General features: G+C 57.4%; 50 protein-coding genes, 1 tRNA gene and 2 pseudogenes (2 of these 53 only partly in view). 15 read left to right on the top strand and 38 right to left on the bottom strand.

The window, feature by feature from the left end; translation table 11 throughout:
• The 7 genes in view from bcsB to LIX91_RS10395 are tightly spaced (at most 18 nt apart) and all read left to right on the top strand, a layout consistent with a single transcriptional unit that may run on beyond the window.
• Positions 1 to 825: the 3' end of a cellulose biosynthesis cyclic di-GMP-binding regulatory protein BcsB gene (gene bcsB / locus LIX91_RS10425; protein WP_226488448.1), read on the top strand. Its footprint begins 1,431 nt before the window's first position; the window shows 825 of its 2,256 coding nt (coding positions 1,432-2,256); its start codon lies off the left edge, out of view; it ends in the stop codon at positions 823 to 825.
• A 3-nt stretch (positions 826 to 828) separates the two neighbouring features.
• Complete coding sequence (gene bcsZ / locus LIX91_RS10420) at positions 829 to 2,040, top strand: cellulose synthase complex periplasmic endoglucanase BcsZ (RefSeq protein WP_226488447.1); 1,212 nt, start codon at positions 829 to 831, stop codon at positions 2,038 to 2,040.
• Positions 2,016 to 5,879, top strand: a complete 3,864-nt coding sequence (locus LIX91_RS10415) for a cellulose biosynthesis protein BcsC (protein ID WP_226488446.1) — start codon at positions 2,016 to 2,018, stop codon at positions 5,877 to 5,879. Before bcsZ ends, LIX91_RS10415 begins: the two co-directional genes overlap by 25 nt.
• Before the next feature lie 16 nt (positions 5,880 to 5,895).
• Positions 5,896 to 6,561, top strand: a complete 666-nt coding sequence (locus tag LIX91_RS10410; RefSeq protein ID WP_003414952.1) for an SGNH/GDSL hydrolase family protein — start codon at positions 5,896 to 5,898, stop codon at positions 6,559 to 6,561.
• Complete coding sequence (locus LIX91_RS10405; protein ID WP_100072362.1) at positions 6,558 to 7,232, top strand: alginate O-acetyltransferase AlgF; 675 nt, start codon at positions 6,558 to 6,560, stop codon at positions 7,230 to 7,232. The genes LIX91_RS10410 and LIX91_RS10405 overlap by 4 nt, the downstream gene beginning before the upstream one ends.
• Before the next feature lie 18 nt (positions 7,233 to 7,250).
• Complete coding sequence (locus LIX91_RS10400; RefSeq protein WP_226488445.1) at positions 7,251 to 8,666, top strand: MBOAT family O-acyltransferase; 1,416 nt, start codon at positions 7,251 to 7,253, stop codon at positions 8,664 to 8,666.
• A gap of 11 nt (positions 8,667 to 8,677) precedes the next feature.
• Entirely contained in the window at positions 8,678 to 9,829 is a 1,152-nt protein-coding gene (locus LIX91_RS10395; RefSeq protein ID WP_226488444.1) for an alginate O-acetyltransferase AlgX-related protein, read from the top strand.
• A gap of 97 nt (positions 9,830 to 9,926) precedes the next feature.
• Here the strand turns inward: LIX91_RS10395 and LIX91_RS10390 are convergent, their stop codons facing one another.
• The 4 genes from LIX91_RS10390 to LIX91_RS10375 form a co-directional block, all read right to left on the bottom strand.
• The gene (locus tag LIX91_RS10390; RefSeq protein ID WP_226488443.1) at positions 9,927 to 10,190 is read right to left on the bottom strand and encodes an immunity protein; all 264 of its coding nucleotides are present in this window, start codon (positions 10,188 to 10,190) and stop codon (positions 9,927 to 9,929) included.
• 1 nt (position 10,191) lies between these two features.
• A complete protein-coding gene (locus LIX91_RS10385; RefSeq protein WP_226488442.1) occupies positions 10,192 to 12,228 on the bottom strand; it encodes an S-type pyocin domain-containing protein in 2,037 nt (678 codons plus the stop codon).
• Positions 12,229 to 12,529: 301 nt separating this feature from the next.
• Positions 12,530 to 12,991, bottom strand: a complete 462-nt coding sequence (locus LIX91_RS10380) for an RES family NAD+ phosphorylase (protein ID WP_003345984.1) — start codon at positions 12,989 to 12,991, stop codon at positions 12,530 to 12,532.
• Complete coding sequence (locus LIX91_RS10375; RefSeq protein WP_003408523.1) at positions 12,988 to 13,437, bottom strand: DUF2384 domain-containing protein; 450 nt, start codon at positions 13,435 to 13,437, stop codon at positions 12,988 to 12,990. The genes LIX91_RS10380 and LIX91_RS10375 overlap by 4 nt, the downstream gene beginning before the upstream one ends.
• A gap of 265 nt (positions 13,438 to 13,702) precedes the next feature.
• Here LIX91_RS10375 and LIX91_RS10370 point away from each other — a divergent pair, with 265 nt between their 5' ends.
• The 3 genes from LIX91_RS10370 to aroA all read left to right on the top strand — a co-directional run bounded on the left by LIX91_RS10370 (position 13,703) and on the right by aroA (position 16,546).
• On the top strand, positions 13,703 to 14,707 hold the full coding sequence (locus LIX91_RS10370) for a response regulator (RefSeq protein WP_003408526.1): 1,005 nt from the start codon (positions 13,703 to 13,705) through the stop codon (positions 14,705 to 14,707).
• A gap of 3 nt (positions 14,708 to 14,710) precedes the next feature.
• Positions 14,711 to 15,193, top strand: coding sequence for a PAS domain-containing protein (locus LIX91_RS10365; protein WP_003345989.1), 483 nt, complete (start codon positions 14,711 to 14,713; stop codon positions 15,191 to 15,193).
• Positions 15,194 to 15,289: 96 nt separating this feature from the next.
• Positions 15,290 to 16,546, top strand: a complete 1,257-nt coding sequence (aroA, locus tag LIX91_RS10360) for a 3-phosphoshikimate 1-carboxyvinyltransferase (RefSeq protein ID WP_226488441.1) — start codon at positions 15,290 to 15,292, stop codon at positions 16,544 to 16,546.
• Positions 16,547 to 16,568: 22 nt separating this feature from the next.
• Here the strand turns inward: aroA and LIX91_RS10355 are convergent, their stop codons facing one another.
• The 12 genes from LIX91_RS10355 to LIX91_RS10300 all read right to left on the bottom strand — a co-directional run bounded on the left by LIX91_RS10355 (position 16,569) and on the right by LIX91_RS10300 (position 26,788).
• Positions 16,569 to 17,231, bottom strand: coding sequence for a ChrR family anti-sigma-E factor (locus LIX91_RS10355; protein WP_103689610.1), 663 nt, complete (start codon positions 17,229 to 17,231; stop codon positions 16,569 to 16,571).
• Entirely contained in the window at positions 17,231 to 17,743 is a 513-nt protein-coding gene (locus tag LIX91_RS10350) for a sigma-70 family RNA polymerase sigma factor (protein WP_003345995.1), read from the bottom strand. Before LIX91_RS10350 ends, LIX91_RS10355 begins: the two co-directional genes overlap by 1 nt.
• A 224-nt stretch (positions 17,744 to 17,967) precedes the next feature.
• Positions 17,968 to 18,372: a type II toxin-antitoxin system tRNA(fMet)-specific endonuclease VapC gene (vapC, locus tag LIX91_RS10345; RefSeq protein WP_226488440.1), complete on the bottom strand. Its 405-nt coding sequence runs from the start codon at positions 18,370 to 18,372 to the stop codon at positions 17,968 to 17,970.
• Positions 18,372 to 18,602: a type II toxin-antitoxin system VapB family antitoxin gene (gene vapB, locus LIX91_RS10340; protein ID WP_226488439.1), complete on the bottom strand. Its 231-nt coding sequence runs from the start codon at positions 18,600 to 18,602 to the stop codon at positions 18,372 to 18,374. Before vapB ends, vapC begins: the two co-directional genes overlap by 1 nt.
• Positions 18,603 to 18,718: 116 nt before the next feature.
• Complete coding sequence (locus LIX91_RS10335) at positions 18,719 to 19,600, bottom strand: aldose 1-epimerase (protein ID WP_103695913.1); 882 nt, start codon at positions 19,598 to 19,600, stop codon at positions 18,719 to 18,721.
• Positions 19,575 to 20,546 carry an EamA family transporter gene (locus LIX91_RS10330; protein ID WP_032702610.1) on the bottom strand — a complete coding sequence of 324 codons (972 nt, stop codon included), beginning with the start codon at positions 20,544 to 20,546 and terminating at the stop codon, positions 19,575 to 19,577. The genes LIX91_RS10335 and LIX91_RS10330 overlap by 26 nt, the downstream gene beginning before the upstream one ends.
• 84 nt (positions 20,547 to 20,630) lie before the next feature.
• The gene (locus tag LIX91_RS10325; protein WP_003414967.1) at positions 20,631 to 21,911 is read right to left on the bottom strand and encodes a TRAP transporter large permease; all 1,281 of its coding nucleotides are present in this window, start codon (positions 21,909 to 21,911) and stop codon (positions 20,631 to 20,633) included.
• Positions 21,912 to 22,439, bottom strand: coding sequence for a TRAP transporter small permease (locus LIX91_RS10320; protein ID WP_100072353.1), 528 nt, complete (start codon positions 22,437 to 22,439; stop codon positions 21,912 to 21,914).
• Between the two features lie 63 nt (positions 22,440 to 22,502).
• Entirely contained in the window at positions 22,503 to 23,528 is a 1,026-nt protein-coding gene (locus LIX91_RS10315; RefSeq protein ID WP_003414968.1) for a TRAP transporter substrate-binding protein, read from the bottom strand.
• 57 nt (positions 23,529 to 23,585) lie between these two features.
• On the bottom strand, positions 23,586 to 24,470 hold the full coding sequence (locus tag LIX91_RS10310; protein WP_103695912.1) for a glucurono-1,5-lactonase: 885 nt from the start codon (positions 24,468 to 24,470) through the stop codon (positions 23,586 to 23,588).
• Positions 24,471 to 24,512: 42 nt separating this feature from the next.
• Positions 24,513 to 25,340: an NAD-dependent epimerase/dehydratase family protein gene (locus LIX91_RS10305; protein WP_003408550.1), complete on the bottom strand. Its 828-nt coding sequence runs from the start codon at positions 25,338 to 25,340 to the stop codon at positions 24,513 to 24,515.
• 179 nt (positions 25,341 to 25,519) lie between these two features.
• Complete coding sequence (locus tag LIX91_RS10300; protein WP_074952868.1) at positions 25,520 to 26,788, bottom strand: OprD family porin; 1,269 nt, start codon at positions 26,786 to 26,788, stop codon at positions 25,520 to 25,522.
• Positions 26,789 to 27,286: 498 nt separating this feature from the next.
• Here LIX91_RS10300 and LIX91_RS10295 point away from each other — a divergent pair, with 498 nt between their 5' ends.
• The gene (locus tag LIX91_RS10295) at positions 27,287 to 28,051 is read left to right on the top strand and encodes an SDR family NAD(P)-dependent oxidoreductase (protein WP_226488438.1); all 765 of its coding nucleotides are present in this window, start codon (positions 27,287 to 27,289) and stop codon (positions 28,049 to 28,051) included.
• 63 nt (positions 28,052 to 28,114) lie between these two features.
• On the opposite strand, the gene LIX91_RS25795 is transcribed toward LIX91_RS10295, so the two are convergent.
• Both LIX91_RS25795 and LIX91_RS25790 read right to left on the bottom strand, forming a co-directional pair.
• Positions 28,115 to 28,819 (bottom strand): methyl-accepting chemotaxis protein, encoded by a 705-nt coding sequence (locus LIX91_RS25795; protein ID WP_371675756.1) that lies wholly within the window; start codon positions 28,817 to 28,819, stop codon positions 28,115 to 28,117.
• Positions 28,820 to 29,017: 198 nt separating this feature from the next.
• Positions 29,018 to 29,902, bottom strand: a pseudogene (locus LIX91_RS25790) (methyl-accepting chemotaxis protein); the annotation flags it as partial.
• Positions 29,903 to 30,416: 514 nt separating this feature from the next.
• On the opposite strand from LIX91_RS25790, the pseudogene LIX91_RS25785 reads away from it, so the two are divergent.
• Positions 30,417 to 31,391: pseudogene (locus LIX91_RS25785) on the top strand (cache domain-containing protein); the annotation flags it as partial.
• Between the two features lie 45 nt (positions 31,392 to 31,436).
• Complete coding sequence (locus LIX91_RS25780; RefSeq protein WP_373366190.1) at positions 31,437 to 32,297, top strand: methyl-accepting chemotaxis protein; 861 nt, start codon at positions 31,437 to 31,439, stop codon at positions 32,295 to 32,297.
• A 156-nt stretch (positions 32,298 to 32,453) separates the two neighbouring features.
• Here the strand turns inward: LIX91_RS25780 and LIX91_RS10280 are convergent, their stop codons facing one another.
• The 5 genes from LIX91_RS10280 to LIX91_RS10260 all read right to left on the bottom strand — a co-directional run bounded on the left by LIX91_RS10280 (position 32,454) and on the right by LIX91_RS10260 (position 35,069).
• A complete protein-coding gene (locus LIX91_RS10280; protein WP_003414976.1) occupies positions 32,454 to 32,717 on the bottom strand; it encodes a hypothetical protein in 264 nt (87 codons plus the stop codon).
• Between the two features lie 157 nt (positions 32,718 to 32,874).
• Positions 32,875 to 33,201 (bottom strand): hypothetical protein, encoded by a 327-nt coding sequence (locus tag LIX91_RS10275; protein WP_032697960.1) that lies wholly within the window; start codon positions 33,199 to 33,201, stop codon positions 32,875 to 32,877.
• Entirely contained in the window at positions 33,188 to 33,418 is a 231-nt protein-coding gene (locus LIX91_RS10270; protein WP_226488436.1) for a hypothetical protein, read from the bottom strand. The genes LIX91_RS10275 and LIX91_RS10270 overlap by 14 nt, the downstream gene beginning before the upstream one ends.
• 337 nt (positions 33,419 to 33,755) lie before the next feature.
• A tRNA-Met gene (locus LIX91_RS10265) sits at positions 33,756 to 33,832 on the bottom strand.
• A gap of 115 nt (positions 33,833 to 33,947) precedes the next feature.
• On the bottom strand, positions 33,948 to 35,069 hold the full coding sequence (locus LIX91_RS10260) for a J domain-containing protein (RefSeq protein WP_003414977.1): 1,122 nt from the start codon (positions 35,067 to 35,069) through the stop codon (positions 33,948 to 33,950).
• Positions 35,070 to 35,294: 225 nt separating this feature from the next.
• Here LIX91_RS10260 and LIX91_RS10255 point away from each other — a divergent pair, with 225 nt between their 5' ends.
• Both LIX91_RS10255 and LIX91_RS10250 read left to right on the top strand, forming a co-directional pair.
• Positions 35,295 to 37,466: a methyl-accepting chemotaxis protein gene (locus LIX91_RS10255; protein ID WP_410524751.1), complete on the top strand. Its 2,172-nt coding sequence runs from the start codon at positions 35,295 to 35,297 to the stop codon at positions 37,464 to 37,466.
• Positions 37,467 to 37,743: 277 nt separating this feature from the next.
• Entirely contained in the window at positions 37,744 to 38,643 is a 900-nt protein-coding gene (locus LIX91_RS10250) for a glycosyltransferase family 2 protein (RefSeq protein WP_230412540.1), read from the top strand.
• A gap of 74 nt (positions 38,644 to 38,717) precedes the next feature.
• On the opposite strand, the gene LIX91_RS10245 is transcribed toward LIX91_RS10250, so the two are convergent.
• The 15 genes from LIX91_RS10245 to rfbB form a co-directional block, all read right to left on the bottom strand.
• The gene (locus LIX91_RS10245; RefSeq protein WP_161428589.1) at positions 38,718 to 40,292 is read right to left on the bottom strand and encodes a hypothetical protein; all 1,575 of its coding nucleotides are present in this window, start codon (positions 40,290 to 40,292) and stop codon (positions 38,718 to 38,720) included.
• Between the two features lie 52 nt (positions 40,293 to 40,344).
• Positions 40,345 to 40,824 carry a hypothetical protein gene (locus tag LIX91_RS10240; protein ID WP_226488433.1) on the bottom strand — a complete coding sequence of 160 codons (480 nt, stop codon included), beginning with the start codon at positions 40,822 to 40,824 and terminating at the stop codon, positions 40,345 to 40,347.
• Between the two features lie 194 nt (positions 40,825 to 41,018).
• Complete coding sequence (locus tag LIX91_RS10235) at positions 41,019 to 41,420, bottom strand: GtrA family protein (protein ID WP_003365666.1); 402 nt, start codon at positions 41,418 to 41,420, stop codon at positions 41,019 to 41,021.
• A 7-nt stretch (positions 41,421 to 41,427) separates the two neighbouring features.
• Positions 41,428 to 42,378, bottom strand: a complete 951-nt coding sequence (locus LIX91_RS25620) for a WxcM-like domain-containing protein (protein WP_003365665.1) — start codon at positions 42,376 to 42,378, stop codon at positions 41,428 to 41,430.
• Positions 42,365 to 43,315 (bottom strand): glycosyltransferase family 2 protein, encoded by a 951-nt coding sequence (locus LIX91_RS10215; protein ID WP_024652606.1) that lies wholly within the window; start codon positions 43,313 to 43,315, stop codon positions 42,365 to 42,367. The genes LIX91_RS25620 and LIX91_RS10215 overlap by 14 nt, the downstream gene beginning before the upstream one ends.
• A complete protein-coding gene (locus LIX91_RS10210) occupies positions 43,312 to 44,415 on the bottom strand; it encodes a DegT/DnrJ/EryC1/StrS family aminotransferase (protein ID WP_181017069.1) in 1,104 nt (367 codons plus the stop codon). The genes LIX91_RS10215 and LIX91_RS10210 overlap by 4 nt, the downstream gene beginning before the upstream one ends.
• 14 nt (positions 44,416 to 44,429) lie before the next feature.
• Entirely contained in the window at positions 44,430 to 46,307 is a 1,878-nt protein-coding gene (locus LIX91_RS10205; protein ID WP_103695905.1) for a glycosyltransferase family 39 protein, read from the bottom strand.
• 63 nt (positions 46,308 to 46,370) lie between these two features.
• On the bottom strand, positions 46,371 to 51,002 hold the full coding sequence (locus LIX91_RS10200) for a glycosyltransferase (protein WP_103695904.1): 4,632 nt from the start codon (positions 51,000 to 51,002) through the stop codon (positions 46,371 to 46,373).
• A complete protein-coding gene (locus LIX91_RS10195) occupies positions 50,995 to 52,359 on the bottom strand; it encodes an ABC transporter ATP-binding protein (RefSeq protein WP_226488432.1) in 1,365 nt (454 codons plus the stop codon). Before LIX91_RS10195 ends, LIX91_RS10200 begins: the two co-directional genes overlap by 8 nt.
• Complete coding sequence (locus LIX91_RS10190) at positions 52,349 to 53,176, bottom strand: ABC transporter permease (RefSeq protein WP_003404908.1); 828 nt, start codon at positions 53,174 to 53,176, stop codon at positions 52,349 to 52,351. The genes LIX91_RS10195 and LIX91_RS10190 overlap by 11 nt, the downstream gene beginning before the upstream one ends.
• Positions 53,176 to 53,721: a dTDP-4-dehydrorhamnose 3,5-epimerase gene (rfbC, locus tag LIX91_RS10185; protein WP_226488431.1), complete on the bottom strand. Its 546-nt coding sequence runs from the start codon at positions 53,719 to 53,721 to the stop codon at positions 53,176 to 53,178. The genes LIX91_RS10190 and rfbC overlap by 1 nt, the downstream gene beginning before the upstream one ends.
• A 691-nt stretch (positions 53,722 to 54,412) precedes the next feature.
• Positions 54,413 to 55,324 (bottom strand): glycosyltransferase family 2 protein, encoded by a 912-nt coding sequence (locus tag LIX91_RS10180; RefSeq protein ID WP_226488430.1) that lies wholly within the window; start codon positions 55,322 to 55,324, stop codon positions 54,413 to 54,415.
• Between the two features lie 41 nt (positions 55,325 to 55,365).
• On the bottom strand, positions 55,366 to 56,256 hold the full coding sequence (gene rfbA / locus LIX91_RS10175; RefSeq protein WP_046270491.1) for a glucose-1-phosphate thymidylyltransferase RfbA: 891 nt from the start codon (positions 56,254 to 56,256) through the stop codon (positions 55,366 to 55,368).
• Positions 56,253 to 57,158 (bottom strand): dTDP-4-dehydrorhamnose reductase, encoded by a 906-nt coding sequence (gene rfbD / locus LIX91_RS10170; protein WP_003421682.1) that lies wholly within the window; start codon positions 57,156 to 57,158, stop codon positions 56,253 to 56,255. The genes rfbA and rfbD overlap by 4 nt, the downstream gene beginning before the upstream one ends.
• A protein-coding gene (gene rfbB / locus LIX91_RS10165; protein ID WP_024662834.1) for a dTDP-glucose 4,6-dehydratase crosses the window boundary here: on the bottom strand, positions 57,158 to 57,318 show its end. 913 nt of this gene lie beyond the right edge of the window; 161 of the gene's 1,074 nt are visible here — the last part of the coding sequence; its start codon lies off the right edge, out of view — the gene reads right to left on this strand; the stop codon is at positions 57,158 to 57,160. The genes rfbD and rfbB overlap by 1 nt, the downstream gene beginning before the upstream one ends.

Genomic DNA, 57,318 nt, shown 5'->3' with positions numbered 1-57,318 from the left:
AACATGCGCGGCAGCATCGATCCGGAATCGACGCTGGATTTCAGCGGTTACGACCACTTCATGGCTATGCCGAACCTGGGCGTGTTCAAGGATTCAGGGTTTCCGTTCACACGCCTGGCGGACTTGTCGCAGACCGCTGTGGTGCTGGCTGATCAGCCGAGTGCCGAAGACGTCAGCGCTTACCTGAGCGTGCTGGGCCGTTTCGGCGAGTCGACCGGTTACCCGGCGACCGGTGTGTCGGTGATCAAGGCGGCGCAGATCGCCAGTGCCGCCGACAAGGACATACTGGTCATGTCCTCGGGCAGTGAGCAGCCGTTGCTCAAACAGTGGGCCGACCGTTTGCCGATCTCCGGCAATGCTCAGCAACAGGGCTTCGAGCTTTCCGATCTGGCCTTCCGTCTGCGCGACTGGATGAGCCCGGACCCGGATGAAAACCAGCGTCGGGCGCGGGTCGCCATGGCGTTCTCCAGCGACGTGCGCAGCACCTTCCTGACCGGTTTCGAATCGCCGCTGCACAAGGGACGCAGCGTCGTGCTGATCTCCAGCGGTCAGCCCGGCGGCATGAGCGACGTTGCCCGTGCGCTGAGCGGCAGCGACAAGGTTCAGGGCAGCCTGGTGGTGGTGCGCGGCGATTCGGTCGAGGCGCTGGTTGCCGAGCAGAAGTACTACGTCGGTGACCTTGGGCCGATCAAATACGTGCAGTGGCTGATGTCGCGCAACGTGCTGTGGCTGCTGCTGGTGGTTGCCGTGGGTGTGGTGCTGGTGACCGGAGTTGCCTACCTGACCCTGCGCTCGCTCGCCAAGCGCCGTCTGGAGCAGGAATAAGCCATGCCGCTTCGTGCACTTAAACTGCGCCGCGCCTCCGGCTGGCTGGTCGGCCTGCTGGCGTCGGCGACCCTGACGCCGGTGCTGGCGAACAGCGCGTGCGACGCTGCGACCTGGCCGTTCTGGCAGGACTATGCCACGCGCTACGTACAGGCCGACGGCCGGATGCTGGAGTCGAGCCTGAAGGTCAACCACAGCACCTCCGAAGGTCAGTCCTACGGCATGCTGTTTGCGCTGGTGGCCAATGACCGCGCGCGCTTTGATGCGCTGTGGACGTGGACCGCCGCGAACATGGCGGGTGCTGACCTGAAGACGCGTCTGCCTGGCTGGTTGTGGGGGCAGGGCGAGGATGGCAACTGGACGCTTCAGGACGCCAACTCCGCGTCCGATGCCGACCTGTGGATCATCTACGCGTTGCTCGAAGCTGCACGCGTCTGGCAGCACCCGGCCTATCGCGACGATGCGCTGGCCTTGCTCAAGAACGTGGAGTCGCGGCTGGTGGTCAATCTGCCGGGGCTCGGCAAAATGCTCCTGCCCGGCCCCGAAGGTTTCGTGCAGCCGGACCATCTCTGGCGCTTGAATGCCAGCTACCTGCCCATTCCGCTGCTACGGCGTCTGGCGAAAGAAACCCCCGGCGGTCCCTGGAAGGAAATCGCCGACAACACCGCCAAGCTGATCGACGCATCGAGCCCCAAGGGCTTTATCGCCGATTGGGTCGGCTACCGCGGGACTTCCCCGAAAAGCGGTCTGTTCGTGGTCGATCCGGGCACAGGCGAACTGGGCAGCTATGACGCGATTCGCGTCTACCTCTGGGCGGGCATGACACCTGCGTCCGATCCGTTGGCAGCACGCCTGCTGGTCCGGCTCGACGGTATGTCGAGCAGCACCGCGTCCAGCGGCACGCCACCGGAAAAAGTCCAGGTGGTCAGCGGTACACGCGAGGGCCAGGGGCCTTTCGGTTATTCGGCGGCGCTGTTGCCGTACTTCCACGCCAAGGGTCAGACCTGGCTGGCTGAACAACAACAGCGCAGGGTCGAAGCCGGGGTCAGCCAGGCGCTGGCCCGTGACCCGAAAGACCGCACTGAACCAGCCTATTACAACCTCATGCTCAGCCTGTTTGCCTTGGGCTGGGTCGAAAAACGCTATCAGTTCCGTGAAGACGGAACGCTCAAATTATCCTGGGAGACGTCATGCCCGCGCGCCGCCACACGTTAGTCATCGGGTTGGTTGCCGCGATCGCAGCCAGCGTTTCTCAAGCCCAGGTCGCCACCGCCGAGGCGCAGTTGATCGAGCAGGGCCAGTACTGGCAGGCTCGCTCGAACCCGGTGCGGGCCGCCGAGGTCTGGCAGAAGGTGCTGCAGATCGAGCCCAATCAGATCGACGCGCTGTATGGCATGGGCCTGATCGGCGTCAAACAGAACAAGCCGCAGCAGGCGCAGACGTACCTGGCTCGTCTGCAGGCCCTGTCACCAGTGCCGTGGCAGGCGGTGCAGCTGGAGCAGGACATTGCCCTCGGGCAGCCGCAGAATCAGGCCTTGCTGGATGAGGCCCGGCGTCTGGCCGATGCCGGCGAGCGCGACAAGGCGACCGGGGTCTTTCGCCAACTGTTCAACGGCCGTTTGCCCGAAGGCAAGGTCGGGCGCGAGTACTACACCAACCTGGGTTTCAACAGCGCGGACTGGCCCGAAGCGCGCAAGGGCTTCGAACGCTTGATCCGGCAGAACCCGGACGACTCGATTCTGGCGCTGTTTTTCGCCAAGCATCTGGCCCGTCGCGAAGACACCCGGGCCGAGGGGATCGCTGCGCTGGCGCGGCTGAGTACGCGCCCGGACATCGCCGGGGATGCCGATCAGAGCTGGCGCATGGCGCTGGTCTGGACCGGTCCGCCCACCGCTGTGCAAGTGCCGCTGTTCGAGGCGTTCCTCAAGGCCCATCCCGATGATCAGGACATTCGTGATCAACTCAACAAGGGGCGTCAGCAGCCAGCCGGTGGCTGGCAGCAGGATCCGCTGGTGGCGCGTGGGCTGAAGGCGCTGGAGCGAAATGATCATGCCGCAGCCGAACAAGCATTTGCCGCGCGCCTGAAAACCAAGGCCGACGATGCCGATGCGCTGGGTGGGTTGGGCGTGGTCCGTCAGCAACAGAATCGACTGGCCGAAGCCGAGCAGTTGCTGACCCGCGCGACTCGCCAGCCCGGCGGTGCACGCTGGAAAGGCGCCCTCGAGAGTGTGCAGCTCTGGACATCGCTGCAACAGGCCCGCGACCTGCAGGCCAAGGGGCAGACCTCCAAGGCTCAAGAGTTGCTGGCTCAGGTGCAGCGGCAGAACCCGAACAGCATCGATGTGCGTTTGACTCAGGCCGATCTGCAGGCCCAGGCCGGTCAACTCGACGCGGCCCAGGCGGGCTATCGTCAGGTGCTGGCGACCCAGCGCGGCAATCCGCAAGCCGTGCGCGGGCTGATCAACGTGTTGGCGCAAAGCGGCCAGGCCGATGAAGCGCTGCGCCTGCTCGATACCCTGTCGCCTGCCGAACAGGCTGCGCTGGGTGACAGCGGTCGTTTCAAGGCGTTGCGGGCCACGCAGACGGCACGACTGGCCGAGCAACGTGGCGATCTGCGCGCCGCTCAGGCGGCCCTGAAGGATGCGGTAAAAAATGATCCGGACAGTGTCTGGACCCGTTTCGACCTGGCGCGTCTGTACCTCAAGACCGACGAGGCGCCCAAGGCTCGCGTACTGATCGACGATCTGCTCAAGTCTCGGCCCAACGACATCGACGCGCTCTACACCAGTGCGCTGCTGTCGGTGGAGATGGGCCAGTGGCAAGAAGCCCAGGCCACCTTTGCGCGCATTCCTGTCGACCAGCGCACTCCGGACATGAAGGCGCTTGCCGATGAAGTGAACATGACCGTGCAGATCAACCTGGCCATCGGTATCGCCCGGCGCGGTCAGCGTCAGGAGGCGCTGGCGCTGCTCGATCGCCTGCAACCGGTTGCCAGCGGCAGCCCGGAACGTCAGCTCACGCTGGCCAGCGCCTACATCGACGCCGGCGAGCCGGAGCGTGGCCGGGAAATGGCCCGCGCCGCCATCGCTCAGGCACCTGCGCAGTCACCTGATCTGCTGCTGCAATACGCCAGTCTGTTGCTCGCGGCGGGGGATGACGTGCAGGTCAATGCGATCCTGCGCACTGTGCAGGGGCAGCCCATGGGCCTGCAGACCCGTAAACGTTTCGACGACCTGCTGTATCGCTACCGCATTCGTCAGGCCGATCTGCTGCGTGAAGGCGGCGATCTGGCCGGCGCGTACGACACGTTGGCCCCGGCCCTGGCCCAGCGTCCGGACGACATTCAGGCGGTGTCGGCCTTCGCCCGGATGTACACCGCCAGCGGTGACAGCGCCAAGGCTTTCGAACTCTACAAGCCGTTGTTGCAGCGTAAGCCCAACGATCCGCAAGTACTCCTGGGGGCTGCCGATGCAGCCGTGAAAGCCCATGATTATGGCTTTGCCGAAAAGGCCCTGAGCCAGTTCCGCACCTTGCAGCGCAACGACCCGCAGAGCCTCACCGAGGCTGCGCGCATCTACCAGAGCATGGGCCAGACCGGTGCAGCCACCGAGTTGCTGCGCAAGGCTGTGGCTATCGAACAGAGCGAAAAACAGCGTCTGATGGCTACCCAGGGCGGGGCGGGTGTTACCTCGTCCAATCCGTTCGCGGCGAGCGGTTCACGCAGCCTGGCTGCAGCGTCGGCGATCCCGGCGCCGGCGCAGGTGTCGCTCAGCGGCGGCGCGGCGACGGACTTGCCGACCACGCGTGGCACCGCTTATCCCGGTCAGGGCGCTGCACAGCAACCGTTGTCTGCCGGACGTGCGCAAAGCGTGCGTGACAATCCGTTTCTGGCCGCCGCCGGCCGCGATCAGGCCAGCAGCGCACAGCAGGCGCTCAATCGTATTCTCGAACAGCGCAGCGGCTTCGTCCGCCAGGGCCTCGCGGTGCGCAGCAATAACAGCGAGTCCGGCCTGAGCAAGCTCACCGTGGTCGAGACGCCGCTGGAGATCAACATGCCGGTCGGCGATAACCGCGTGGCCGTGCGCGTCACGCCGGTGTCGCTGAATGCCGGCAGTGTGAAGTCCGATGCGGGCGCGCGCTTTGGCGGTGGAACGGCCGGCGCAGCAGGTTCGCAGAGCGACAAGGGCGTCGGTCTGGCGGTCGCCTTCGAACGCCCCGAAGAGGGCCTAAAAGCCGATATCGGCACCACGCCCGTGGGCTTCAAATACAGCACGGTCGCAGGCGGCGTAAGCGTCGACCGGCCGCTGGGCGACAACCCTGATCTGCGTTACGGCCTCAACGTGTCACGGCGTCCGGTGACAGACAGCGTGACCTCGTTTGCCGGTTCCACCGACGAGCGCAGCGGTCTTTCCTGGGGCGGCGTGACCGCCAACGGCGGCCGCGGGCAGATCAGCTATGACGATCAGACCATTGGCGGCTATGGCTACGGTTCCTGGCACAAGCTGGTCGGCACCAACGTCAAGTCCAACACCCGTGGCGAAGTGGGTGGCGGTGTCTACTGGTACTTGCGCAATGCCGAGGACAGCAAGCTGACCGCGGGCCTGAGCCTGATGGGCATGAGTTACGCCAACGACCAGAGTTACTTCACTTACGGTCATGGTGGCTATTTCAGCCCGCAGAACTTCTATGCCATCGGCGTGCCGGTGATGTGGGCGCAGCGCACCGAGCGCTTCAGCTATCAGGTCAAGAGTTCGGTCGGCGTCCAGCACTTCAAGCAGGACGGCGCCGCATTCTTCCCCGACGACAGCGCTCTGCAAGCGGCTTCCGGTCAGCGTTATTCAGGGCAGAGCAAGACCGGGGTCGGCTACAACCTCAGCGCGGCGGGCGAATACAAGCTCGATTCCAGTCTGTTCCTGGGCGCCAACCTGGGCCTGGACAACGCCCGTGACTATCGCCAGTTCAGCGGGGCGCTGTACCTGCGCTACATGTTCGAGGACGTGACTGGCCCCATGGAGCTGCCGGTCAGCCCTTACCGTTCACCTTATTCCAACTGATTTCTGGAGAAATTCGATGCCTTCCGTTCTTGCCGGTATGACCCTTCTGGTCCTGGGAGAAAGCCACATGAGTCTGGCCGACCACCTGATGGAGCCGCTGCATGACAACCTGACCCGTCAGGGTGCGATCGTGCATTCGATTGGCGCCTGCGGGGCCAGTGCCGGTGACTGGCTGATCAGCAAGAAAGTCGATTGCGGCGCCGAACAGAAAGGCGATGGCAAGACCGTCATCAAGGGCCGTGACGCGACCACCACGCCGATTGGCGAACTGATCGCTGCCGACAAGCCCGACCTGGTGGTTATCGTGATTGGTGACACCATGGCTTCGTATGACAAGCCTTCGTTTCCCAAGGCCTGGGCGTGGCAGAGCGTGACCGGCCTGACCAAGGCCATCGCCGCCACCGGCACCAAGTGTGCGTGGGTCGGCCCGGCGTGGGGCAAGGCCGGCGGCATGTACCAGAAGAACGATGCGCGGACCCAGTTGATGTCGCAGTTCCTGGCCACCAACGTAGCACCCTGCACCTATATCGACTCGCTGAGCTTTTCCAGGCCAGGCCAGTGGATCACCACCGACGGTCAGCACTTTACCGTGGCCGGTTACAAATCCTGGGGCACCGCGATTGGTGATGCACTGGGCAAACTGCCGGTCAGCAGCGTCAGCGCAGCAGGAGCCAGGCAATGATCGCCTTGCGCCTGATGGCCGCCAGTGCGGCTGCCGTATTGCTGGGCGTGCAAGCGCAGGCGGCCGACATCGCCCTGTATCCCACCGGCCCTGCGCAGGACTCGGCGTTCATTCGCTTCGTCAATGCCGCCAACGCGCCGCTGCAAGTGATCGCCCGTGAAGGCCAGGCGCCGTTGCAACTGGACAGCGCAAAACCGGTTTCACTGTTTTTCCCGGTGCAGGCCAGCAGCTCGATAAAAGGCACGCTGGTCAGCGGCGATAAAAAGCTGCCGATGGACGTCAGCGTCGAACCCGGCGAGTTCGCCACCGTCGTACTGACTGCGCAGGCCGACGGTGGCCTCAAGCCGGTGACCGTCCGCGAACAACCCGATGATTTCAACGGTTTGAAAGCCTCGCTGGCGTTCTTCAGCCTGGATGCCGGGTGCAGTGAGGCGAGCCTGCGTCCTGCCGGTCGTAGCGCCGACCTGTTCAAAGCGGTTCCCACCGGCACCCAGCAACGTCGTTCGATCAACCCGGTCAGCCTGTCCGTGCAACTGGTCTGCGCCAACGCCACTGTCGGCGCGCCGTTGGACCTGGGCGAGCTCAAGGCCGGCGAGCGCTACAGCGTGTTGCTGGTGCCTTCCGCCACAGGCCCGCGCCTGCTGTCGGCCACGGACACATTGTCCAACTGATCAGGCTCTGTCGTCGTCATGGTATTTGCCTCGCTCGAGTTTCTGATGGTGTTCCTGCCCGCTTTTTTGCTGGCCTACACGGCGAGCCCCGCGGCGTGGCGCAATGTCGTCCTGTTGATCGGCAGCTGGTTGTTCTACGGCTGGCTGAGCCCGCTGTTTCTGGCGCTGCACATGCTGCTGACCTTGGTGGCCTGGGTCGGCGGTCTGCTGGTCGACCGGGCGCGGCAAGGCTCGAAAGGGCGAGTGCGGCTGCTGGTGGCGTTGATCGTGTTCAACACCGCTGTGCTGTGTTGGTACAAGTACGCCAACATCGTCGCCGGCACCTGGAATGAGCTGATCACCTGGTATGGCGCGATGCCACTCGATTGGCAGCGTGTGGCGCTGCCGGCCGGGCTGTCGTTCATCGTCTTGCAGGCGATTTCCTACCTGGTGGACGTACACCGGCATACCGTGCCGGTCGAGCGCAGCTTCATCAATTATGCGACCTACATTTCGATGTTCGGCCACTCCATTGCCGGGCCGATCATTCGCTACGACTGGGTGCGCCGTGAACTGGTGCAGCGTTACTTCACCCGGCAGAACTTCGCCCTGGGCGCGCGGCGCTTCATGATCGGCATGAGCATGAAGGTGCTGGTGGCCGATACCCTGTCGCCGCTGGTCGATGTGGCCTTTCACTTGCCGGCCCCTTCGCTGATCGATGCGTGGCTTGGCTGCCTGGCGTATTCGCTGCAACTGTTCTTCGATTTCGCCGGTTACAGCGCCATGGCCATCGGCCTGGGACTGATGCTCGGCTTTCACTTTCCGGAAAACTTCAACCGGCCTTATCTGGCCCGCAGTATTCAGGATTTCTGGCGACGCTGGCACCTGTCGCTGTCCAGCTGGCTGCGCGACTACCTGTACATCGCGCTGGGCGGTAATCGGCAAGGCGTCTGGAACACCTACCGCAACCTGTTCCTGACCATGGCCATCGCCGGTCTGTGGCATGGCGGTGACAGCTGGAATTACCTGCTCTGGGGCGCTGCGCACGGCGTGGCGTTGTGCGTCGATCGCGCCTGGTCGCGCTCGAATCTGCCTGCTGTTCCAAGACCGCTGGCGCACCTGCTGACGTTGCTGTTTGTGTGCCTGGCGTGGACGCTGTTTCGCGCCCCGGACTTTGCCACCGCGATGAACATGTACGCCGGGCAGTTCGGCCTGCACGGCCTGGGCCTGGACGATGCGCTGGCCGTGACCTTGCGCCCGGCACACGGCATGGCCGCGTTATTGGGCGTGGCCTGTGTGCTCGCGCCGCTGCTGCAGGCTCGCTGTGAGCGGCGTTTTGGCAACCGGACGCTATTCGTCTATGGCGCCGCGCTGTGGCCGGTGGCCGGATTTCTGCTGTCGTTCGCGCTGATTGCCAGCCGCGAAACGGTTCCGTTTCTGTACTTCCAATTCTGAGGCCGGCGCCCATGACTACTCCGTCTGCTGTACCGCCTCCACCCAGTGAACTGGCCGTGCGCACCTGTGGTGTGGCGGGCATTACCCTGGCGCTGTTCCTCGGCGTCGGCTTGCTTGCCTCAGGCATGCTGCTGGTCAGCGGCAAGGTCGAGCTGCTGCCCAAGCCTCTGACCCTCGACGCAGCGCTGCACGGCGAGGTGACTCACCAACTGGCCAAACAGCTGTCCGGGACTTTTCTGGCCCGGCATGCGGCCGATATCGAGCGCGGCGCGAGCTGGTTGCTATTCCACGACACCGGCCCACGTGTGCGCCAAGGGTGTCCGGGCTGGTTGTTCCTGACCGATGAGTTCAGGCTCAACCGCGACGCGCAGGCCAATGCGCAGCGCAAGGCCCAGGCGGTGATCGCTGTGCAGCGCAGCCTCAAGAAACGCGGCATCGAGTTGTTGGTCGCCGTGGTGCCGGACAAGAGCCGCATTGCCGCAACCCGATTGTGCGGTCTCTATCGGCCTGACGTATTGCAGACCCGTGTCCAGCATTGGACCCACGACCTGCAAGCGGCCGGCGTCAATGCCCTGGACCTGACCGCGCCCCTGCAACCGCTGGGCGAAGCAGCTTACCTGCGCACCGATACGCACTGGAGCGAGAGTGGTGCCAACAGCGCCGCCAGAGCCATCGGTTTGCAGGTGCAAAAAGCCGGCATTCAGGCCACTCCGCAGCGTCAATTCCAGATTCAGACGTTACCCATTGCCGAACGCCCCGGCGATCTGGTGCGCCTCGCCGGGCTCGACTGGTTGCCGTCGTCATTACAACCTGCGCCGCAAAGCGTAGCCGCCACGCAGATCACCGAGCTTGCCAGTGAATCAGCGGCGGGCAGCGATAACCTTGACGACCTGTTCGGCGACAGCAACCTGCCCAACGTCGCGCTGATAGGCACGTCGTTCTCGCGCAATTCGGGTTTTGTCGGGTTTTTACAGCGCGAACTCGGCGCCCCGATTGGCAACTTCGCCAGGGACGGCGGCGAGTTCTCGGGCGCTGCCAACGTCTACTTCGACAACCCGGCCTTCCGCCAGACGCCGCCCAAACTGCTCATATGGGAAATCCCCGAGCGGGATCTGCAGACGCCTTATGTGGCGATCGAAAAGTTAGATATACCTGTAAAATAAACGTCGGGCATACCCTGTTAGAGCTGCTGTACGAATATCGAACTTTAGAGGGAAGAACACCCTGCCGAAGCCGGGCGCTCTTTAGGCAGGATGGTGTTTATTCAACAGTATATTTTTTCTCAGCGATGAAGGCGGGTTCCTTCCAGTGGGGGCCTTTAGCCGTGCGACCTTTTTCATCTAAAGCCAGAATGCCTTCACGAAAAAGTCTGGTATAAGTGCCCCAGAGCTCACCGGACTGGAGAGCCTCAAATTTATAAACGGTGTAGAGTCTGTCTATTCGTGGTTGGGACAAATTTAGAGCAAGGACTGCCAATACATCTGCCACGGTTTCGTTAATGATAATGTCTTTGATATTGGTCATTTTATTGGCCTCTCAATGCGTCTGCATGATCTTGTTTGTCTCCAGCCGATAGAGCCGCTTCGGTGTAAAGAAAATCACGACTTTCGTTAATTCTATAATCCTCAAGGGCTGCCGTATGAGCGTTATTCCATACGTTACCTTGCACGCCATCAGCCACCCCCAGTGCCCTGTAACGTTCTAATTCCCTGAGCTCGTGGGTGTAAAATCTTTTATCAGTATCCGTCACGGCTAACTCGCCGCGCAAAATTTTTTCCAGACGATTGATCATTATAGTATTTGCATCTGATGAGCCGAATCGGCTTGTGTGCAGCTTAACGAGATCAATGCCGTCCTGAGTGACTGAGGCGGTTGTCCAGTCGAGGTTCTGGGTGGGGCCGCCCGCTTTTTCAGGATCGTACATTCGACCGCTATGCTCTCCTTTGGTTGTTGCCCCTTCATAGGGGCTGTTGAACACCACATAGACCGGAGGCAGACCCGAATTTAGCGGGTAAACATAAATGGCATCCCGAATGTCCATCTGACTGGTGCAGGGTAAAGGTTCGGCCTTCACCTCGATAGGCTCCAGTGTAATTCCAGCGTACGCCGGAGTTTCGACTGGTTGCGCCACCGTCGTCGTTGAGCTGTTTCCAGGTGCTGCGATTGGAAACGTCAAGGTGATGGGCGGGGTGTCCGAAGTGGTAAAGGTGTAGGCGTTGGCCACTGGGTCCAGTATCAGAGCCCTCACAGGCACCTCGGGAGAAAATCCGCCTTCGGTTTGTGTTGCCACGACTGAATACTTCGACTGATCGCCGTAAATTCTATAGGGCATATCGACCGTTCCACCCGTTGCCGCCACGTCATTCAAGGCGTCGGGCAGATCAGGCATCAGAACCCTGGCCGGAAGGTCCAGCATTCTTCCCGGTAACTCTCCATTGCCAAGCGATGGGGAGTACAGCAACGTGCCGATGCCTACGGCTGTGGTAGAGCTGACAGCCGTGCCTGCGAGAGCCGTTAATATTTCGATAGCGGCTTGAATGGTAGCGTCCAGAAAGAGGCCGGATCCTGCTGTAACGGAAATGACTCCTGCAACTGCACCCAACTGCGGTGCACCAGCTTCCGGGAGCCTGAGCGTCTTGGCCGCTTCTAGCGCTTGAGCTTCTGCCGTCACGCGCGCGTGCTCGTCAGCGTCACGCTGCGCTTGCGTCTCTGCCTCCATACGAGCTTGTTCAGCCGCTTCGGCAGCTACTCGGCGAGCTTCTGCTTCGGCAGCAAGGAGTGCCTGCTCATCCGCTACTCGCTTGGCTTCAGCCTCCGCTGCAACTCGGGCTTGTTCAGCGGTTTCGGCAGCAAGTCGGGCGTGCTCTGCAGCTTCAACGGCCAGCCTCATCGACTCGATTTCTGCCGCGATACGTGCGTCCTCTCTGGCGTGCGCTGCAGCAATAGTATGGCTCAGTGATACAGACCTCTCTGTCAGAACCCTGATTTTCTCTTCAAGAATTTTTGCTCTGTAGGCTGCTGTAACTGAGGCTTCCCAGCTTTTATAAACGTCAAGGGGAGAGCCCAGGTCTCTTCTTGTTTGAAAGATATTTAAAAAATCCACAGCGTTTTTTTTAATATCTACCGCCAATGCATGCCTGCCAAAGAAAGCATGAGCGCCTTCGTTGCTTTTGGCTAACTCAGCAGCGCGCTGTAAAATCAGGCTGTCCACCACGTTTTTTTCAATCGTAGACTTTTCTAACTCAGAGAAGGGGTAATCTCCTACACCGGCAGAAATTTCCGCGTCAACGTCAGCCGGAAGGAGGGGCAAAAAGTCTATGTAAGACTGATGGATATTTTGCTGTGTTGAAGAGGCCGTCACGATAATGGATATCGTGTAATGCTCGTTTCTTATACCCCTTTTACTGAAGAATGCATCCATCTCATGGTTTGCAGGAATAGTGCCGTCCCATCGCAGCGGTCTGGCGATTACTCCGGCTCCCGATAGCGGGCCTAATGGCCTGGGCAACGGCTGGCCAGGTGTTACGATTGTGGGTGGAAGAGTAATGACGTTTTGCGGCATGTGCTTATCCTTAAGGTTTAAATCGCCGAATAATATCTCCTTGATATTAGGTAGTATTAATAGTCACGAAGTGCGGTACATAGGTACAGGGAATCGTTTTTTTGTTCAGGCTTTCAGGCATGCGATTGAAACGCATGCTGGTGGGACTGGTCAGCGGCCGCACGTAGTGTTGCCGGTTTTGTAATCCATCGCAGTGTTCAGGCGTTACTTCAGGTGCTGAATGCATTGGTCGCGGCGTAAATTGCTTTGAACCCATGGGACACCAAGAGCGCCCCATAACCGAGCTAACCGCTCAGCCAGTTCACCCCAAACGCGGATCGACCACAAACTCCAGCTCTTTCGCCGTCGCCACAACCGCCCTGAATTCCGGGTGCTGGACGTTGAGCAGGTAGTTGGACTCGCGCGGGATGATCACGCTGGGCACTGCCAGCGCCAGGCTCTGAGCGGAGGCCAGCCAGTCGTCGCCGAACGAGGCGGTTGCCGGTGGCGCGGGTTCTTCACGCCAGTCGCGGGGCAGTGTGTCCGGGCGCGCATTGAGGACGTGCTCCTCGGCAATCTGCAGTTCAAGCATCGTGTAGTGCTGAGCCACAGTGGCGTTGTTCAGGTGCACCAGCACTTCCAGCAGGGCCAGTGACTCGCTGCCCGCGCAGTACACGCAGGCGTTGCCCTTGCTGTTCCAGCGTCCGCCGTAGAGCTTGGCGCCTTCACCGTCGAAGGCCTGCGCCAGCCATTTGCGCTTGACCAGTCGATAGACCGCTATCACGCCACGACCCCGTGTTCCAGGCGGCCGATCAGGTCGAGCACTGCCTGAGCCTCTGCCGAGGTCGCGAGCATTTCCAGCGGCCTGCGATTGCCCAGCCCGTAGACCGGGTTGGCCAGCCAAAGGCGAGTCGCTTCGGCGTCGTTTTCGAACAGGTCCAGCGCCGCCTTGTACACCGCTGCCAGGCGGAATAGCCGATCGCTTTCCTCGGCATTGAAGCGGCGCACCTTGAGGCGTCGCTGCAAGGTCGCCGGCGCGATGCCCAGATGTTCGGCCAGGGTCGAGCGGTTCAGGTCGGTGTAATGCGCCAGACGTTCGAAGACTTCATACGGCAAGCCGTCATGCAGCGCCGAGTACAGCCGCGCACCTCGTGCGGGGATACCCAGGTGTTGCCAGAAATCGTCCTGCCTGGGCAGGGCCGGATGGTAGTCGCTTATGGGCAAAGACATGGCGCACCTGCCTATCGAATGATTGCTATTGAATCTATCAATTGATAATAGGCATGTTTCCGACGTCGCGACAGTGATTTACAGCAACGGATAGCGAATAAAACTACAGAAACTCCAAAAATCACCGACTTAGGCTATAGGTTTAGTTTGAATGTTACTGATCTCGCGTTATAGGCTCGATGCCAGTCGCTTCCGATGGTACCGCTAAACGTATACGTGCTGCCCGCCGTGGTCAGCCTGATTTTCCTGCAGTGAGAACCACACGATGTCCACGCTTGCGCTATTGATATGCGATGACTCGAACATGGCGCGAAAGCAGCTGTTGCGCGCGCTACCTGAAGACTGGGATGTGTCGGTCACGCTGGCCACCCAGGGGCAGGAAGGCCTGGAAGCGATTCGTAAAGGTCAGGGCCAGGTGGTCCTGCTCGACCTGACCATGCCGGTGATGGACGGTTACCAGACGCTGACGGCGATTCGGGCCGAAAACCTCGACGCAAAGGTGATTGTGGTGTCGGGCGACGTGCAGGACGAAGCCGTCCGTCGGGTCATGGAGCTGGGCGCGCTGGCGTTTCTGAAAAAACCTGCCGACCCGGACGAACTGAAAAGCACACTGGAGCGCCTTGGGCTGCTGGGCAAGCCTGCGGTGTCGCCGGTTGCACTGCCAGCCCTCAACAACAAGGGCGGGGTGATCAGCTTTCAGGATGCCTTCCGCGAAACCATCAACGTCGCCATGGGCCGTGCAGCGGCGTTGCTGGCCAAGGTGCTGGGCGTGTTCGTGCAGTTGCCGGTGCCCAACGTCAACATGCTTGAAGTCGGCGAGTTGCACATGGCGCTGGCCGATGCTCACAGCGATCAGCGTTTGACCGCAGTGTGTCAGGGCTACATCGGTGGCGGTATCTCTGGTGAGGCACTGCTGATTTTTCATGATTCGGAGATCTCCGGAATCTCGCAGCTGATGGGCGGCGATCACTCCGACAGTTCCGACATGGAGATGCTGCTCGACCTGTCCACGATCCTGATCGGCGCCTGCCTGAGCGGGATTGCCGAACAGATCGACATTGCCTTTTCGCAAGGCCATCCACAGTTACTGGGTGCGCAGGGCGGTATCGACGAACTTATCCGCATCAATCAACAGCGCTGGAAAAAGACCCTGGCGGTCGAAATCAGTTACAGCGTGGAAGGCCACAATCTGCATTTCGATCTGCTGATGCTGTTCACCGAAGATTCGGTCGAGCTGCTTACCAAAAAACTCGCCTACATGATGAGCTGACCCATGAGCAACGCTATTGAAATCAACGAGCTTCATTGGTTGCTGGCCGTCACGCAGAACATTGACGTAGGCATCGTGGTGCTGGACCTGAACTACCGCGTGACGGTCTGGAATACCTTCATGGAAAACCGCTCGGGCGTGGTGCCCTACGTGGCAGTCGACAAGACCTTTTTCGAGATTTTTCCGGAGGTCAACGCGAAGTGGTTCAGCAAGAAAATCGACAATGTCGTGACCCTCGGCACACCGGCGTTCACCATCTGGGAGCAGCGGCCGTATCTGGTGCGCTTCAAGAACTATCAGCCGATTACCGGGCAGGAGGAGTTCATGTATCAGAACACCACACTGTTCCCGCTGCGTTCGACTACCGGGGCGATCAGCCATGTGTGTCTGGTGATCTATGACGTCACCGACGTGGCGGCCAACCGCAATCAGTTGCTGGCGGCCAACGACAAGCTGCAGCAACTGTCGGGCTCAGCGAAAAGCTGACCCGCGCCCGGGCTTGGCGATGAATGAAACCGGCACTGCGGGCTTGATCCCGCTCGTGCTAGGATCGCGATTTTTCCGCTGACGCTCAGGGACATCATGCGACCTCAAGCCACCCTCACTGTTTTGCCTGTCGAGCGCCCGCTGGTCGGGCGTGTCAGCCCGCCGGGCTCCAAGTCGATCACCAACCGTGCATTGTTGCTGGCCGGGCTGGCCAAAGGCACCAGCCGCCTGACCGGCGCGCTGAAGAGTGACGACACGCGCGTGATGTCCGAAGCCTTGCGTCTGATGGGCGTGCAGGTCGACGAGCCGGATGACAGCACTTTCGTGGTCACCAGCAGCGGGCACTGGCAGGCGCCTCAGCAGGCGTTGTTCCTCGGCAATGCCGGGACGGCGACACGCTTTCTGACCGCTGCACTGGCCAACTTCGAAGGTGACTTCGTGGTCGATGGCGACGAATACATGCGCAAGCGCCCGATCGGCCCGCTGGTCGACGCTTTGCAGCGCATGGGCGTGGAGGTCAGCGCACCCAGCGGTTGCCCGCCGGTGGCGATCAAGGGCAAGGGCGGTCTTGAGGCCGGTCGTATCGAAATCGACGGCAACCTGTCCAGCCAGTACGTGTCGGCACTGCTGATGGCCGGCGCCTGTGGCAAGGGGCCTGTGGAAGTTGCATTGACAGGCAGCGAGATCGGCGCGCGTGGTTACCTCGACCTCACGCTGGCGGCCATGCAGGCGTTCGGTGCCGAGGTTCAGGCCATCGGCGACGCAGCCTGGAAAGTCTCGGCTACAGGTTATCGCGCTACCGATTTCCACATCGAGCCGGATGCCTCGGCGGCCACCTACCTGTGGGCTGCGCAAGCGCTGACCGAGGGCGCTATCGACCTGGGCGTGGCCAGCGACGCGTTCACGCAACCCGATGCGCTGGCCAGCCAGATCATCGCCAGCTTCCCGAACATGCCGGCCGTGATCGACGGCTCGCAGATGCAGGACGCGATTCCGACGCTGGCCGTACTGGCCGCCTTCAATCGTCAACCGGTGCGCCTTGTCGGCATCGCCAACCTGCGGGTCAAGGAGTGCGATCGCATCTCGGCACTGTCCCACGGCCTGTGCGCCATCGCACCCGGCCTGGCGGTCGAAGAGGGTGACGATCTGATCGTCAACGCCGACCCGGCGCTGGCAGGCACTACGGTCGATGCCTTGATCGACACCCACTCCGACCATCGTATCGCCATGTGCTTTGCGCTGGCGGGCCTGAAGATCGCCGGCATCCGCATTCTCGACCCTGACTGCGTCGGCAAGACCTACCCAGGCTACTGGGATGCGCTGGCCTCATTGGGCGTAACCGTTCAGCGCTGACCGCAGGCGCAGCGGCCGCTTTTCAAATCCCGAAAAACGGCTGCATCATCCGCGCCAGCAGTCCCTGAAAACGCAGCTTCGATTCAGTGGCCAGCACGCAAATGCACTCCCGGTCAGGGTAGGCAATGGGCTGGTGATGGATATGGCTGTCCAGATCGGCCACATCGTTGAGTCCGAACTCTCCCTGTATGTCGTAATACGCGCCCTTGAGGACCATGGTCATCTCGCCGCTTTCGTGGCTGTGGACCGGCATGCTCACGCCGGGGGCGATTTTCAGCAGCATCAGGTTGCCCTGTTCGATGCCTTCGGCGCGTACTCGTTGTACGCCGGGGATCAGGGTCTTCCATTTCAGCGTGCTCAGTTGTCGACCAAAATGCGCCTGCATGCAGACCGGCATCAGGTCCGGGTCCTGATTGGCCGCCGGCATCGAGTTCAGGGCGGGTACAAGCCCCGCTTGCTGCTCGTCAAGCCGCGCCAGCATGGCCGATCTGCCCTTGAGCGGCACCACACTGCTGGTGTGCTGCTGCATCAACACACCGCCAATCGCCTCGGCCTGCCTGAGCCGCGCCCGGCACTCGGCGCAGCGTTCCAGATGCGCGGCAGTGACTAACGAGATGACCTGCGACAGCGCCCCTGCGGCATAACTGACCAGCGTGGCGTCGTCCGGATGATGTTGTGGACCCATCATGATTCCTCTATCCGCGAGCGCAATTTTTGAAACGCCAGGCGCAGGCAGGACTTCACCGTGCCGAGCGGCATACCCAGGCGTTCGGAAATCTCCCGGTGGCTGAGCGCTTCGAAATACGACATTCGCAACACTCGGGCCTGATCGGCAGGCAGGTTCTGGATGGCGATGTTGAGTTGTTGCTCCTGGCGCTGGCTGTAATCGAGTGTTCGATCTACCGGAGCTTCCAGACGCTCGAGTTGTTCCAGCGAGTTCTGCACCTGCACCCAGCCACGGTCCTTGCGCACACTGTCGATGTAAAGATTGCGTGCGATGCGAAACAACCATGTCCCCAGGCTGGCCTTGGCCGGGTCGAACGAGTCGGCCTTGTGCCACAGTTTGAGCAGCACTTCCTGCACCAACTCTTCGGCCTGACCTTCTGGCACATTCAGCCCGGTGAGGTAGCGCAACAGGCGCGGAGCGAAGTGATCGTAAATGCGCATGAAGCTGTCGCGGTCCCTCTGGCGGGCCACGGCGGTGACTTCATCGATCCAAAGTCGGGTGATTGTCGATTCGCTGTGAGAGGGGGACAAGTGACAGAAGGTCCTGAGACTGGCAGTTATGCGCATGATCCACCTTCTGATCACCATTGTGTGGGTTTGGTTCGCTATGCAGAGGTGTTACGTAACGGCGTGGGGAGTGGATCACAGGGGGGCGGTTGCGATGGATGTGGCAGATGTTGCGTTTATGGATGGCGTTACTGGCTTACCCAGTCTTCTACTCGCAGCCCCTCGACGCGCCGGAATTCACGCTGATTATTAGTGATCACCACCAGGCCTAGAGAGCGGGCGTGTCCGGCAATCATTTGATCGTACGGGCCGATCGGTGTGCCCGATCTAGCCAGTTCGGCTCTGATCATGCCGGTATGAGCCGCCGCGTCGCTGTCGTAAGGGAGCACTTCAAGACGCGCTGTGAAACCCTCTACAACGGCAAGGTTTCTTTCGGGGCTCAAAGGCTTTTCTGCGCCGTAGACAAGCTCCATCAACGTGATCGCGCTGTTACATAGCTGTCCGTGATGGAGGTTGGAGGCCTCACGTAACGAAGTTGGCTTGTTCTTTATAGTGAAAATGCAAATATTGGTGTCAAGCATGTACTTGAGCATCAGAGCGATTCGCGCTGCTGTTCGGCTGGTTGTCCGCGCTCTGCCATGAAATCATCACTGACATTTTCACCGTCGAACCAGCTGTTCCACATTTCACCGACGGGGAAAATAATGCGGGTTCTGCCCACGGCTACGACATCGACACGTTTCACGTCGTCGGGCAAGGCCACCGCTTTTGGCAGTCGGACAGCCTGGCTTCGATTGCTTTTGAAGACCGTGGATTGTTCCATGAGTGATTCATCCTTGGCTGATGTATCGGATGAATAAGAATGTGTTTTTTTGGGGATATGTCAACGGGATATCCCGGCCCGTTCTGTAACTTGAAATGAGGCACCAGGACACTTATTCATGACCCCCGCTTCAGGTCTTTGTAACGAAGATTTAACTCCAGCGTCACTGATTCTCCCTGCCGCAACAGCTTCAACCCCGGCCGTCCTGGCAAATGATGGGCGTTGGCCGGGTGGCTGACCGGCTCGAAACAAAAGAAATCCAGCCCCGGAGGGCAGAACACCAGAAAGTATTCGCTGCCGGTGGCCTGGCAGTGCAGCTCATAGCCCATGTCTGGCTGGCTGATGATGCTCTGGCCATCCCAGCCAGTGAAGCCGTTGTCCAGATGTGTGTCGGGCAGCGCTTTGCCGTGACGGAAGTCCCACTCGGCGGGCAGGTCCTGCAAGGCGCGGGGCAAACCGGCTTCGTCGCACAGCCAGACCTGCGCAGCCTTGGCCTGCAAACGAGTGTGGGCGGTGCGCGGCAAGTAAGGGTGCAGGCCCAGCCCGTGCCAGACGGCGCGGCTGTCCTGATGGGTGGTGGTTAGTTCGATGCTCAGCGTGCCCTCGCGCAGGGTGTAGCGAAGCTGTGCGTGGTAGGCGAACGGCGTCTGGCTGTCGAGTTGCAGGCAGACCTGCTCAGCGCTCTGTTCGATGACGGTCCATGCCTGCTGCCAGGCGCTGCCATGGATCGGCAGCGGGTCGTTGGCGCTGTTCGGCTCCAGGGCCAGCCAGCCGTCTGGCGTCTCGAAACCGCCGTTGCCGATCCGGTTCGACCACGGCGCCAGCGGGTAGCAGGCCAGCCGACGGGGCGTCTCGGCCGCCAGAGCCTGTTCGTCGCTGGCGCGCAGCAGGGGTTGACCGCTGGCCAGGACGGTCCAGTTGACGATACTGCCGCCGATGTCGGGGGCCAGTGTCAGGCGGGTCAGGCCATCTTCAAGGGTCAGTACGTTCGTGGACATGCTTCAAAGCCTTTCTGGATGATTGGGAGTCAGGCGACTGGGCGCGACGCCAGGTCAACAGCACGATGCCGCTGACGACGATCAGCCCGCCGACCACCTGACCGCTGCTGAGCAATTGATCGAGAATCAGCCAGCCAAACAGCAGGCTGGCCACCGGCTCGATGTTCATCACTGGCGCGTTGCGGGCGATGTCCAGCCGTGCCATGCAGATGAACAGCAGCGAGAAACCCAGACCATACAAAACCACCAGACTGGCCAGTGCGGTCCAGCCGACAGAACTCGTCGGCAGACCCACGCCACCGGGCAGCACGCCGCTGCTGCCGGCGATGGCCGCGACGACGAACACCACCGCCATGGTCAGCATGCTGCGTACGCTGCCGCGCATGCCCGCCAGTTTGTTATCGGTAATCCACAGCGCAAAGGCGAATACCACCGCAGCGGTCGACGCGTAGGCGACACCCTCCAGCCATTGCGGCTCGCTGCTGCCGGGGTTCGACAGACGCTGTGGCACGTCCAGCGCCAGCGTCAGGCCAAACAGAATCAGGCCCATCAGGCCTGCTGCGCGCCGTGTCGGCCGGGCACCGCCCAGCGCCCAGGTCAGCAACGCCAGCAGGATCGGCGAAACATTGACCACCAGCAAGGCCAGGGCCACCGGAATACGCGCCACCGCCGAGTAGATGCAAAAGCTCTGAGTGGCGATCAGCAGCCCCAGAAGCAGCTGCCAGCGCCAGGTGCTGGCGGGCAGACTGAGCCTTTCACGCTGCCAGAGCACCAGACTGGTCAGCACCAGCAAGGTCACACCGGAGCGACAGAGAATAGCCAGCAGCAGGCCGGTATCATGATCGAAGGCAATGCGTGCCGCGATGTGGTTGCCGGCAAACGAGCAGGCTAGCAGCGCGAGGATCAGCACGGCGATGTGGCGCGGAAACAGGGCAGGGGCAGACATACGCAAACCAGCCTCCTTGGCTGGATAACAGAGGTGCATGCCGGAGCGCTTTCAAGCGCTCCGGCAGCCTTGCAACGGGAGACGTCAGAGCACGACGCTCGGCAGCCACAACGAGATGGCAGGAACGTAGGTCACCAGCATCAGTACCAGGAACAGCGCGACGTAGAACGGCACCAGTGCTTTTACCGTGGCTTCGATTGTGACTTTACCCACCGCGGCACCGACGAACAGCACCGCGCCCACCGGCGGGGTAATCAGCCCGATCCCCAGATTGACCAGCATGATCATGCCGAAGTGCACCGGGTCGATGCCGACACCGACGATCACCGGTAACAGAATCGGGGTCAGGATCAGAATCAGCGGCGCCATGTCCATGACCGTACCGAGCAGCAGCAACATCACGTTGATGCACATCAGGATCACGTAGCGGTTGTCCGACAGGGTCAGGAACGCGGTGGTGATCTTCATCGGGATTTCCATCAGCGTCAGGATGTAACCGAAGCTGGCGGCAAAACCGATCAGGATCATCACGATGGAAATGGTGCGTGTCGCCCGGTGCATCAGTTTGGGCAGATCGCGCCATTTGTAATCGCGGTAGATGAACATGGTGACGAAAAACGACCAGAGCACGGCAATGGCCGCTGACTCGGTGGCGGTGAAAATCCCCGACAGAATGCCGCCGAGAATAATGACCATGGCCATCATGCCCCAAAGCGCTTCACCGGCAATTTTCAGTGCCTGGCGCAGCGGGATCACTTCACCCTTGGGGTAATTGCGCTTGCGCGCGAAGATCATGCACAGGCCCATCATCACTGCGCTGAGCAGCAGCCCCGGCAGGATCCCGGCCATGAACAGCGACGCGATCGACACCGTGCCGCCTGCCGCCAGCGAATAGAGCACCGAGTTGTGGCTGGGCGGCGTCAGCAGCGCCTGCACCGAGCCGCTGACGGTCACGGCTGTCGAGAAGTCGCGTGGGTAGCCGTTGCGTTCCATCTCCGGGATCAGCACCGAGCCCACCGAGGCCGTGTCGGCCACCGAGGAACCCGAAATGGCGCCGAAGAAGGTCGAGGCCACGATATTGACCAGCGACAGCCCGCCACGCACGAAGCCCACCAGCACTGCAGCAAAGGCAACCAGGCGTCGCGACATGCCGCCTTCGGCCATGATTGCTCCGGCCAGTACGAAGAACGGAATCGCCAACAGCGAAAATTTGTTCACGCCGCCCGCAATCTGGATCATCAGTGCATCGGCCGGGATGTCGATCCACCAAGCGCCGATCAGGGCTGAAAGGCCCAGCGCGTAGGCCACCGGCATGCCGATCAGGATCAGCGCGATAAAGCTGCCCAAGAGTATAAAAGCGTCCATTTATGCGGCACCTTCGCTTTCTTCAATGACGTCGAAACGCATGACCGCGCGATGACTCTGGTCACCCAGCAACAGCCTTTCCAGGACGAAGACCAGGGTCACGAGGCCGCCGAGGGGGATCGGCAGATAAGAGATACCGACGCGCAGAAACGGCAGTTCGCCGACGAATTGATTCCAGGTGGTGGCGCACAGCTTGAAGCCCTTGAAGATCATGAACAGGGCGACGATCGCCATCAGAATCTGCACCACTACGCTGGCGGCTCTGCGCACCTTCTGCGGCATGCGGTCCACGGCCATCGACACGGCCATGTGCGCACCGGCACGGTAACTGGCGGCTGCGCCGAAGAAGGTAAACACCACCATCAGCAGGATGGCGGTGGGTTCCGGCCAGCTGGAACCGCTGCCGAGTATGTAGCGGGCAAAGATGCCCCAGGGGATGATCAGGGTCATGATCAACACCGACAGGCCGGCAATGCCGATGCAGACCCGATAAAGCGTGTCATTGATGCGCAATAGCGTATTTTTCATAAGGCTCACCACTGCGGCGGCGAACGAGCTGGTGCTCGTTCCCGCTGCTTGATCGGGACAGGCTTATTGGGCCGCTTTGGGGGTGTCGGCAGCCAGCGCCGGATCGGTCTGGACCGCTTCGATGCGGCTGATCAGATCCTTGTAGGGCGCACCGAATTTGTCGCGTACCGGCTGGGTCGCGTCGTAGAAGGCTTTCTTCTGCTCAGGCGTCAACGTGATGAACTCCACGCCAGCAGTCTTGAGCTTGGTCTCGGCATCGGCTGTCGACTTGTCCCACAGCACGCGCTCTTCCATCTGCGCTTCACGTGCGAGCTTTTTCACCAGCGCCTGCTGCTCGGGGTTGAGCTTTTCCCACGTGGTTTTCGCCATCACGATGGGCTCGGGCAGGATCAGGTGTTCGGTCATGGTGAAGAACTTGGCGTTCTGGTAGTGGTTGTGCTGGAAATACGTCGGCGGGTTGTTTTCCGCACCATCAATGACGCCGGTCTGCAGGGCGCTGAAGATCTCGCCGGTGGCCATGGCGATGCCGTTGCCGCCCATGTCGTTGATGGTTTCGATGAACACCGGGTTGCCCTGTACGCGGATTTTCATGCCTTTGAGGTCGGAAATCTGCCGTACCGGCTTTTTGGTGTACAGGTTGCGGGTGCCGCCATCCATCCAGGCCAGGGCGACCATGTTGAATTGCGAGTTGGTGATCTTGTCGAGGATTTCCTGACCGATCTCGCCATCAATGATGGTGCGCATATGCGCCTGATCACGGAACACGAACGGCAGGTTGAAGACGTTGACGTCCGGTACTACCGGGCCGACGATGCCGAGGCTGACGCGGGTCATCTGCACGGCGCCGCTCTGCACCTGTTCGACGACCTCCTTCTCGGAGCCGAGCACGCCACCCGCGTACATCTTGAAACTGATCTCGCCCTTGGACTGTTCTTCGAGTTTCTTGCCCATGTTCTGTTCTGCCACGACCGGCGCATAGCCAGCAGGGTGAACCTCGGCGAACTTGATTTTGACGTCAGCGTGGGCCATGCCTGATACACAGAAGGCCAGCGGAAGAGCTGCGATGAGAAGCTTGCGTTTGAAATCCATGGATATCTCCGATTTTGTTATTTTTGGTCGAGCTACGGGATTTTCGGTAGGGCGCTGTCAGCCCTGAAACGTGGGTTCCTTCAGGCCCTGGACGCCAGGTCGCAGGGCGAACACGCCACCGGCCAGCGGCTGATCGCCAATATCGCCACCCGGGCGAATCGACGTCACGAACAGGGTGTCCAGATTAGGGCCGCCAAAGGCACACATGGCTGGCTTTTTAACCGGCACCACCAGCGAGCGGTCGAGTTTGCCGGTGGGGGTGAAGCGGTGAACCAGGCCTGCGTCGTTGCCACAGATCCAGTAGCAGCCGTCGGTGTCGATCGCCGCGCCGTCGGGACGACCCAGGTGATGGTTCATGTCGACGAACAGGCGGCGATTGCGCGGCGTGCCGCTGTCGGTGTCGTAATCGAAGGCCCAGATCTGTTGCACGCTGGGGTGCGAGTCGGACAGGTACATGACCTTGCCGTCGGGGCTGAACGCCAGGCCGTTGGGGACGATGAAGTCCTTGAGCTGCGCGTCCAGCGTGATCTGGCCGGCGCTGTAGCGATACAGCGCACCCACCCTTGCACCGGCGGCCATGTCCATGAACATGGTGCCCGCCCAGAAACGGCCCTGTCGGTCGCAGCGGCCGTCGTTGAAGCGCATGCCTGCCTGCGCGTGTTCGACGCTGGCCAGAAGCGTGCTGATCAGGCTGCCGTCTTCGCAGGGCTGCAAATGAAAGATTCCGTTCTCCATCCCCGCAATCCAACCGCCGCGGCTGTCGGCGGCGATACAGGCGAGCATCTGCGGCGCTTTCCAGCTGCGCGTGCTGTCCTGATTGAAGTCCCAGCGATGCAGCTCGCCCTTGGGAATATCCACCCAGTACAACGCTTGATCACGCACGCTCCAGACCGGGCTTTCGCCGGTGGCGTTCTGTGCATCGACAATCAGTTCGGCATCCATGACGGTTCGTGTCTCCAGAGTGCTGCGAGAGGAAAGCGCTGCTTATTGGTCGCCGAACGGTCCTGAGGCCACAAAGGCACCGCCCTGGTAGAGCATTGCCGGGTCATCGGCTGCCGGCAGCGGCTGGGCGTCGACCTTCTCGCGAAAAACTTCCGAGCTGTCTTTCGGGGTGTAGTCCAGTTTGCTGGCCAGGCGGTTGTCCCACCAGACGGTCTTGTTGTCCGAGACGCCGTAGACCACGGTGTGGCCCACGTCTGGCGTGTACAGAGAGCGCTCGATCAACTGGGTCAGGTCGGCAAAGCTCAGCCAGGTGCTCATCATCCGGCGGTTTTGCGGTTCGGCAAACGACGAGCCGATGCGGATGCTCACGGTTTCGATGCCGTAGCGATCGAAGTAGAAGCTGGCCATGTCTTCGCCGTAGGACTTGGACAGACCGTAGTAGCTGTCCGGGCGGCGAGGGGAGTGCGCGTCGATGGTCTCGGTCTGCTTGTAGAAACCGATCACGTGATTGGAGCTGGCGAAGATCACGCGTTTCACGCCGTGCCTGCGGGCGGCTTCGTAGATGTGGAACACGCCGCAGATATTGGCGCCGAGGATTTCCTCGAACGGTCGCTCGACCGATACACCGCCGAAATGCACGATCGCGTCGACGCCTTCGACCAGTTTATGTACGGCATCTTTGCTGGCCAGGTCGCAGACCTGAACTTCTTCACGGTCGTCGACAGCGGGCGCCATTTCGGCAATGTCGGAAAGCCGCAGCACGTTGGTGTAAGGGCGCAGAGTTTCGCGCAATACCTTGCCCAGGCCACCTGCCGCGCCGGTCAGCAGGAGGCGATTGAAGGGAGTTTGAGTGGTATGAGCCGATGCCATGAGAGAAGTCCCGATTGTTATTTTTGTCATCTGTTGTCGTATGACTTGCCGGATTATCGGCACCGCATACGCTGATTGTCAACGCGGCCAAGGTCTAAAAACGGGCTGGGCACGCACTTGGCCGGATACATTTGTAACAAGGCAAAACCTGCCGCTGCCGACAGGCTCTGCCACCGGTTTCAGAGCAACGAAATAGGGTAGCTGACGAACACGCGGTTCTCGTCGAATTCGTTGGTGCTGAAATCACGACGCAGACTGGAGTTGCGCCATTTGACGTTCAGATTCTTCAACGCACCACTTTGTACGGTATAGGCCAGTTCAGACTCCCGGCCCCACTCCTTGCCGTCAGTGATGTTGCCGGTGTGCACATTGTCGCCGCTGATGTAGCGGTTCATCAGGGTCAGACCGGGCACACCCAGCGTCGCGAAGTTGTAGTCATGACGCAGTTGCCAGGATTTCTCTTTGGCGTTGTCGTAGCTGGAGTTGTAACTGTCGTTGGCCAGCGTACCGCCACTGGTGCCATTGACGCGCATCCACGCCGTGTCGCCCGTCAGCTTCTGCAGACCGACATAGAAGGTGCTGCCGCCATAGCGGGCCGAGAGCAGCGCGTAGGCCGTCTTGTTATCCAGGTCGCCGGCCAGTTTGTTGCCGTCTTCCTTGCCGATGAAGTAACCCAGGTTCGCGCCCAGGGTCCAGTCGCCGAGCGGCTGACTGTGCAGCAGGTTGAAGAATTGCTGCTGATAGATGTCCTGCAGTTCCGAGTACCAGATGCCTACCTGAGTGCGCTTGTCGTTGAAGACATACTCGCCGCCGCCGAAGTTGAAGCGGTCCGAAGTGAATGCGCCTCGCCCGTTCAGCGACATGTCTTCCATGCTCGCATCGTTGCGTGGGCTGTTGCCGCGGAACTGCCCTCCATACAGCGTCAGGCCGTCGATCTCCTTGGAGGTGACCTGGCCACCGCGAAACGTCTGCGGTAACGAACGACCGTCATCGGAGCGCAGGATCGGCAGCACCGGCATCCACTCGCCGACCTTCAGTTCGGTCTTGGAAACCCGCGCCTTGCCCGCCACGCCCAGACGCCCGAAATCATCGGCCGGACGCCCGTCGCTGTGGATCGGCAGCAACTGAGTGCCACCCGTACCCTTGCCGCCATCGAGCTTGAGCGAATACAGGCCCAGCACGTCAACCCCGAAACCCACCACACCTTGGGTGAAGCCCGACTTGGCGTCGAGAATGAAGCTTTGTGTCCACTCCTCGGCCTTGCTCTGCGGCGCGGCACTGCTCGGATACGCAGGGTTGGTGAAATTACGGTTGAAGTAGGCGTTACGCAGGGTGAGCGTGGCCTTGGTGTCGTCGACGAAACCCTCGGCCATGCCGAGCATCGGGAAAATCAGCGTCATGCCGCCGACGCCCAGCAGGATGCGTGAGCGGGTAGTGTGAGATGTCATTATTGTTGTGCTCCCTTGTTGAGTGAAACCGTCCCCTTTCCTGGCCGCGCGCGAGCGACGGCCGACACCTTCGAGGATTACGTGATGCCTGTCGCCAGGCATGGCCTCGACCTGCAGGCGGCCGAGTACCGTTCGCTGTGTTTCAGCGAATGTTGTGAATCGAGAAGGGTGTCTGGCAGTGCGAGTGTTCAGTAAACGAGGTGTCACTGATTAAGGCTTCGATGATTGAGCCTTTACTGATCGGGCGGGCAGGCGCGGCGTGAGTGTTCATGATGGACTGGCCTCGGTGTTGTTTTTATTTTTGGCATTATAGGTTGTCGTACAACTGCGGGGGATTATTTGCAGACCGTCGCCGCGTTGTCAACGCACCCATGGTCGAGGTTTAACGATTCACCGGCCATTTACCGCGCTCCTGAAAGCAAAATTAAATGCGAGTGAACGCTGCGGGTGGGTGTGCAGTCCACCCGATAATCCCATTCATTTTTTGGAGACTGCCGAATGAATCGTTTCACCCAGAAAGTCATCGTCGTCACAGGTGCCGGTTCCGGAATCGGCGAAGCGACCGCCAAACGTTTTGCCGAGGAGGGGGCCAGCGTCGTGCTGGTCGGCCGCAATCACGACAAGCTGGCCAAGGTGGCCGCGCAACTGAAGGGCGAAGGGCACTTGGTCAGAGCCACCGATGTGGCCGACCCGAGCGACGTGGAAGCGCTGTTCAAGGAAGTGGCGACCCGCTTCGGGCGCCTGGATGTGCTGGTCAACAATGCCGGCATCGTCAAGTCCGGCAAAGTGACCGAGCTGGGCATAGAGGACTGGAAAGAGCTGATGTCCGTGGACCTGGACGGCGTGTTCTATTGCACCCGCACCGCCATGCCGGCACTGATCGCCAGCAAAGGCAACATCATCAATGTCTCGTCGGTGTCCGGTCTGGGCGGCGACTGGGGCATGAGCTTCTATAACGCGGCCAAGGGCGCCATCACCAACTTCACCCGTTCGCTGGCCATGGACCATGGGGCTGACGGCGTGCGCGTGAATGCCGTCTGCCCCTCACTGACCCGCAGCGAGCTGACCGAAGACATGATGGGTGACAAAGCATTGATGGCCAAATTCATGGAGCGCATCCCATTGGGTCGCCCGGGCGAAGCCGAAGACGTCGGCGACGTGATCGCCTTCCTGGCCAGCGACGACGCGCGCTTCGTGACCGGCGTCAACCTGCCAGTCGATGGTGGCCTGTCGGCGTCCAACGGGCAGCCGCCACAGGCGTGACGGTCGGGAGTGCAGAAACAATCAAGCCCGGTAAAGACCGGGCTTGATGTCAACGCAGGGTGATCAGATCCGGAAGTGGCTGACCATCGTTTGCAATTGCCCGCCCAGGCGCGCCAGCTCGACGCTGGACGCAGCGGTTTCTTCACTGGCCGAAGCGGTCTGCTCGGACACGTCGCGCACGTTGACGATACTGCGGCTGATTTCCTCAGCAACCGCGCTTTGCTCTTCAGCGGCGGCGGCAATCTGCTGGTTCATCGCCTGAATGCTCGACACCGTTTGCGTGATGCTGCCCAGCGACGTGCCAGCCTTACGGCTGAGGGTCACGCTGCTGACGGTCAGTTCGCGGCTGTTAAGCATGATGCTGGACACCTGGCGCGTACCGCTCTGCAACGCAGCGACCAGTGTTTCGATCTCCACGGTGGATTGCTGCGTACGTTGTGCCAGGCCGCGGACTTCGTCGGCAACTACCGCAAAACCACGTCCGGCTTCACCCGCACGCGCCGCTTCGATGGCAGCGTTGAGCGCCAGCAGGTTGGTCTGTTCGGCCACCGCCTTGATGACGTCCATGACCTTGCCGATTTTGTCGCTTTCCTGCTCCAGCTGAGTCATGGCATCGACGGAGCGACCCACTTCATTGGCCAGACGCTCGATCTGGACGATCGCTTCACCCACCACCTTGTCACCGTCACGCGCTTCGCGGTCGGCGTTGGAAGCGGCCTGCGAGGCCTGTTCGGCGTTACGCGCCACTTCTGCAACCGTCGCCGACATCTCGTGCATGGCGGTGGCGACCTGATCGGTTTCGACTTTCTGGCTGTTGACGCCAGCGCTGGTCTGTTCGGTAACCGCCGACAGCTCTTCGGCGGCACTGGCGATCTGTACGACGCTGTCGCGAATACCGCCAATCAGCTCGCGCAGGGTGGTGCCCATGCGCTGGATGCCTTGCTGCAGAACGCCGAGCTCATCGCGACGTGTCACGGCCAGGGTCTGGGTCAGGTCACCGGAGGCAATACGGTCGACCACCGCCAGGGTTTCCTGCAGGGGACGGGTAATCTGCCGGGTGATGATGACTGCGGCAATGATGCCCAGAATGATAGCCAACAGTGTGCAGATGATCTGCGTGGTACGTGCCTGTGCGCTTTCCTGATCGCGGCGATCCAGTTGCAGCTTGTACATGTCCTCGCTGATCTTGACGATATCCTGCCCTTGCGTGGTCATTTCCTTGCGCGCCTGGACAATCGTGCCCGTGGCGGCCTTGAAGTTCTGCAAGGTCGTCCGGTACGCCATCAACGAAGTTTCCAGCTGCCTGAGCTGATCGGCCTGAGTGCCGCTGAAGGTTGTCTTGAGCGCATCCAGATCCTTGATGGCCGCATCCAGTTTCGAGACGGCTGCCTGCTCGGTCTCGGGTGTGGCATTGGTGGTGTAACCGCGCACTTCATAGCGTGCGAGTCGCAAGTCATCTTTTGCGTCGGTGACGAGTCGGTACTGCTCGAAGCGGTTGGCGTCAGCCGGGTCCATGTTTTTGACTTCAGTCACAAGCTGCTCGAATACCGCGAGGCTTTTGACAGCATGGGTCGTCAGCTCATCACGAGCCGCAGTGCTGGCCTTGTAGCCACTGCGCATGTTGTTGAGGGACTTCTGGTAGTCAGCGATCACGATGCCCAACTGATCGAGCATTTTCACGTTTTCGGGACTTTTGAACGAGGCCCGCAGTTTTTCCTGATACGCCTTGAAGCTGTCCAGCGAGGTCTGCACGGTTTCGGCAACCTTCTCGTCGCCATCGGCCACCATGTACTGGAGGCGTGTCACGCGCAGTTTGGTCAACTGGGCATTGAGTGAAGTAATGTCACTCATCCAGTTGCTGCGATTGATCAGCCCGCTCATGCTGGTCCAGCCAGTCAGAGCAAGAATGGCTGTAAAAACAAGTACTAGACCGAACCCAAGGGCCAGTTTCATATTCACGCTGATGTTTGCAAACCAGCTACTCATTGAATTCTCCAACAACTGCCATTGAAACGGTCTTCTCCCTGAAAGGTATGGCATACAGGTCAGGGCGGGGTGAGGTATACAGACACTATCGGCAGGGACTGGCCAAGCTGAAATAAAAAATAAAGAAAGTTCCGCGACGCTCCGAATATTTTTTTCCAGGCATATCATTTGCGCCGGTACACCGTTATAAAGCACCGCGTAAGTCATTGAATTAGAACCGCCGCATTCCAGGAGGAACGGCACACTTTCGGCTGTGTTTACACGATTAAAACCCTATCCGTTGTAGGTTCATTGTGTGTGCAGGGCATGACATTTTTTGTGTCGCAAGTTGCTCTGACATCCGAGCCTGCTCCCAGCAGTCCTGTTGAGATGCCTTGTCATGAATTTGAAGTTTCGTCATAAGATTCTGCTGGCCGCGGCCGGTGTAGTGGTGCTGGCGTTCGCCCTGTTCACTTTGTACAACGATTACCTGCAACGTAAGACGATCAACCAGAACCTCGAGTCCTCCGTGGGCCAGGCGGGTCAACTGACTGCCAGCAGCGTCCAGAACTGGCTGAGCGGGCGTATTCTGGTGCTGGAAAATCTCACCCAGAACGTAGCTTTTCAGGGCGTCAATTCCGACCTCAGCGGGCTGGTATCGCAGTCTGCGCTGGTATCGACCTTTCAGTTCACCTATGTCGGTGACAGCAAAGGCACGTTCACCCAGCGGCCCAATGTAGACATGCCGGCGGGCTACGACCCTCGCCAACGGCCCTGGTACAAGTCCACCGTCGACGCAGGCAAGACCATTCTCAGCGCGCCTTATCAGGCTTCCGTGGGTGGCCTGGTGGTAACGATCGCCAGCCCGGTCAAGGCGGCAGGTCAGGTCACGGGTGTCGTCGGCGGCGATCTGAGCCTCGACACGCTGGTCAAGATCATCAACTCGGTCGAATTCGGCGGGCTGGGTTACGCCTTTCTGGTCAGTGGCGACGGACAGATCATCGTCAGCCCGGACAAGGAACAGGTGATGAAAAACCTCAAGGACATCTACCCCGGACAGACCGTCAGCCTGGACGCGCGCCTGCGTGAGGTGACCCTCAATGGTCAGCAAAGGCTGCTGTCATTCACCCCGATCACCGGGCTGCCCTCGGCTGACTGGTACATTGGCCTGTCGATCGACAAGGAAAAGGCCTATGCGCCGTTGAGCCAGTTTCGCAGCTCGGCGATGGTTGCCGTGCTGATTGCAGTGGCCGTGATTGCGTTGCTGTTGAGCCTGCTCATTCGTGCGCTGATGCGCCCGCTGACCGACATGGGCCGTGCGATGCAGGACATCGCTCAGGGCGAGGGTGATCTGACCCGGCGCCTGAGCATTCAGGGCAAGGACGAGTTCGCCGCACTGGGCGGTTCGTTCAATCAGTTCGTGGAGCGCGTGCACGCGTCCATCGTCGAAGTCTCCTCAGCGACGCTTCAGGTGCATGACCTGTCGCAACGAGTGGTCAACTCCTCCAACTCGTCCATTGTCGGTTTCGATGAGCAGAGTGCCCGAACCAACAACGTCGCTGCAGCGATCAACGAGCTGGGTGCTGCAACCCAGGAGATTGCCCGCAACGCATCGGACGCCTCGATCCAGGCCAGTGAGGCCCGCAACCAGGCAGAAGACGGTCAGGTGGTGGTCGAGAAAACCATCCACGCCATGAGCGCGCTGTCGGCCAAGATCAGTGATTCCTGCACGCAGATCGAGCAACTCAACGCCAGCACCGAAAACATCGGTCACATTCTGGATGTCATCAAAGGCATCTCGCAGCAGACCAACCTGCTGGCCCTCAACGCCGCCATCGAAGCTGCCCGCGCGGGTGAGGCCGGACGCGGTTTTGCGGTAGTTGCCGACGAGGTGCGCAACCTTGCGCATCGCACCCAGACATCTGCCGATGAGATTCACAAGATGATTGGCGGCCTGCAGACTGGTTCTCAGCATGCCGTACTCAACATGAATGAAAGCCAGACGTCGAGTCATGAAAGTGTCGAAGTTGCCAATCAGGCGGGCAGTCGTCTGCGCGATGTAACGCGGCGCATTGGCGATATCGATGGCATGAATCAATCCGTTGCTGCGGCGACAGAAGAGCAGACTGCTGTTGTCGAAACACTCAATATCGATATCAATCAGATCAACACGCTTAATCAACAAGGCGTGGCCAACCTTAATGAAACGCTCAAGGACTGTGCTGCGCTTTCGCAACAGGCCGGGCGTTTGAAGCAACTGGTCGACAGTTTCAAGATCTGACCGTATATCCAGTGATCCAGGCCGGGCCACTTACAGGTGGCCAGGTCTTTAAGAATGAGGGATTAAAAGCATCAGTGCATGTATGTTTCAGCAAACCCGCTGGACCGTCCAGCATCATCCGTCCATTAAAAAGCCTGCTCGGTGGCAGGCTTTTGGTCAGAGATCCTTTTTAACCTCTTTATCGATGTGCTTGTCAGCCTTGTGACGCTCTTTGTCGTCATGCTTCGCACCTTTGTCGACTTCGTCGGCGTCGTGCTTCATACCCTTGTCCACTTCCTTGGCGTCATGATCGACACCTTTATCCAGCTCACGGTTATCGTGTCGGACACCCTTTTCCAGTTCACTCTCTGCAAAGGCGACTGGCACTACCGCACCTGCCAGGAAGAGGGCGGCAGTCATTGAGAGTACGAATTTACGCATGCTTTGCTCCTTCATGAGAAATGCTGGCTCGTCTTGAGCCATCATTTTCGAGCATAGCTCATACCTGACAGTCGGAATTGGCAAAGAAGTGTACTGAGCAAAAAAGCCCGGCATTTGGCCAGACTTTGCGGTGCGGTGCGGTGCCTAGTCGGAAGAGTTAGCCGAGCGCCCTGGCAAGCCCGAAAGCTGTTGCTGAAAATAGCGCCGCCATACTCGTGGCGCCAGCGAGGAACTTCCAGGTCTGCTCGTTCATGGACTTGTGAAGTGAGACTGCGAGCTCTGAAAGATCAGTTTTTGTGGCAGAGACGTCTAGCTTCGCCTCTACTCGAATAAGCCTGACCTGAATCTCGGACATCGCTGATTCGATCTTTTCTACACGCTTTTCCAATCTATCACCTCCAGGTGGGTCGGTCGGCCCGCCTTGGCCTTTGAGCTTTTCATATTGAGCCTGGAGAAGCCGAACATCAATATTATTGCTCGACATCTACATCGCCCTCAATTTCGCCTATTTCCTTGAGCGGGTCGATTTGCTCCTGAATACTGTCAAAAGCCATTTGCGCTGCTTCACGTGCTGCTGGCGTGAGGCTATCTGCACTCAGAAGTGCCTGGCTAAGATTCAGAACGGTAGCAAGATTTGCAACTCCAAGCCGATGAAGCCTGGAAACCGTCATTTTGAGTTGCATCACATCGTTGCATTCCATAGCGCTTTCTTTCTCCGATTGCGTAGCGAATCACCCGAAATCAAATCGTTGCCACCGCAGGCTTGGCAGATGATCCAGCATGGAATTTGCGCAGGGTAGGTCGTGTCACGACACGCAAGCAAGGGAAGATAGGGTACGAATGATTTCAAGCCGGCGACCGATATGGCTGGCACGATCTTGCCGAGCGGATGTGAGGGGGGGAGCATGGAACGGGGTCTTCAGAGAGGAGCCAAGGGAATAATAACGATGAGCAGGCATCGCCAGAAACAAGAAAGCCCGCACGAGGCGGGCTTCTTGTTGATTCACAGTGATCAGAAGAAAACTGTGAATCTGTACTTGGTGGCTACACAGGGACTTGAACCCCGGACCCCAGCATTATGAATGCTATGCTCTAACCAACTGAGCTATGTAGCCAAGTGGCGCGCATTATTCTCGGAGAACGCATATGTGTCAAGCGTTGTTGTGAAAAATAATTGCGTGCGATCAACCGGTTAGGTGGCAGCCCTCGTCGGAACGTCTTTCCGGGCGCTTACCGGAACAGGGTGTCGAGCATCTCCAGGTCATCGAATTCTTCTACCCTCTCCAGCATCTCGGCCATCTCCCTGCGCTCCCTGAGCCAGGCTTTAAGGCTTTTCGGGGTGGTCAGTGCCTGCAGTTCGTCCTGTTCCTCATCGAGGTGCTCCCGTATGGCTTTGACCTGCCTGGCACACTTTGTGTTGGCGGTCTTGGGTTTGAGGTCCTCGTACGGGTCCATCAGGAAGCGTTCACGGATCAACATCTTGCGATCATGAATCTCGTCCTCCAACTCTCTGAGTTGTTCGCTCAGGATCCGGTTGAAATGCTTGAGACGCTTGTCGGAGATGCTATCGATGTGGCTCTGATCGATTTGCTCGATCTCCATTTGCATCTTCAGTAGCGCCAGCAAGTCATCACCCTCGTACGCTTCGTTGACCCTTTGCATGAGCGCTGTCTTGCGATCGCGCTCATCGGCATCCTGCTCGCGGTCCGGGTGCAGTGCGCTGACCAGCTTGCGGTAAATTTCGCGCAATGACTGGCTGCCTTCAGCCTCTTCCTGCTCACGACGCAGTTCGCTGGCCGTCGGCTTTTTCGGCTTCTGTGCGCCTTGCGCCTGCTCGGTCTGTTCTCTCAGCTTCTCTTCAATATGTCGGGTCACGTCTTCAAGGGAGTCCAGGTCGACATCGTCGTCCAGTTCCACGCCCAGATCTTCTTCCAGTGATGATTTGAACCGCTGGTTTTGCAGGCGCTCCTCCTCGTCGTAGTCGTTGCCGGTGTATTTGAAGTAGAGGTGCTTCAGTTCTTCATCGTGTTCGCCGCCCATGAGTGACATGGTCAGGACGCAGATAATCTCGAGCACCGTATGTCTGTCTTTTTTGGCCAGGCGAAACTGATCGAAAGCTACGTCAAGCAAGCGCAGCTTGTTCATCTCGTTCGCGGCCTGCTCACTGAGCATCGGAACCAGTTCTTCGATCCACAGCTTTTCGCAGGTGGCTGAAATCGAGAGCCACTGCTGCAAAAGCTTGCGCCTGGCTTCGAGCTTTTCCATCAGCGTATTGAATTTCTTCTGACCGGCGCTCAATTGCGGCCGGGACGGTTGCGCGACGATGCGTGGCGAGGCGGGTGGGGTGGTCATGAAGACCTCCTTGATGGCGAGAGCAATGCTGCGTGGTGGTCGATTGTCGTTCTCCAGTCTACTTTTTTCGACCTTTTTGCTGAATGAATAAATGGCTGCCGTAAAGTCTTTTTCTCGTCTGCTGGGCGGTCCGGTTCTTGCTTGGATGTACCTGATAGTTCGTTTGAGAAGCTTTTTGACGCCAAAAACAATGAATGGCGACACTTTGCGTACCAATCTGAAGCGATGCGTATCGCCATTGAAACAATAACATGGCATTTTGCTGCTAGTGTTTTTCCAACAAAAGACATCGCCTCTGTTCGTTCAGATCCGGCCGGTGTTCACGGGGAGTCGCAGGACATGAACAGTCTTTTGTCACCAGGCATGCGCCTGATGGGACATTTTGGTTTTGCTCGCAAGTTTCAGGTCTTGTTCCTGCTGTTCATGTTGCCGCTGGCGGGCAGCGCATGGGTCATCACCAAGGAGTACAGCAACAAGCTCGATGTCATTTCCGGGGAGCAATCCGGCGTGCGTCAACTGCTGGCGCTCGACGATCTGAACGTCGAGCTGTCCGCCCAGCGCGACCATGCCGCCCGCTGGAAAGCGGCCGACATCCTGCGTGAGCCAACCCCGGCAGCGAAGGCAGCGATGGCCAGCGTCGATGCAGGCATCCCTCGCATTGCCAAGGCGCTTGAGGGCGTTCAGGCGGTACTGGTCGAAGAAAAAGCACCTGCCGATACCATGAACCGTTTCAAGGCGCTTCAAGCCGCCGTCACCGGTCTGGACACAGCATCATTGCGCACGGTGGGCTGGTGGCCTGATGGCTACGACCGATTCACTACCGTGCTGAACCTGGTTCAGGCACTGCGCGAGCAGATCGCGATGGACAGCGGTTTGATTCTCGACCCCTGGCTTGAAACCTACATGCTCATGCAGCTCTCCACCCAGCAAGTGCCGGACCTGATCGAGCGTATCGGTCGTCTGTCGAGTGTGGGGCAGACGTCAGTGGCATCGGGGCAGTTCAGCCTGCAGAGCCGTCTGCAAATGCGCGACCTGCGTGGTCGCATCGATGATTCCAAGGACCAGATGCAAAAGGCTGCCGGCCTGCTGCTGTCCAAGCTTCCCGAGCAGTTACAGCCGTGGGCCGATAAGTACGCTGCAGTAATGCAAGTGCTGGAAGCACAGCTTAAGGTGATTGATGACGGTGTTTTCGGCGGCAGTATCAAGCTCAAGCCGGAAGAGTTCGAAAAGAGCATCGACACCCTGACTGGCAGTACGGCAGATTTGCGCAGGCAGTCGCTTGACGCGCTCAACGGACGCCTCGATTACTACCATGAGACTTCCAATACGGAGTTCATCCCGATGGCGGTGGTCTTCTGCGTTCTGGTGATCATGGCGATCTATCTGTTCGCCTGTCTGCAATCCTCGATTCGCAACAGCGCCAGAGGCATCACCACGCTGGCTGAATCCCTGCGTGACGGCAACCTGTGTGTGGAAGTCGCTGTGCAGGGCCGTGACGAGCTTGCCGCTATCAGCCGCGCGCTGAACGTCGCGGTGGTGCAACTGCGTACCAGCCTGCTGGGCGTCAATCAGGAAACGGTTCGCGTCGGCGATGCGGTGCTGACGCTGAATGCCCAGTCCAGCGGGACGCTGAGTGAGGTCGAAGACCAGCAACAACAGATCAGTCAGATCGCCGCAGCAGCCACCGAGCTGGCTGCCACTTCTCAGGGCGTGGCCAGAAGCTGTGAACAGGCATCGGAAAGCGCCAGGCAGACGCGTCAGATTGCTCAGCAAAGCAGCCAGGACAGCCAGCGCACCACTGACAGCATCCAGCAACTCAATCAGCGTCTGACAGAGACTGCCGCCGCGCTGGGTCGGGTCAGCGAGCAGGGCCAGCAGATTCAATCGGTGGTGGATGCCATTCGTGGTATCGCCGAACAGACCAACCTGCTGGCCCTCAACGCAGCCATCGAGGCGGCCCGCGCCGGTGAACAAGGCCGCGGGTTCGCCGTGGTTGCCGATGAAGTGCGCAGCCTGTCCCAGCGCACCCAGGCCTCGACCGCTCAGATCGCCGGCACGGTCGACAGCTTGCGCTCCACTGTTACGCAGGCAGTGAACCTGATGGAGGCGGCCTGTGGACAAGCCGTCAACGATGCGCAGTCGGTGACCGGTCTGGGCGTCCGTCTGGGGGAAATCGCTACGGCGGTGCAGGGCGTCACCGATACGCTGGCGCAGATATCGACCGCCGTGGAAGAACAGGCGACGACCGCTGATGAAGTGAGCAGCAACATCCAGCAGGTCGATCAGGCCGCAGGGCGTTTGCTGGAAGGTGCCCGTGCGGTCAATCAGGCGGCGGATACCTTGAGTCAGGGCAGTCGGGCGCTGAATGACAATACGGCGCGGTTTCGCTTGGGGTAACTGGGCAGTTTGCCGCATCAGACCGAAGAACCGGCGTGGTGAAACCCGCCGGACTATCCGTTTTTGTGGGAGGACGTGTAAAAGTTGGATCAACGGATATACATTCAATCATTTGATAACTGACGGGAGTCGACACAAGGCGTAAAATGCGCGGTTTTTGCAGGCGAAAGGTTTCTTGAGAACGCAGCTCACCGAAAAACACAGGGCAGACGGTGCCAGCCCGCTACGGCGTATAGGTTTATCCGACGCGTCCGGCCGCCCACGCGTCGCCATTTTGATGTGCACGTACAACGGGGCTGTGTACCTTCGTGAGCAGCTCGAGTCGTTTTTTGCTCAGACCTTTCGCAACTGGGTTCTTTATGTTTCCGACGATGCATCGACTGATGACACCGTTGGCATACTTTCCGAGTACCAGGCCCGCTGGGGGCGCGAGCGGTTAGTTATTTTCAGCGGACCTTGCAAGGGCTTTGCGGAGAACTTTGTCTCGCTGGTTCGACGCCCTGAAATAGACGCCGACTATTTTGCGTTCAGTGATCAGGATGACGTCTGGTTCAGCGACAAGCTGGAGAGAAGCGTGGGGCGCCTTGAGCTATTGAAGCCCGATAAACCGGCGCTTTACTGCTCCAGAACCCGGCTGGTCGATGCAGACTTGAAGGTAATCGGGGTTTCTCCGCTGTTCAAAAAAGAGCCGTCTTTTAAAAACGCCCTGGTTCAGAGCCTGGCAGGTGCCAATACCATGCTGATCAACCAGGCGACGCGAGATCTTTTGGTCAAATTGCCTGAACACGCCCCACTGATCGCCCATGACTGGCTGACCTATCTTCTTGTTACGGGGTGCGGTGGTCAGGTTTTCTATGATGCCGACCCCTGCCTCTACTATCGCCAACACCACGGAAACCTGATCGGCGCCAATGCGAGCACTCGAGAAAGGCTGATACGATTTCGAAAGATGCTTTCAGGGCGATTTGCCGAGTGGAACGATGCCAACGTGGCGATCCTCAAGGATATGGAGTGTGTGCTCACCGAGGAAAGTCGGCACGTGCTGGGTTACTTTGAAAGCGGTCGCAGGCAGCGGTTGTTCAAACGTGTGTTCACGCTTCGAAAAGCGGGGATCTACCGGCAGACTGTACAGGGCAATTTGAGCCTGATCCTGGCGGTGTGCCTAGACAGAGTGTGAGGGAGAGCAACAAGTCCCCCTCAACCGTTACGAACATTTAATGCAAGCAAAACGAGTTTCGGCGTTTACGTAAATCAGTGAGCCTCTGTTTTATCAGGTGCCTTGTATATCTGATAAGCCGCGTTAGGTGAGTTCGTGACCGCTTCAAAATGGGTGTGAATGTATTCTTCAATCCAACGATGCGAATTGGAGAATCTGAGTTCTTCTCGTCCATCCATCGCCATGTTGAAGACTAATGCGAAACCGGGATCAGCCTTCTTTATGCGTTGAATTTCAGCTCGTTGAAAAGCCTCGCTTCGAGGCGAGAGTGCGTAAATTTCCCAGAGCGGCGCATTGCGCCCCAGCAAGGGATAAGCTCCCGGCCAGAAAGGTAACACCAGTACGCTTCTGCCCGCTGGAGCATAGCGATTGGTCAGATCCCTCAGAAGATGTACCGCTTCAGCCGTGCTGGGGTCCATGGATAGGTTCGAACCGGACACCTCTACCGAGGTCCATCCGTCTTGGGTGCGAGCAAGGACCCCGGGTTGCCAAGCGGCAAGAATGAATAAACTGACGACACTCGTAAGTATGGCCAGTGCCCACTTTAAAGTTTCTGAGTGAAGTGTCCCTAGAGTAATAAAGATACCCAAGAGTAAAGGGTATATTCCCTGTGCGAGATGCCCCACGTCTGCTCGAGCGAAAGCATAGTGAGCATAAGGCAGCGTTGCGCAGGCAACGGCCACAAGTTCTGGAGGCACAGCGCGCCCCTTGATTCGCTCTTTGAATACCCACGCCAGTGCACCACTTCCAAATACTATCAACCCCATGAAGCACAGCCCGATCAGGAACCATCTTGTTTCGATGACGACTCCGGCAGTACCAAAACCCACCGTCCAGGGCCAAGGTATCGGAAGAGGTAAGTTCGTATTACCCTGCTCAAGCATGAAGACAATCGTATCGATGAACGCTGTAAAGTAGCCTGGTGTAAAAAGGCACATGGCTAATACGGGAAGATAGCCAACTGCTACACCTGCGGCCCAAGCCACAATGTCCGTCAAACGGTTATCGGGCGTCGGTGATTTAATTGCCAGCCAACCCACGGCTATCAGACTTGCAACAGCGGCATACACACCGTGGTTACGGCCGAATACGGCAGCGATGCCGACGATGACGCCGAGAAAAAAGTAACGTTTCGTGTTAGGGCTCAACAGCAGATAAGTCAGGCTGGCGACTACGATCATCGAGAGGGACATGTCAATGATCTTATGCCGCGGATACATCCAGGCCATGAGGGTGATAGCCGCGATGCACAGATAAGCAAGTCTTCTTGTCGTGTTAGATCTTAGCGCGATGGAAATTGTCCAGAGCCCTGCATAGACACCTAGCAGTTGAAACACTGCAACGGCTGCACGCAGGGCTACGATGCCTGTGTCACCCATAAGCGCAAAGAATCCCGCGGACCAGTAGTAGCGACCTGGGTCATAGGCCATGAAATCTCGAACTGGTACTTCTCCTTTGATGATCTGTTGAGCGCCGTACCACAGGTAGCCTTCATCCCAAAGGTTAAATCCATCATGGCCCTGCCACAGAAAATTCCCCACGACAAAAGTAGCCGATATCAATAGCAGCATAAAGCTGTTTAGGGTTCGCTCTTTTGTTGCATTGTCCATAGTTTTCGGCCTTGAAGGTATAGCTGTCGTAAGGAGGCGAAGTGCTTTCTGGTTATTTGATGACGAGCAAGACTTTAGATCGACATAGGCTAGACGAGTTTTCTCCAGGTATTTCTAAAACCACGCTGTAGCCGCCTGATTCAGATGAAGACAGGTCTGCTTTGAATGAGAATCCGGACTTCAGAAGCTTGTCGTTTTTGAATGCCTTTACCAAATCGGGACGATCAATAATGACCGGGTCTTTGAACGTGTCGGGAGCGCCTTTGTAGCCCGTCAGGCGGAGCCTGATTTCTTTGGGGGCTTCATTTTTTATTGGGTCGAAGGCCCACCCATTAAACTCAACCACTTCTCGATTGACGTAGATGCTCGCCCCTGTTTTTCCCGCGATCGAATCAATATTGCATTTGTCGAATGAATAGTGAGTGACTTTGGCATTTGGTAAGCTTGATGCATTATCCGGTTTCTTATCACACCCAGAGATGATGGCTGATAGGAGGGTAAGAAAACAGATGGCCGTAAGGGTTTTGTACATGGTTTTTCCTTAGATATTGGTTTATAAACGAGCCAACTTTTTACACATCTCGAATCCTGAACGGCCAATCCAAAGCAGTTGGTGCTTCTCCCTTGGGCATTGGCATCACTGTAGACGCATCAAGGTTTTATAGGGTTGCACGCTCTTCAAGGTGAAATACAGAGTGTGTGGGATCTACGTTTAGAAGACTTGCACTACCGTGACGCAGGTCCGGCCGAAAAGGCAAGTTTTGAAAGGATAAACGTAACGGGAAGTGTCAGTGCTATTGCTGCCAATGGTGCCAACCTTGCATCCAGTTTAAGTTGTTCAACCCAACACCAAAGTATGGCCAAGCTCAAGCAATACTGGAAAGCGTATATAAGCGGCAATAAAATGACTGAGCGCAGTCCCTGATGGCTCTTGAATACAAAAAACCGATTCATGATGTAGGCTAGTAATATTCCAGACACATAAGAAATCGTATAGCTTATGTTGTAGGATAGGAACATTAACAGAACGAGGTAGAGTCCGTAGGTCAGGGCGGTGTTGAAACCGCCTGACATCAGGAATCGGGCAAAATCCTGTTTTAAGAATTTTGAAACAGCCTGATTCATCATCGTGCCATTATTCAGCGTTTGCGATCAGGGATTTGAATTCTTCGTAGTTACGAATGTAGTCCCCGGCATCATAGTAATGCGACGCAAATACCAACAGCACGGCGTCCTGAGAATAGCGATACTGAATACCCCACGTCATCGGCGGCAGGTGGATGCCCTGATTCGGCTTGTCGAGAATAAACTCTTCACGATTGACACCATCATCCGCTACAACATGAACCGAGCCCTTCACGGCAACCAGGAACTGGTGACAGATACGGTGTGCGTGCTCGCCTCGAGTCTCGGCGGTCGGTACGTCGTAGACCAAGAAGTAACGTTCGGACTTGAAGGGTACCGAACGCTCGAATTCGCCCGCCGACAAGCTACCGCGAATATCCGCGACTTCATTCATGGTGTGCAGGGTAACGTTCTTCACCGACGTGGCGGTTACTCCTGGTGCGGCTTTTTCCGGGCGCGTCTCGCTACTGGCGTTGACAGGCTTGGCGTCCACGTAACCAATGATCTTGGCCGGGTTACCTACGACTATAGCGTTAGGCGGCACAGAGCGGGTAACGACGGCACCTGCGCCGACCATGGCGTTGATGCCGATGGTGATACCCGGAAGAATCGTGCAGTTAGCACCCAGTGAGGCGCCTTTTCTGATGATGGTACGCGCGAAACTCTGTGGATAGACTTTGCTGCGTGGGAACAGGTCATTGGTAAATGTGGCGTTAGGACCGATGAAGACATCGTCTTCAATGGTAATGCCGTCCCATACCTGTACACCGCATTTCAGCGTCACCCGATCGCCGATGATAACGTCATTCTCGATGAAGACGTTGTCACAGACGTTGCATTCACTACCGAGGCTTGCGCCTGGCAGGATATGTGCGAACGCCCATACCCGCGAATCTTTGCCGATATTCTCGGACTCGCACAGCGCATGGCTGTGAACAAAGAAATCCTTACCGCTGCTCATGTGTTTCTCCAAATCCCTCGATCCGCATCGGGATGGCCAAGGGCCTATTCTTTGTATTTTCGTAAGTGCGCCATGCATAAGAGCCGACGATGCCCAATCCCAGCAGGTTCAAACAGCCGAGGAATGTGATGGCCAGCATGATCATTGCGTAGCCGGGTACTTCAATTCTGCCTTCGAGCTTGGCGATCAGTGTGAACACACCGAACAGCGCTGCAAATGTAGAGCCGAACGCGCCGACGCGGGTCAATATACGTATAGGCATATCCGTGAAGGAGAATACGCTGTCCATCAGGTAATTGACTTTTTTACGCAGTGTCCACGCAGACGTACCGTGAACCCGTTCCTGCCGGGTATAGGTAACTACCTCGCGGCGATAGCCCATCCAGAATATCTGCGCGATGAGAGAGCTGTGACGCTCTTCAAGAGTCAGCAGAGTATCCCGAAAAGCCTTATTGCAGGCGAACATATCAACACCGCCTGGCGGTATTTCAGGGATGACATAGCGACGGTAAAAGCCCCAGAAAATCTTTGAAGCAGTCCGCGTTGCCCATGGGTCCTGACGACCTTCACGTACACCAACCACAACGTCGATATCGCCGCGCATCAGTACCGTATTCATTTCCAGAACCAGTTCCGGCGGCTCCTGAAGATCTGCAGCCATTACCGCAAAACGGTCGCCAGTGCCATGCTGTAAGCCCGTGCGGATCGCCATGAATGATCCGAAGTTTCTGGACAGCAGGATCAGCTTGGACTTGAACGATTGTGCCGGCAGTTGTTCCCTGAGTAGTTCGTAACAGCGGTCAGGGCTGCCATCCACAACGAACACAACTTCCAGGTCGTGTCCAAGCTGCTTATCAAGCGCCGTCACAGCGACGAGCAAGTCGGGAAGATTGCTCTCGTTGCGATAGACGGGAATGACCAACGTCAGCAAAGTCATATCTCCTTGGAAAAGTGCGCAGTGACCGCTGCGATGACGCGTTCAACCTCGTCGTCACTCAGGCCCGGGAAGCAGGGGAGGGAGATGACGGTATCACATGTACGCTCGGTCACGTCCAGAGCGACGGACGGCGCAGATGAGTACGCTGGTTGTTTATGGTCGGCGATGGGGTAGTGAATATCCGTACTGACTGACTTCTCTTTGAGTGCCGCAGCCAGAGCCGCCCGATCTTTCGCGCGAATCACATATAGATGGGCGACGTAATCATCCGAAACCGAGGATGGAAGCTCGATATCCAGTCCCGCGAACGCTTCGTTATAGCGCTTGGCGATGGAGCGGCGCTGTTCGTTCCAGGTGTCCAGATGCGGCAACTTGATTCGCAGAATCGCGGCTTGCATCTCATCGAGCCGGCTGTTTCGGCCACCAGGGATGGCAACACGGTACTTCTGATCCCAGCCATACTGCCGAAGCTGGCGGATACGTGAGGCCAGAGCGTCATCACCGGTAACCACTGCGCCGCCGTCACCGAGAGCGCCCAAGTTTTTAGTCGGGTAGAAGCTGAAGCAGGCGATGGTGCCGAAGCTGCCTGCTTGCTTGCCATTGCGTCGAGCGCCGTGGGATTGCGCGCAATCTTCAAGAACAGGAATGCCTGCTGCGGAAGCGATCTGAACGATCTCTTCGATGTTCGCCAGTTGACCGTACAAGTGCGTAACGATGATGGCCGCCGGCTTTTCCTTGGCAATTACAGTTTCCAGAGAGTTTTTGCAAAGGGTCAATGTTGCAGGATCGACATCTGCATAAACAGGCGTTGCGCCTACTGCGTGGATGGCAGTGCTGCCATAGAAGCCGGCGTTCGCTACGGCGACTACGCGGTCACCGACGACGATGCCCAAGCCCTTGAGTGCAAGCTCCAGTGCGTCGGAGCCGTTGGCCACGCTAATGCAGTGTTGCACACCGACATACGCTGCGAACTCTTCTTCGAAAAGCTTTACCTCATTACCCAAGACGTACCAGTGGCTGTCCAGAACAGCCTTTAAAGGCGTGGTGAAGTCGAGTCCGGCGTTGGCTTTGGTAGCTGAGAAAAGGGGAATATTTTCCATTGGAATTTCCATAATCAGTAAGACGAACGACTGATGAACTCGCACACATCAGGCATGGCGAAAACTTTGAAGGTTGAGCTGACAGTATAAAGTTTCAAATCACATTTGTCGGGGCTTGACAAAGCAGGAACAGTGCCTTCATAGCCGCTGCGAAGGGCCGACTTGTTGCCCAATGCTGCAGCGACATCCGGTCGCTTGCCCTCGACTCTGAGTGCGCCCACAATTTTTCCAGCTTCTACAGCGATGATGTACTCAGGCAAGCCGTCTGTCTGTGGAGGAACGCTCCATCCCCTAAGTATCCAGCCTTCTGAAGTTTTGCGCACTTCGTCGAGGGTGCCCACTGCGCGGACCTGTTCCAAGGGGGCTTTCAGGAAAAACTCCCCATTATTCAACGACAGCCGGTTTGCCAACTGCGCTGCACTGAGGCTGTCGGTAGCCGGTTTTTTGGACGTATTACTTTCTATAACAGCTTCGGTCACTGACTTTCCGATGGCCGATTTCTGGATGTTGCTCGAGCTAAGCGTGTTTTCTTTCCAGGCCACCATATTTGTCCAGGCCATCCATATCACCACTGCGATGAGGCACTTCACGTGAAACTGGCTTAACCTGGCATTTCTAACAGACGAAGTAGCGTTTCTGGCACGAGCTCTGCCCATGGTTGCGAAAGCAATGAGCAGCGTCAGAAAAGGAATTGTCACGAACAGATATCGACCTTGCGGTTGAGGCAAGGAGTTCTGAGAGGCCAGCATACTGAGCAAAATAATTGACGGGAACAGACCCAGTATCATGATCAGCGGCAGCAGAAAATTCAGAAGAAATACCGGCTTGCTATCGCGTGAATAAATACGAGCTGTCTGTATCGTTGCCATGATGACAAGCAAAATGAACAATACTGCCGCGCCCATGTAATAGGTCGATGGTAAAAATATATTCATCCAGCCAGTGGTCGAAAAGTAGCTCGTCAATGTGAGGTTGAGCCACGGAATGACATTCTCCATGTTTAACAGATGCCCCGAGCACCGGACATAACAGGTCCCAAAGCCTGCAGCAGGGTTATTTCTATGCAGGGCAACAAAGTCGATCTGCCCGGAGATTCCGGAGATCTCCCCAAATTTAAGATAGGTAACAAGCAGCATGGGCACTGAAACAATTACGGCAGCTGTTAGCATCGGCACAACGCGCTGTTTCAGAATTTTGTCTCTGAAAAAATGCTGCGCAGCGAGCATCACCACGACGAAAACCAAGGCAGGCAGCAAGTATAACTTTGCTAGAAACATCAGACCTATCGCGCCGCCGAGCCATACGGCGGTCAATTTATTCGGTGCTTTTAGAAAACCCAGCAGCGCACTGATAAGCAGTGCAACGCTCATCAGTCCGTAGGCGTCACTGTTGAAATAAGAAAAAACAAAGGAGACCTGCGGTATCAGTGAGATGATCAGCGCTGCAAGGGCAGCTGCTTTTTTCGACATGCCTGCCCGGTTTGCGATACGGAACAAGGCGCAGATAAATACTGCGCCCAGTATCCAGTTAAAGCATCTTGCAGCTAGATAGCCCAGATCGCTCGGCAACATCCAGCTCAAACTGTATGAACTGATCAGTGCACCAATTACGTGCGGGAATGGCAGGCCGTGATACCAGAACTCACCTGGTTGCCAAGTGTATCCCGAGATACCACCTGTAAACGCTTGAGTCGGCGCACTGGCTGCTGGCAGGGAATGGAACGATTTCAGGTATTCCAGCAAAAAAAAGTGCGTCGACTCATCAGGTGCGCCATTAAAGGCAATTCCCGCCGACCAAACTGCCAGAAGGATAAAATAGGATATGGCCAGCACTCGTTGGTAACGAGTGCTGGACCAGCCTGTTTGATGATCTGAATGATTAGTTTGAAACACGGGCGACCCTTAAGGCTGCAGAAAATGTCACAGCGCTGTATTGATTGTTTTTGGCGACTGCGATCAATTTTTGAACCTTGGAGGCCAAGCCAGACCGAAATCTTCGTGATCAAGGGTTAAGTTCGGGCTGTAGGCGTAATCAACCTGGATGTTCGGCCAGCGATTTTTGATGTAGCGAATCTCATGTCCAAATCGTTCCTGTTTCTGAGGCGTGTCCTCCAGACCGCGGGTCGCCGATTCATGGTGGTACAACTCAGAGAAAGGTGTCCAGACGTTGAGATACCCAGCTTCCTGAACCCGTAAGCAGAAGTCCACATCATTGAATGCTATCTTCAAATGCTGCTCATCTAGCCCGCCTACCTCATCAAAAATTGACTTTTTAATGATCAGGCATGCGGCCGTGACCGCCGAGAACTCCTGAATTAGCTCCGCTCTACAGAAATAGCCATGTGCACCTTTTGGGAGATACTTGTGTGCGTGGCCGGCAACACCACCTATGCCCACCACAACACCACCATGTTGGAGTCTGTTGTCTGGGTACCAAAGCCTTGCGCCTACTGCACCGACCTTTGGCTGCAACGCAATTGAAACCATCTCGCTGAGCCACTCAGGTGTAATCACCTCGATATCGTTGTTGATGAGACCAATCAGCTCACCTTTGGCGATACGCACAGCACCGTTATTGAGCGCAGAGTAGTTAAACGGTCCATCGTCTCGAAGTACGCGAATGTTTTCTTCCTGATCGATTTGAGCAAAGTATTCCAGCGATTCGGGATCGTCAGAGCCGTTATCAATCAGAATGATTTCGTAATTTTTGTACGTTGTCAGGCTTTTGATGCTGTCGATACACTGCTTGACCAATGCGTAAGCATTTCTTGTCGGTATGACAAGTGTTACAAGAGGCAGCGCTGTCGGCAGGTTATAGTGCACACGGTACTGACCTGTAGGTAGCAACTCTGTCGAGCCAATCCGACCTTGACGTTCCAAATGCTCATCAAGAGCTTTAACTCCCGCCAATGCAGCATAAGGCTTTTCGTCGCCAGCCATGGCTGTACTGCCAGCGTGTATGCGCCAATGATAAAGCACTCGAGGAATGTGAATAATCTGGTCGCGTTTAAGTTTTTCTATGCAACGTAAGGCGAGGTCATAATCCTGAGCACCCTCGAAACCTACGCGGAACTGCCCAACTTCATTTACGAGATCACGACGATAGGCTCCAAGGTGACAAACCATATTTTGCGAACGAAACAGGAACTCGTTCCAGTCTGACTTGAAGTAGGGCGAGCTACGGTTCCCTTCGGTATCAATCTTGTCCTCGTCCGAGTAGATCAATCCTGCATCCGGGTTTTCGCGAATGGTGCGAGCAATCCAGTAAAGCGCATGAGCAGGCAGAAGGTCATCATTGTCCATTAACGCAACAAAAAGACCTTTAGCGACGCCCAGTGCCGAGTTGCTTGCCTGCGAGATGTGACCATTGCTGCCACGGAAAACAACTTTGATGCGCTTGTCTTGCGCCTTCAAAGATTTCAGGTACTCGATCACCGCAGGATTTGTCGATGCATCGTCAGCGAGGCATAGTTCCCAATTGGTATAGAGCTGTGAGCGCACGCTGTCCACTGCTTCACGCAGAAGATCCAGTGGTGGGTTATACACCGGCATGATGATAGAAATAAGCGGGTACTCAATCCAGCGATTCATGTGCTCGTTGATACGATTGATTTCGGCTTCGCCCAACGTGTCGTAATATTGGACCCATCGAGAATAATCGTGTCGATCGGGCACTTCACGCGTCTCGCTTCCGACGAACGCATGTTGAGCTTCACCTTGAACCCAGCGAGCCTGTGCGATGACACCTGCGAGTCCCCTGAGACGCCACACTTGGTAGGCCTTCTTCGCTGTACTGGAAAGTCCACCTCCTCGCTGAACAATCAATGGAATCGACGCAGCAAGACGTTTTGCACGGAAAAATGACCTGGTTATCTTTCTCAGTGGGGCGGTGGCTTTCCAACTGTACGAAGATTGCATCGCGATGATGTGCAGGTTCAAGTTGTGAACATGCGTATCTTTGTCTACAAGTGCCAGACGGTGATTTTCCTGAGCTGCCAAAATCGCAATTTCAAGCTCTGTTAACTTGGCATTATGCTTCTCTTGCGCCTCTCGGGTAGCGGCATCAATATCCGCTAACGCCTGACGGTGCTCTGCTTGAACCTGAAGGTTTGCCGTCTCAAGATTCTCCATCGCAATACGGTGGTTTTCTTGAATCGCCAGATTTGCAGCCTCCCGTTCTTCCAGCGCGACTCGATGGCTTTCCTGAGAGGCAAGCTGTGCAGCTTCGAACTCTTCAAGAGCCAATCTGTGATGCTCCTTGGCCGCTTGGTGCGCAGCTTCAAGCTCTTCGAGGGCTAATCGATGCTTGTCTTGCACCGCCAGATTCTCAGCCTTGAGCTCTTCCAGAGCCTGGCGATGATTTTCCTCTACCGCAAGGTTCGCTACCTCGACGGCGTCTAAAGCTGAGCGGTCTTTAAGATTCAATTCCGATATAGACCCAAGCGCTAGCTTGAGCTCCTCTTCCTGTTGAAGGAGTCGCTCAGCGACCTGACCTTCCGTGAATAAAGTGAACGTAATCTGTATTTTGAACGACTTCCCGGCTAATAGCGAATTGAGATCAACCGGAAGCACGATGTGCGGGTCATCATCCAATGCCATGAACATTGTGCTGTCGTTCACGTCGTTAACGAATGTGGTCGTGCCCGCAGAGTCTAGAGGTGCGCTGGCACTGTCACGCCATGACCATGCTTCCGAATTGGCGTCATAAATGGTGATTGCGTCTACCGAAAAGGATTGACGAATATTGGTGGGATCAAAGCGAAGTGCCGCGCATCGGTAGGTCGCTGGAACTGTGAACACTAAGGTCTGACGTCCATCGTGTACAAATTGACTTATCGTCCGCTCTTCTTTGAAGCCGCCCGCCGCATCACCTATATAGAGCGTCGCCACCTTAGGCGTTTTGTCTCCCAAGGATCCCATTTTCTGAATGGTCGCTTCTGGTGACCAATTAAGAAAGCTCACAGCTTCTCGGCCGGTGACTTTTTCTTGAAACATGGCTTCTAGTAGCGCGTAGCGGTTGAGATCCTGCTCTTTGATCTCAAGGCCCGCAGTGCCAATCAACTCAAGAATAAAATCACGCCTGTTGATCATGGTCGTGCTTGGGTAGAAGGGTACTTTATTCGCTATCAGTAGCAGCAGGCCCCGCATTAGCAGATGGCCGAGTTCGACGCCTGCCTTCATCTCCCATTCGATATCTATGAGGTGCGGGTTGCCTTCACTGTCAATAATGATATTTTGTGCAACTGCGTCAATATAGTGGCCAGGTAAACGAACGTCTATATTGTCCAGTTCAGTAGGGCTTTCTTCAGCAGCCAAGAGCTGGCTTAGGCAATCAAGATAGGTCGTTAGAAAAGGGGTAAACGTTTCAACTGACCAGTCTTGCGTTGTTGAGGCTTCAAGAAATTGTAGGCTGAGCAAGTTGCCTTTTGCGTAGCCATGAGCTGCAGGAAGGATGAATTTGAACGGGGCATCACTGTCGTCTGCCGCTTTGATAGTGCTTAGACGTTGGTATTGGACTTCAATGCCTTCGCTGGTGTCGACGAAAACCGTTGCCTTGCAGTACTCTGCATTGCGCCCTGTGCTGTAGTGATACGCTAGGACATTGCTAGGGACTGCGTCGTGCGGCTGGCATGAAGCGACAACCATAAACGAATTCGCGAGGTCCATGCCCAGATGATTCTCGATCACCACCGGCCAAGCTTTTTCGAGGTTAAATGTGGTGGTCGATGGTAACTGTGGATCTTTCCGAGTGTTCTGGCAGGCCAGTGCAGCAGCGTCAAAATTATTGGCTTTGAAACCGTTCTCTGTGATCAGGGAATTGGGGATTTTGTAGTCCGGATAAGGTGATAAAAAGCTTGATGATGCAAAGCCGGCGAGGGCTATTAACTGATCAAGGCCTTTGCGGCCGAATGTCTTAGGCTGGCGGCCGACATACCGGCCCTCAATACCGTACATGGCGACACCAACGTGATCCTCGGGCGCACCGGCAAAATATTTGAGGCCAAGTTGGTTCTCTATGGCAATAAACAGATAACCGTCGGGTTTGAGCAGCTTTTTAACCCGTTTTAGCATTCCAAGTGCAGGATCTTCGTCATTGCTAAACATGCTGGCGTATTCGAGTACACCGATGAGCGTTACTACGTCGAATTGCTGATCAATCTTCAGATCATCGAATCGTTCAGCAAGCACCGTGACATTATCCAGATCACGTGTTCTGCTCGCTGCGATTGCAGCTCGGCGCGGGCTACCTTCCAGCGCGAGCACGTTAGCACCCACCTCACCGAGGTAGCGGCTGATCGCACCGCAACCCGCACCGATTTCGAGAACTGATTTACCTTTTAGAAGGTGCTCGAACGGGCGAAAGATATTTCCGCGAGTGGAACTAAGGTGATAGAGCTTTGGCCAGTCGGTACAGTAATGCGGAAGCTCGCTCGACAGCACTGAGACATCGCTTGCGTCACGAACGATCCTCGCCAGCTCATTTTCCGAGCTATCGCCGTCACTGTAGGCAATGCCTTGATAATCAGTCCGCACCCATACAGATGTATCTGTATCACGGAGGTAGCCACATCTATCAAGCTCAAACATCAACAAGTACCGGTTCAATTTCCATGGAGGCGCCCAGGTCTATCAAGCCCAGAAGCTTCGGAGTAGGTTCTACGACGAAATGTATCGAATCATAGCGCCGGTCGTGAGGCACGATGTCTTCGCTTTGCCGAGAGGCGATACCGATGGAAATGAAGTAATCACCGGTCGCCAGCGCGTTTCTGAATTTCACTCGCGCTTTTGCCTGTTTGCCAGCGCTGCCTATCAGGCCTGCGCCGTCGCAATCCTGCATGTAAGAGTTGGTGCCGTATACGGTGATACCCTCTTTGGTCTTGATCGTAAAGCCGATAATCGGGTTGACCACAGTGCGATTGAATTGCAGGGCCAGATCAAGAACGATTTCCTCGCCCGATTCAACGCTGTTGGGAAACTCCCTACCCGATGCATTCATATGGAAGTCGAGCAGTGTTGCAGCTCCATCCCCCCAACGGTACTCATGAGGGTTGTAACCAGGCCTGCTGGCGTATACGTCTTCATCAAAACGCAGCGCTATCTTGTCGGTTTCGACTGGGGCGGTTTCCACTCGCTCTGCTTCGGCGAGATCCAGGCTCTTGTCGGTGATAGGGCTCTTCTCACGCCCGAACAGAAGGTCCGTGTAGCGGTTGATGACCGGGCGCGATTCGCCGATCATCTCGATCCTGCTCTTTTCCAGCAAAATCGCGCGATTACAGTGGGTGACCACTTGTTCGCTGGAGTGCGTGACCAGCAGGATACTGGTGCCATTTTCTTTCAACTGCCTCAGGCGCTCAAAGCACTTGGCCTGGAATCGTGCATCGCCAACGGAAAGTGCCTCATCCACGACAAGGATTTCCGGATCGACCTGGGCCTGGACTGCAAACGCCAGGCGCACGGCCATGCCGCTTGAGTAGGACTTGACCGGCTGATCGAGGAATTCGCCTATGTCGGCAAAGCCGGCGATCGCGTCAAAGCGCTCGTCCACTTCGTCACGCGTCAGCCCAAGCACAGCTGCGTTCAGATAAACGTTTTCGCGACCGGTAAACTCGGGGTTGAAGCCAGACCCCAGCTCCAGCAAGGCCGCTACCCGGCCACGTGTGTGAATCTCGCCGACAGTCGGGTTCAATGTTCCGCAGATGATCTGCAGCAAGGTTGACTTGCCTGAACCATTGCGGCCCACGATGCCGACTGTTTCGCCTTTACCGACGTCGAAGCTGACGTCGCGCAGGGCCCAGAACTCCTTGCCATAAGTAGTGGTCGGCTGTCCTGACCAGCGCTGAATTCTAGGCACCAGTGCTTGTTTCAAGCGGTCGTGCGGCTTGTCGTACGTGTAAAAACACTTCGAGACGTTTTGTACGCTGATAACCGGTTGATCAGATGACATCAGCGAATCCTTTACGTGTTTTTTGGAAGAACCAGAACCCCATGGCGGCAATTACCGCGCCAATCACAATGGCGATACCCAGGCTGTCCCAGTGCGGGAGGTTGCCGAACAGCAGTACGCTACGGCTCTCTTCGATAATGTAGGTAAGCGGGTTCATCTGCAGCCAAGGGCGATAGACCTCAGGAAGCGCCGCCACCGGGTAAAGAACCGGCGACAGAAACAGCAGGACAGTGGTCAGAACCGTAATGACATGGCCGACATCGCGTAAGTAAACGCCCAGGGATGCGAGAAACCAGCTGATACCCAGTGTGCCCAAAATCAGCGGCACCAGAATCAGCGGGAACAACAGCGCCGTCCAGAAAAGCGTATGCGAGATCAGCAGTTGTGCGATCACCAGCACTATCAGGCTGATGCAACTGTGGAAGAGCGCCGAACCCAAGGTGATAACCGGTAGAATTTCCAGAGGAAACACCACCTTCTTGACGTAGTTGCTGTTACTCATCACCAAAGAAGGAGCTCTGTTGGCACACTCTGCAAACAAGCCATGCACGATCATCCCGACGAACAGCAGAATAGCGAAGCCGCCTTTGCCAGTGTCGACGCCGACCCAACGCGCGCTGAAGATTTCAGAGAACACGAAGGTATATACCGCCAGCATCAACACCGGGTTGAAGAATGACCACGCCAGGCCCATCACCGAGCCACGGTAGCGCCCGATGACTTCTCGCTTGGTCATTTGCGAGATCAATGAGCGGTTGGTCCACAGGCTGCTGACGAGCCGCAAAGGGCCCGCCGAGGGGGTTTTATGAGGGTTCATTAAGCGAACACCTCGGCGTCTTCGAATACGACGGCTTTCTGATCTTTGGCAGACAGGGAAGGTGCTTCGCCGAATGGCCAGTCGATGCCCACGGTGGCGTCGTTCCAGGCAAGGCTGCGTTCATGTTCCGGCGCCCAGTAATCGGTGGTCTTGTAAAGGAACTCGGCGCTTTCGGACAGAACAACGAAGCCGTGCGCAAAGCCTTCCGGAATCCACAGTTGTTTTTTGTTTTCGGCGGTGAGATGCAGTCCCACCCATTTGCCGAAGGTCGGGGAGCTCTTGCGCAGGTCGACCGCAACGTCAAAGACTTCTCCGACGGTTACTCGGACAAGCTTGCCCTGTGGCTGTTGAATTTGGTAATGCAAACCGCGAAGAACGCCTTTCACCGAACGCGAGTGGTTGTCCTGAACGAACGTTACAGGCCGTCCAACGACCTCTTCGAATGCCTTCTGGTTGAAGCTTTCAAAGAAAAAACCGCGATCGTCGCCGAAGGTCTTGGGCTCGAATACGATGACGTCTGGAGTGGCGAGGCGTGTTGCATTCATAGGTAACGTATCTCCGGGATGCTCATCAGGGTCTGCTCATAAGGCCCTGGCTGGGGCAGGCGTGTGTTGAAAAAAACCTGCGCCATGGAATTTGATTGCGCCATTAAAACGCGTTTCACGATATCGAGGCTCATGGGCGTCGGGTGCCCCATAGGCTGTCCACCTGGGCGGAAAATGTCTGCGCTGGATAAGGGGGTAGTTCTGTTATGACTGTGGGGCGCGGGGCATGCATCGTCTATTTGTAGTTTTCCGACGTAGGTTCCGACGATGAGCAACACAAGGTCTTCATTGCAGGACGGTTTTACGAATTGAAGCGCGTCCGGTATCTGAGCTCATGGCCGTATGGGTGACTCGAGCCTTGTCATCCTTGGTTGGGCGGTACAAGTGACCCCACCTTCCGAGGCTGGTTCCGCTCACCCCGGTTACACCGGCTTCTTTGCGCTTTTGATACCGAAAACAAAGGCCTGCACATTAACATAAGCCGCCGCGGGAGAACATTCGGCGCCCTGCGAAATTAAGCGGTTTCGGTACTGTGACCGATGCCCGGCCATGCGATGGCTAAAGTTCTCTGTGGCTTTGGGCGCAGATGTTGAAAACCCGTATTTTCAGAAGGTTGCGATGCCTGAACATCGGTTTAATCAGGCAGCATCGCTGTGGCTGGGCCAGAAGGGCGCGAGTGGCTATCTGGCAGTCAACGCTTGCTTAGCATTGCTGTAAGGCAGGCAATAATGAAGAAGATCTTGTCTCTCGGTCTCCTGCGGCATTGCGGTGCCTTGAACGCGAGCTTCAGGAACGACAGCCGCGTACTCACGTGTTTCCCCGCAGGATGCAGTTGGTTGTCTCCGATCAACTGGCCAATCAGCACTACCTGCCCGGCCCACCAACCGTCAGCAATCTTTTTCAGTCGACTGATGAGTGAGGCAAGCCCGGTGTTGGCGCCAACCTGATTGTTGGCGTGTTGGCGGTAGTCCATGCCGGGAACCGGATCGATAAGCCATCGGAAGCCGTGATTGCGAGCAAATGCGTAACAGTACCAGTCGTGCAGGCTGACGGCCTGAGCTGCATCCCAGTGGGAAAGGAGGGATGACTTGAAGGCATCTGCAAGCCGGCGATTCATCACATAGGTGCAGCCAGGGCCTGCAGCTTCGAACAGATAGTCCCACTGGACCTGAGGCTGAGCCTTGTCCAGCAGGACACGCTGACCATCCGGCCAGAATGCGGTGACATTGCTGGAATAGGCATCATGATGATCCGGCGCCAAAGCCGCTACGGCGCGCTGAAGCTTGTCCGGATGCCAGATATCATCTTGATCGGAGAACGCTACGTAATCGAATGTCGAGAAGTCGACATCTCGGATCAAGCGAAAGAAGTTGCGTGACGCTCCGCCAAATCGTCCGGCAGGCGGCAGCAGGGAGATACTCGCATGGTGCTGAGCGTAGTCGGCACACCATGCTTCAGTGCCGTCCGTGGAGGTATCGACACTGATGAACACGCTGACGCAGACGTTTGTCTGCTTCAGGATTGAATCAAGTTGCGCCTCTATCCACGCCATACCGTTATAGGCTGCCAGCAGCACGGCTACCTTGGGAAAAACAGATGACATACTGTTCGCAGCCTTGCGGTATGGGATAGAGGTTTGCAGTCTTAGAACGAACCCAGATCCAGCAGCTTCTGCAGATACTGGCCGTAGCCGGTCTTCTTAAGCTTCTGAGCCTGTTCACCCAACTGAGCGGCGGTGATCCAGCCGTTGGTGTAGGCGATCTCTTCCAGGCAGGCAACTTTCCAGCCCTGACGCTGCTCGATGGTGTGCACGAAATGGCTCGCTTCCAGCAGCGACTCATGAGTGCCCGTGTCCAGCCACGCAAAGCCACGACCGAGAATTTCTACGGTCAGGCTCTTCTGCTCGAGGTAAGCACGGTTTACATCAGTGATTTCCAGCTCGCCGCGCTCGGAAGGCTTGATGCTCTTCGCGATTTCGACGACCTGATTGTCGTAGAAGTACAGGCCGGTGACTGCATAGCTCGACTTCGGCGCTGCAGGCTTCTCTTCGATGCTCAAGGCGCGGCCGGTTTCGTCGAACTCGACAACACCAAAGCGCTCTGGGTCAGAAACGTGGTAACCGAAGACGGTCGCACCGTGGGTCTGCTGGCTGGCCGAGCGCAGGTTATCGGAGAAGTGCTGGCCGTAAAAGATGTTATCGCCCAGGATCAGGCAGCAAGGATCTTCACCGATGAACTCTTCGCCAATGATGAACGCCTGTGCCAGACCGTCAGGTGTAGGTTGTTCAGCATAAGTAAGCTGAATACCGTACTGGCTGCCATCGCCCAGCAGTTTACGGAAGCTTGGCAAGTCTTCTGGTGTCGAGATGATCAGGACTTCACGCATCCCCGCCAGCATCAGCACTGAAAGAGGGTAAAAAATCATCGGCTTGTCGTAGATAGGCAGCATCTGCTTGGATACGCCAAGGGTGAGCGGGTGCAGACGAGTGCCCGAGCCGCCGGCCAGGATGATGCCTTTACGATTAATGGTGGTCATTTGTTCAAAGTTTCCATGAGCATTCGGGCTACACCACTTTGCCAGTCAGGCAGGTGCAGAGAAAAATTGTGGCGCAGCTTTTCTGTGTTCAGACGCGAATTCAGAGGGCGTTGCGCGGGTGTCGGGTATTCGATCGTGCCGATGGGATTGATCGTTTCCACCGCCAGGGGTTCCCCGTTGGCGCGGGCGAAATCAATCACATACTGCGCGTAGGCATGCCATGACACTTCGCCGGCCGGTGCCAGGTTGTAGATGCCACACAACTCCGGCTTCGCCAGCGTTTGAAGCAGGGCAGCCGTCGCTATGTCGGCCAGCAGCTCCGCACCTGTAGGCGCTCCAATCTGATCGGCGATCACATTGAGCGTCGGGCGATCTTTTGCAAGGCGCAACATGGTTTTGGCAAAGTTGTTGCCCCGTGCCGCATAAACCCAGCTGGTACGGAAGATCAGGTGCTTGCAGCCTGAGGCAGCGATAAGTTGCTCGCCTTCAAGTTTGGTTGCGCCGTAATAGTTGACCGGCGACACGGCATCGCTTTCTTTCCATGCGGTGTTGCCCGAACCGTCGAACACATAGTCGGTCGAGTAATGAACCAATAGCGCGTCCAGCGTGCGCGCTTCTTCTGCAAGGACCTGGCTGGCCAGGGCATTGACCCTGTGCGCGAGCTCGCGCTCGGTTTCGGCCTTGTCGACAGCGGTATACGCTGCGGCGTTGACGATAACCTGAGGTTTGACGCTGCGAATGGTATTGCGCAGGCTTTCCAGGTCAGACAGATCGCCACAAAGGTCGCCATAGGCTGTTGATACATTATGGCGGTCAAGAGCCACTACTTCGCCCAATACCGCGAGTGAGCGCTGCAACTCCCAACCTACCTGGCCGTTTTTGCCCAGCAGAAGAATTTTCATCATTTATCGGCGCGCGCTGTGTAGTTCTTGTCGATCCATTGCTGGTAGCTTCCGCTCTTGACGTGAGCAACCCATTCCGGGTTATCGAGATACCATTGCACGGTCTTGCGGATGCCGGATTCGAAGCTTTCTTCCGGTACCCAGCCCAGTTCGCGCTGAA

It is taken from the genome of Pseudomonas sp. B20, assembly GCF_020515755.1.
Classification (GTDB): Bacteria; Pseudomonadota; Gammaproteobacteria; order Pseudomonadales; family Pseudomonadaceae; genus Aquipseudomonas; species Aquipseudomonas syringae.
Note: the sequence above shows the minus strand (reverse complement) of the source record. Positions and strands in the feature narration are given on the sequence as shown.

Excerpts from the sequence above, each read along its gene's own strand:
- rfbD (WP_003421682.1), bottom strand. The coding sequence starts at position 57,158 with ATGAAAATTCTTCTGCTGGGCAAAAACGGCCAGGTAGGTTGGGAGTTG.
- LIX91_RS10400 (WP_226488445.1), top strand. The coding sequence starts at position 7,251 with ATGGTATTTGCCTCGCTCGAGTTTCTGATGGTGTTCCTGCCCGCTTTT.
- LIX91_RS10415 (WP_226488446.1), top strand. The coding sequence starts at position 2,016 with ATGCCCGCGCGCCGCCACACGTTAGTCATCGGGTTGGTTGCCGCGATC.
- LIX91_RS10325 (WP_003414967.1), bottom strand. The coding sequence starts at position 21,911 with ATGGACGCTTTTATACTCTTGGGCAGCTTTATCGCGCTGATCCTGATC.
- vapB (WP_226488439.1), bottom strand. The coding sequence starts at position 18,602 with ATGGAACAATCCACGGTCTTCAAAAGCAATCGAAGCCAGGCTGTCCGA.
- LIX91_RS10275 (WP_032697960.1), bottom strand. The coding sequence starts at position 33,201 with ATGTCGAGCAATAATATTGATGTTCGGCTTCTCCAGGCTCAATATGAA.
- LIX91_RS10215 (WP_024652606.1), bottom strand. The coding sequence starts at position 43,315 with ATGACTTTGCTGACGTTGGTCATTCCCGTCTATCGCAACGAGAGCAAT.
- LIX91_RS10385 (WP_226488442.1), bottom strand. The coding sequence starts at position 12,228 with ATGCCGCAAAACGTCATTACTCTTCCACCCACAATCGTAACACCTGGC.
- LIX91_RS10200 (WP_103695904.1), bottom strand. The coding sequence starts at position 51,002 with ATGTTTGAGCTTGATAGATGTGGCTACCTCCGTGATACAGATACATCT.
- aroA (WP_226488441.1), top strand. The coding sequence starts at position 15,290 with ATGCGACCTCAAGCCACCCTCACTGTTTTGCCTGTCGAGCGCCCGCTG.
- LIX91_RS10190 (WP_003404908.1), bottom strand. The coding sequence starts at position 53,176 with ATGAACCCTCATAAAACCCCCTCGGCGGGCCCTTTGCGGCTCGTCAGC.
- LIX91_RS10405 (WP_100072362.1), top strand. The coding sequence starts at position 6,558 with ATGATCGCCTTGCGCCTGATGGCCGCCAGTGCGGCTGCCGTATTGCTG.
- LIX91_RS10390 (WP_226488443.1), bottom strand. The coding sequence starts at position 10,190 with ATGACCAATATCAAAGACATTATCATTAACGAAACCGTGGCAGATGTA.
- LIX91_RS10410 (WP_003414952.1), top strand. The coding sequence starts at position 5,896 with ATGCCTTCCGTTCTTGCCGGTATGACCCTTCTGGTCCTGGGAGAAAGC.
- LIX91_RS10355 (WP_103689610.1), bottom strand. The coding sequence starts at position 17,231 with ATGGGTCCACAACATCATCCGGACGACGCCACGCTGGTCAGTTATGCC.
- vapC (WP_226488440.1), bottom strand. The coding sequence starts at position 18,372 with ATGCTCAAGTACATGCTTGACACCAATATTTGCATTTTCACTATAAAG.
- bcsZ (WP_226488447.1), top strand. The coding sequence starts at position 829 with ATGCCGCTTCGTGCACTTAAACTGCGCCGCGCCTCCGGCTGGCTGGTC.
- LIX91_RS10305 (WP_003408550.1), bottom strand. The coding sequence starts at position 25,340 with ATGGCATCGGCTCATACCACTCAAACTCCCTTCAATCGCCTCCTGCTG.
- LIX91_RS10320 (WP_100072353.1), bottom strand. The coding sequence starts at position 22,439 with ATGAAAAATACGCTATTGCGCATCAATGACACGCTTTATCGGGTCTGC.
- LIX91_RS10235 (WP_003365666.1), bottom strand. The coding sequence starts at position 41,420 with ATGATGAATCAGGCTGTTTCAAAATTCTTAAAACAGGATTTTGCCCGA.
- LIX91_RS10330 (WP_032702610.1), bottom strand. The coding sequence starts at position 20,546 with ATGTCTGCCCCTGCCCTGTTTCCGCGCCACATCGCCGTGCTGATCCTC.
- LIX91_RS25620 (WP_003365665.1), bottom strand. The coding sequence starts at position 42,378 with ATGAGCAGCGGTAAGGATTTCTTTGTTCACAGCCATGCGCTGTGCGAG.
- rfbC (WP_226488431.1), bottom strand. The coding sequence starts at position 53,721 with ATGAATGCAACACGCCTCGCCACTCCAGACGTCATCGTATTCGAGCCC.
- LIX91_RS10335 (WP_103695913.1), bottom strand. The coding sequence starts at position 19,600 with ATGTCCACGAACGTACTGACCCTTGAAGATGGCCTGACCCGCCTGACA.
- LIX91_RS10295 (WP_226488438.1), top strand. The coding sequence starts at position 27,287 with ATGAATCGTTTCACCCAGAAAGTCATCGTCGTCACAGGTGCCGGTTCC.
- LIX91_RS25795 (WP_371675756.1), bottom strand. The coding sequence starts at position 28,819 with ATGTCGGCGACGGTTGCAGAAGTGGCGCGTAACGCCGAACAGGCCTCG.
- LIX91_RS10315 (WP_003414968.1), bottom strand. The coding sequence starts at position 23,528 with ATGGATTTCAAACGCAAGCTTCTCATCGCAGCTCTTCCGCTGGCCTTC.
- LIX91_RS10280 (WP_003414976.1), bottom strand. The coding sequence starts at position 32,717 with ATGCGTAAATTCGTACTCTCAATGACTGCCGCCCTCTTCCTGGCAGGT.
- rfbA (WP_046270491.1), bottom strand. The coding sequence starts at position 56,256 with ATGACCACCATTAATCGTAAAGGCATCATCCTGGCCGGCGGCTCGGGC.
- LIX91_RS10245 (WP_161428589.1), bottom strand. The coding sequence starts at position 40,292 with ATGGACAATGCAACAAAAGAGCGAACCCTAAACAGCTTTATGCTGCTA.
- LIX91_RS10310 (WP_103695912.1), bottom strand. The coding sequence starts at position 24,470 with ATGGATGCCGAACTGATTGTCGATGCACAGAACGCCACCGGCGAAAGC.
- LIX91_RS10250 (WP_230412540.1), top strand. The coding sequence starts at position 37,744 with ATGTGCACGTACAACGGGGCTGTGTACCTTCGTGAGCAGCTCGAGTCG.
- LIX91_RS10395 (WP_226488444.1), top strand. The coding sequence starts at position 8,678 with ATGACTACTCCGTCTGCTGTACCGCCTCCACCCAGTGAACTGGCCGTG.
- LIX91_RS10300 (WP_074952868.1), bottom strand. The coding sequence starts at position 26,788 with ATGACATCTCACACTACCCGCTCACGCATCCTGCTGGGCGTCGGCGGC.
- LIX91_RS10270 (WP_226488436.1), bottom strand. The coding sequence starts at position 33,418 with ATGGAATGCAACGATGTGATGCAACTCAAAATGACGGTTTCCAGGCTT.
- LIX91_RS10195 (WP_226488432.1), bottom strand. The coding sequence starts at position 52,359 with ATGTCATCTGATCAACCGGTTATCAGCGTACAAAACGTCTCGAAGTGT.
- LIX91_RS10180 (WP_226488430.1), bottom strand. The coding sequence starts at position 55,324 with ATGTCATCTGTTTTTCCCAAGGTAGCCGTGCTGCTGGCAGCCTATAAC.
- LIX91_RS10375 (WP_003408523.1), bottom strand. The coding sequence starts at position 13,437 with ATGTCTTTGCCCATAAGCGACTACCATCCGGCCCTGCCCAGGCAGGAC.
- LIX91_RS10365 (WP_003345989.1), top strand. The coding sequence starts at position 14,711 with ATGAGCAACGCTATTGAAATCAACGAGCTTCATTGGTTGCTGGCCGTC.
- LIX91_RS10370 (WP_003408526.1), top strand. The coding sequence starts at position 13,703 with ATGTCCACGCTTGCGCTATTGATATGCGATGACTCGAACATGGCGCGA.
- LIX91_RS10210 (WP_181017069.1), bottom strand. The coding sequence starts at position 44,415 with ATGGAAAATATTCCCCTTTTCTCAGCTACCAAAGCCAACGCCGGACTC.
- LIX91_RS10240 (WP_226488433.1), bottom strand. The coding sequence starts at position 40,824 with ATGTACAAAACCCTTACGGCCATCTGTTTTCTTACCCTCCTATCAGCC.
- LIX91_RS10255 (WP_410524751.1), top strand. The coding sequence starts at position 35,295 with ATGCGTATCGCCATTGAAACAATAACATGGCATTTTGCTGCTAGTGTT.
- LIX91_RS10260 (WP_003414977.1), bottom strand. The coding sequence starts at position 35,069 with ATGACCACCCCACCCGCCTCGCCACGCATCGTCGCGCAACCGTCCCGG.